This is a genomic window from Subdoligranulum variabile (assembly GCF_025152575.1).
Classification (GTDB): Bacteria; Bacillota; Clostridia; order Oscillospirales; family Ruminococcaceae; genus Gemmiger; species Gemmiger variabilis.
Genome location: NZ_CP102293.1, coordinates 171,618 through 228,213, shown reverse-complemented (window position 1 = coordinate 228,213; position 56,596 = coordinate 171,618). Strand labels below are relative to the sequence as shown.

Genomic DNA, 56,596 nt, shown 5'->3' with positions numbered 1-56,596 from the left:
TCCAAGCTGTATTTCGCGTCTTTTCTATATGAGGCACATCGTGTCATTTCATTATGGGCGATGTTATCTGATTCAGCAAAATCGAGGTAATTATGCACAAAAGGTCGAAAAGGTCATGCAAAGAGGCTGTACTACATGAAATGAGATCAATCTCCTGATTCTTATAGACATAGAATATTTGTAAATTTTCGTGCGTTGTATTGTTTTCTTCGTGCAAATTGCGTATAATAAAAGTGCCAGTAGGAAGGAGATGATTCTATGGCCGGTTCTACTACCAATATTAGTATTCGTATGGATTCTGAACTGAAAGCACAGGCTGACGCACTGTTTGCCGAACTCGGCATGAACCTGTCCACCGCATTCAACATCTTTGTCCGGCAGTCTCTTCGGGAGGGCGGGATCCCTTTTGAGATCAATTTGAATCAACCCAACAAGGAAACGATTGCTGCCATGCTGGAGGCGGAAAGGATTGCAAAGGATCCGTCTGTAAAGGGGTACACCGATGTGGATGAGATGTTTGCGGATTTGAAGAAATGAGCCAGACAAAATATGTGGTCAAGTTCACCACGCAATTCCGAAAGGACTACAAGCTGGCGATGAAACGCGGCCTGAAAATTGAATTGCTGGAGCGGATCATTATGCTCTTGGCTGCGGGAGAGACATTGCCGAAGAAAAGCAAGGATCACGCACTTACCGGCAACTGGGTCGGACATCGAGAATGTCACATCCTACCCGATTGGCTCTTGGTCTATCGGGTTGAGGATGATGTTTTGGTACTAACCCTGACCCGTACAGGGACCCATAGTGATTTGTTTGGAAAGTAACTGATACGAAAGAGCCGTCGTAGTTTTGAGTCTACGGCGGCCCTTTGAATATTCAACGATTTGCTTTACAACTCCAACTTCTCCAGCCATTCGTCAAACGACTTTTTAGAGATCCGGATTGCCGTACCAATGCGCACGGTCTTGAAGTGACCTTCCTTTACCAGCGTATAGGCCGATGTGCGCCCAATGTTGAGCATGGCAGCCACATCTTCTACGGTGTAAGTGCGCGCTTCCGGCAGCGGACGCTTTTCATGATTTTCCATTGTTTAACCTCCATGATTTGCTCGGTCAACAAAGCTTGAAGTGAGAAGAGCCGCACCGCATCCAAGCTGATTCTTGCTAAGAATTTGCTAATAGGACGCCTTAAAAAGCGCGTCATGATGCGGCCTTTTGTGCAAGTTTCATCACAAAAACCTTGTACCCAGAGATATGTTTTGAAAGAGAAATAATGGGAAGTTACATCTGGTCCGTACATCACTGGTCACGCCAAACTCCTAAGCGGTAGGCCGGAGGTTCAAAATCCTCTCAGGGACGCCAAAAGGCACTGGTATAAGCCGTCTTGTGGTTTGTACCGGTGCCTTTGTTTTGGCACAGTGAAAAATTGGAATTAGTGGTGAAAATTGGTGTGAGTCCTAAACCAAGAATGTGGTGCGTCTACTTTAGTTTAAATAATACACTGTCGGCGTAAACAGCGGCAGAAAGCTAAAAATAGGATTCCGCTGAAAAGGTCTGGGTGCGGTTCACAGACCCCCTGGGGACTATAGGTTGGTAGGCACTGCATGGGAATGAAAACATTCTTTTGCAAGCCGCTACTTCATATTGACTTAAAAGGCGATTTAAGTCGGGCTGGTAGCAGTTAAATGGCAGTTTGCATCGAAAAATGGTTTAGAGAAAGGCGAGCAGAAGCGTCTTAGAGGCAAGCGATGATACGTGGACCTGCAACGGGAGCCTCTTGCGTAGTTTCCACCCAAAAGCAAGAAAGAACGAGCAGGAATATTGTTCATAGAGAAGGAGGAATGTCGGGAACGTGGATTGGACCAGGTGGACACAAATCTTTTGGTGGCGGATGAATGGCGGACAGAAAAGACAATTTGCCTGGCAGTGAGTTCTTCTTTGAAAAGCTATGGCATACCAGGCCGCCCGCGGCTGTTTGAAGTTGTGCAGCAAGTCAGGGAGCCAACAGAAAGCGTCTATGCCGAGTACCAGGGCAATGCCTGGAGGGAAAGTCCTGTTTTCTTACCGAGCTTAAAGCGTTTCCCGAACTGGCCATCGACTTTATCGTTGCGCCGCCGCGAATGGCGTTCTATATGCAGTACAGTGCGCGAATCTATAATATTTACCGCAAGTATATTGCGCCAGAGGATATTATTGTGTATTCTATCGACGAAGTGCTTATGGATGTAACGGAGTATCTCCATACATATCATATGTCAGCGCAAGAACTGGCAAGGGAGATAATCGTGGATGTTCTGAATACCACTGGTATCACGGCGGCGGCCGGCATCGGTACGAATCTTTTTTGTGTAAAGTGGCGATGGATATCGTGGCCAAGCATATCCCGGCGGACAAAAACGGGGGCGGATCGCCGAACTGGACGAGATGCGTTTCCGCGAAGAACTTTGGTCACATCGGCCAGTGACGGATTTTTGGCGTGTGGGTAGAGGGTATGCGAAAAAGCTGGAAGCCTATGGTATGTTTACGTCGGGCGACGTGGACCGGTGCACGGTCAACAATGAAGATTTGTTGTACAAACTATTCGGGAAAAACGCTGTCCTAAGAGGGATGGATATGGAAGAGGGCACGACGGCTAAGGCGCGCAACACGCAGATGGGAGGGCACCGAGCATGACGGGAGCATATGAAGATATCATCTATCTGCAGCATCATGTTTCATCCAAGCGGCCGCAGATGCCAATGTGGGAACGTGCGGCCCAGTTTTCGCCTTTTGCGGCACTTACCGGCTATGATGACGCCATTCGGGAGACCGGGCGTTTAACGGAACGAAAATTGAATTGGACGAAGAAGAACAGAAAAGGCGGGACGGGATGATTCACCTTTTGCAGGAGCGTTTGAACGCGCAGCCAAAGATTTGTTTTATCTATTTTAAGCCCGACGAACAGAAAACAGGTGGGGCATATCGAACGGTGTCAGGTGTTGTCAGGAAGATCAGAATGGATGAACGGGAAATCGTCATGCAGGATGCTACCATCATTCCGGTGGATGATATTTTAGAGATGAAGGGGACGCTGTTTTTATCGCTGGAATAGCAGGTTTTCCGGGAAGAGAAAAGGGAAGAGAGCAGCGTTTTGCGCCAAGTAGAATATTGCAATGACGCCCTGAATAGTGCGCTGGCCGATGCCCCTTGTGATGAAAAATATGCCAACGGAGGAAAGAAAAGCCTCTGTTTATTTTACAGGAAACGAGAAGGTCATAACCAGACAGCCGACGTTGCAGAAAAGATATGCGTAAGGAATTCGCCAAAAGAAGAATGGATAATAACATAGATACGTTGATTTTTCGGAGATCTATAAATATTTTGAAAAAACCTGAAAAAAATTCAAAAAAAGGCTTGCATTTTCCCTTTTGGTTTGCTATAATAATCGAGCACTCGGAACTGCGGTGCACGAAACAAAATAAGGGAGCTTTCCCGAGTGGCCAATGGGGACAGACTGTAAATCTGCTGCTTAATGCTTCGGTGGTTCGAATCCACCAGCTCCCACCAAAAAAGACCTCGTAGAATCGATATTCTACGGGGCTTTTTTTGTTTAGGGACCCCGTTTAGGACCCCACTTTCGGTGGTTGTCAATTATCAAGATACCTCCCTAGAATTTGGTCCACCTCTCCGGCAATGCGGGTATCGTCATCGCACAGTTTATGCGCATACACGCCCCTTGTATCCATACTGGCAGACTGACCACATAATCTTCGTAGATCTCCCTCCGGCAGATTCTGCGCCAAAGAGATAAAGGTGTGGCGCATTTCATAGCAGCTGATGGCTGTGATGCCATTAGAGCGTGCATAGGACTTCCATTGATGATACCGGCTCTATTGATTCATAGCAGGAAACAAAGGGCTGTCCGGGGCTGTAGGCATCCCGCTGGCGTGAAGTAGCTCCAGTTGTTGCTCAACAATCCGGCGGGTAAACGAATTCAACCCAAAGGTTCGCCTGGCGTTCTGATTTTTCCCGCTGGTTGTTTCTCCATACCTGTTGATTGCCTGCTGAACATGAAGTTTGTCTCCTTGGATATCCCCAATGCGCAACCCCATCAATTCGCCTGGACGCAGCCCTGTGACTACCGCAAAACGATAGGAGTAAATCTGCTCGTCGAACACACGTTTACCGCGCACCAACCGGGTATCCACATGAAACAGCGTCCGCAGCTCATTGGGTTGTAAGATTTCTTTTTCAACCTTCTGTGCGCTGGTGCGCACCTCCAAGCCTTCCAGTACCAGATCGGTATAACCATTGATACGGCACCATTTTACAAATTGCTGTTCTATGTTGCGCAATCCGCGCAGGGTTTTCAGGCTGAGCGGCCCTTTCGAAGGACGATGCGTATCTTGTCGCAGGCAACCTTTCTGCGCGGAAAGATTGAGCACTCTTTGCAGGTGACCCTCATTCAAGCGAGAGATTCGTAAGTTTCCGCAGACAGGTAGTATGTAATTGCGGCCAAACTTCCGCGCCTGATCAACAGTGCTGGTTCCCACCTGCTTTTCTTCCACCAGATAGCGGAGAAAGCACTCCCACAGTTCTGCGACAGATGGATCGCTATTTTCGTGAAGAACTCCCTTTTTCCAACTATCAGCCTTACGTTCAGCATCCTTTTTGTAGACCTGGCGTGAAACTATAAAAGGTCCTTCTCTCCCCGTCGCGCTGCCCATTAACGCGCCACCGTTTTCTGTTTTTCTCCCAATGTGCTTCTGCTTTTTTAAGGCCCATTCTATTTTCCTTCCTTTATGCGCTATGCCCGCGTTGCGCGGAGGGATAATTTTCAGAAGCAAAGAAAAAGCGATAATATTCGCTTTCCGGAATATCCAGCAGCTTAGCAATCCGGGTAATTTCGTCTACCCGAAAATAGCTGCGTCCTGCCATTCGGTCAGTCATGGTTGCGTCAGCAATTCCGGCCACCTCTGCCAATTCACTTTGATTGATATTTTTGCGGATCATGCAACAGCGCAATTCTGCAAAAGTCATTTTTGCTTTCATAAAGTACCTCCCTTTCTTGGATTATCCAAAATGTTAATCTTGTATTTTGATTATAAGTCACTTATTCGATAATGTAAAAACACGCAATTATCAAAAATGTAAATCTTCTATTGCCAACTATGAATAAATCTATTACGATACAAGAAAAGCACACAGAAGGAGAGAATTCCTGTGACAACCGGTGAAAAAATCCGCTTTATCCGCACGTTTCGTGGTATGACCCAAAAAGCGTTGGGCGAAGCCCTGGAGCTGAAGGGCGATTGTCAGGCACGGATTGCTCAGTATGAAATGGGCTTTCGAACGCCAAAAAGAGATGTGCTTGAAAAAATGGCACAGGTGTTGGATGTGTGTATCTACGCGCTAGATACCGAACCAGAAGGCTTCTTTACGCAGCTTATAGAATTACTTTTTTGGGCTGATACAGAGGACCCTCATCTTATGTCACTCTCTACAGCACATCCCGATGGCGAGCCATATAACTCCATTCAGGCGTTCAAAATTGAATACAGTGATAACGATAACTGGCTGTTGCATGATCCCACTATGTTATGGTTTCAAAACACATTCATGGATGATTACCTGAAGGAATGGGAAGTACGCAAAAGAGAATTGCGAGAGAAAACGATCACCCTGGAAGAATATACCGAGTGGAAACTCCAGTGGCCATATTCCTGTAATGGTTGCGGGAAATATAAAACTCAGAAGCAATGGCGAGTTTTGCGGAAAGACACTTCGAATAAAGAGAATAGATAAACACAGCAGTTTTCAATCTGCTTTTACGTTAAAGCAGCGAGACAGACGCCTCCCTTAAAGAAGGTCTATCTCGCTGTTTTGATTTAATAATTCAATTGCAGCAAGAGCTCAATGAAAGCCTAACGAATAATAAAAACGATGTATTATCACGTCAAGCCATGCTGAAAAGTGCCCCCAACAGCGGAGCGACGGCCAGCATTACAAAAGAAAATACAAGGGACGAAACAGAAACCAGCGTTGCCCTTCTAGAGGAAGGGATCATTTCGTTCAGTATAACATCGCTGCACACGTCCATCAGATCATCCAGTGTCCCTGCCAGAAATCCACCAGCCAGCACCGCAGGGAGCCAAGATGTGGCGGCCAGAAGCGTTCCTGTGAGAACGCCGGTACCACACAGCACTACAACCAAACGGTACCGCAGCCGACCTGTAAGGCGGGCAATTTGCAGCCCCAGAGTGCCGCTCAGTCCCAGCAGAAACAGCACTGGGCCCAACAAGCCATCAGGAATTCCCATAACCGGCAGCCGCGCTTGCAACAGATAGAGCAGCATAGTTGCCACAGATCCTACCAAAGCGTTGCCTAACATCAGCTGCAGGACCTTTGGGCTATGGACAACAAACCCAACGCTTTCCTTTACAGCAGCACAGATGCGCTGCATTATATCGCTGTCAGAGACCTCGCCGTTTTGAGATTCCTGTAGCTGTATGGCTGGCCACAACCCCAACAATGCCAGGGTCTAATCCACGCCGTAGGCGGCACGCGGGCCGATCCACAGTGCGGCTCCAGTGCACAGCGTGGACAATGCCGTCCCGATTCTCCATATAGTTGTGTCATTGACGGCAAACCGTTCATAGGCGCTCTGTTGACCGCATTGTTTCAGGCTCTCATAGGCAAGTGCTTCTCGTGCTCCGGAAGCAAAATTATACCCCAACGCACTGAGTGCCATCGCTATACAGACACCCCCTATAGAGCCGGAAAGCATCATGGCAACGGAGGCCATTGCGGACATACATTGGCTGGCGATCATACAGCGTTTGCGTCCGAATACGTCGGCAATCACGCCGGATGGAACTTCAAATAAAAGACTTGTGAGGTGAAAGACCGCCTCTGCCAATCCGATCTGGGTCAAGGAAAACCCCCTCGCTGCCAGTAGCGCTGCCCAGCAGGAGCCTGCAAACTGGAGGCTTCCCAGTGCTGTTATGGAGTAGATGAGGCAAATCTGCCGTTTAATAGTAAACATAAAAAATCTCCTTTTCTCACAGGTGTCTGCAAGTAAAAGGAGATAGTGCACAACTTTTTACGTCCAACAGCGCATCAACGTGCCATTTTGACCTTCCAAAAGGGCGCACTATCCCCATGAAAGGCCAAAACATTGCCTTTTTTCAGTTGGATCTTAGAAAATCTCCAAGCCATTTGTGCGCCCTCCTTTCTTTTCGGACTGTGTCAGTATATCATTTTCCCGACTTTTGTGTCAACAACAGACTCCGGAACCCAGCCCCTTTTCTATAAGTGCACATTACATATTTTTTCCGCCGCTTAATGGAATAACCGAAGGGTTTCAGGGGAAGATTTCCCTGACAAGTGGCATTTTGCCGGCGTGTGCCAGCATGATGCCGTGCTTGCCAATTTTTTACCTCACTCTATTACCAGCTGAAAAAGAGAGCGCCCTCTGCAGAGAAAACACTGGCAAACCAGAAGTTCAAAATGGCCATTCACATCTTCCTTTTCAGCAAGTAGATATTTTGCTAATCTCTATACTTACTAACCTCCCATATTTAGTTGCGTTGGATTCTCCAGAATTGGAAAATCCAATCATGGGGTTTCCAATTCTTGGGAAATCTCTTTCTGTGGCACCTCAAAGATTTGGTAATCACAGTCGACGATTCGTCCTTTGGCATCTCGAACCTTTACACGGACCAGATACCCGTGCCGCATCAATTCATTCAGGCCGCTACGCATACTGTCGACACCGTCAGTGCTGAAACGGGCCAGACCGCGCAAGCTATAATCCCAGTTGTCCGGATTGGAAAGCATATAGGACAGCAGTCCTTTTGCTTTCAGAGACAAACTGGCCTCCCGCGGATGGACGTTGCTCATAACAGTAAAGTTGCTGCGCTTAGGCACACGAAAAACAGACATAAAACGCTCTCCTGTCGGGTTACTTATGGCGGGTATTGGGGTCCCGTTTTCGGGACCCTGTTCGCCTAAAACGTGTCAAAACTCAGCGGAACAAGCCGAATCATTCCGGCAAATTGCAGGAATGGTACGGCCAAAACAATGCGGCCATTTTGTGAAACATGATTTTCGGCCGTTCGGATCCACCAGCTCCCACCAAAAAAGACCTTGTAGAATCGATATTCTACGGTTTAACTATTAAATAAGAGGACGGTGCTGCTTCAGCAGCACCGTCCTCTTTGTAAGTCTGTATTTTCCGGGGCAGAAGGATTCAGCAGCAGAATACACCGCCGCGTCCGCCGCAACAACACCAGCTGCACAGATTGCAGACCAGCAGATACATCCAGAACGAAAGGCAAAAACGTCCGGGATTTCCGCTGGGCTGTGCATAGGGCTGCTGGTAGCTGGCATAGGATTGCCCGGGGCTTTGCAGCTGGTCCAGCAGATTCTGGTAGGCGTAGTTGTTGGGTTCCATGGATACAGCCGTGCGGGCTTCCTCCCGCGCACGGATATTGTTGCCCAGCCCCTGGTTGGCCAGTGCACAGTAGTAATGCCATTGTGCATTGCGCTCGTTGGTTGCAATGCCGTTCAGGGTGTTCATCGCTTCAGTGTAAAAACCGTTGCGGATATAATTGGCTGCGGCGCGAAGTTCGGGGCTTTCCTGGCCGGTGGTATAGGTCTGCCGGCTGCCGGATGTGCCATAAAATCCGAACCCGAAAGGCCCGAAGCCGAATCCGCCGAAAGGATCGTCCTGATAAGAATTGCCATAGCCGCCCTGACTGTAGCCGTAAGGATTGCCGGAACTCTGACGCTGCTGCTGGTAACCCTGATAGCCCGCCTGACCACCGTTTTGTTTGCGGCGCATGATTTCGCTGTATGCGGCCTGCACTTCCTTGAACTTTTCCTCGGCGGAGGGATCGTTGGGGTGTAAGTCCGGGTGATACTGCTTGCATTTCTGGCGGTAGGCTTTCTTGATGGTCTCGTCGTCGGCACCGGGGGCGATGCCCAATACGCTGTATGGATCAGTCATGCGGATGCTGCCCCTCTCTGTGCTTTCTGACCAGCGCGTATTTGCTCCACACGCCGGAATATAAAGTGTTGTACAATAGTTTCCCCTCCGGAGTATCCTGCAAAATGGGAAGCAGAGAGAACTGCTGCGCACACAGTCCCATCTGCTGCGTCAGCAGTTCATGGCACTGCTCTTCGTATTCGGCGGGGGATAGCTGATCCGCCAGATGCGAAAGTGCGTTGAAACGCCCCTTCCGGCGATCTTTTTCCAGATCGTCATAGGCGTCCATCAGGTAGATAAAACCGCCCAATCCGCGGCCCATGGCCTCCAAGGTGGGAGCCCAGACGTCGTCACGGCAGGCAAAAACGGCACCCAGCAAGGTGCCGAATGCATTGCACAAGGCGTCAAGGTCGTGGGAACCGGCTTCCTCCAGAAGATTCAGCGCCGCCAGCTGTTCGGTGATCACGCCATATTGACGGGGCCACTGTCCCTGAATGGCGGGCAGATAGCCTTCCAGCTTCTGGGCCTGCCGCAGACTGGCATGCCGATGATCGTCCTGCCAGTCATCCAGAAAATTATAATAGGCGAGCGCGACGGTCATATCGGCGGCATAGTCCTGAAAAGCATTGTCGGCTCTCGGACGTGGTTTGATAGGATGCGGCGCGCAGCGCCCGGTCCCAAAACGGGTGGCGGGTTCATACAATGCGCTCAGCAGGATCGCCACAAAGGCCATATCGTAGCTCAGGGTGAGCCGTCCGGGCAAGCCATACTTGCGGCCCAGTGCCTGACAGAGCCCACAGTAGTAAGCCTGGTAGCGGTCAAGGTCCTCTTTTGCCAATCCCTTTCGATAGATGGTAACATATCCAAACATCGGCCGTCAACTCTTTTTGATGAACTGGGTAGAGCATTTGGGACAGGTGATCGAGATTTTTCCGCGCCCGCGAGGCACACGCAGCTGCTGACCGCAGTGCGGACACCGGTAATAATGGTATTGTTTGCGTTGCTGAAAGCGAGTCTTTCGGGTGGAGAACCAACCGGTCACCTTGCTTTCCAGGGAAAGATACTGGAGGTTCTCCTGATAGCGCTTTTGGATGTTGCGGCTCAGAATACGGAAGTAGCAGTAAATAAGAAGCAGAAGTCCCAGCCAGTACAGAACGGAGCTGAAGAGGGCTCCGAGCACAATCAGTATCAGCGAACAGCTGGACAGAAACCCGCTGAAACGGTCAAAACCGTAGCGGCCGGACATAAAGCGCTGCAACCAGGCTTTCATGGAAAAAACCACCTTTTCGGGCACAGCCCGTATATTCGCCTTTCATTATGGCATGAAATTGTTGGCAAATCGTGAACAGGAGCCAAAAAGAATTTGAACAAATCTGAAGGGCAGAAAGAATCCGGAACTTTCGCAAAGCTGCAAAAAAGCGCCCGAACATTATGCTTGTACCAGTTTCACAACACATTCTACATGGCGGGTGCGGGGAAAGAGGTCCACAGGCTGCACTTCCATCGCCCGATAGCCGTGCTCTGTCAGCCAGCGAGTGTCCCGGGCGGCGGTGGCAGCATTGCAGCTTACCATGACTAGCGTGCGGGGCGCCATCTGCACAATCGCCTGCAAGGTGGCCGGGTCACAGCCTTTGCGGGGCGGATCCACGACGATGACATCGGGATGGGCGCCCTCAGCGGCAAGCTGGGCCGCCGCCGCGCCGGCATCCTGACAGCGGAAATCTGCCCTTTGTGGCGACAGACCAAGGCGGGCCGCGGTGGCTTTGGCGCCTTCCACCGCCTGGGGGACAATCTCCACACCCAGCAAGCGGCGGCAGTCCGGCAGCATGGAAAGCCCGATGGTACCCATGCCGCAGTACAGGTCCAGCAGGAAATCCTCCGGCTGCAGAGCTGCATAGGTACGGGCTTGAGCATACAGAACTTCGGCTGCAGGGGTGTTCACCTGATAAAATTCGTGCACCCCCATACGCAGGGAAACTCCGGCCAAGGTATCCTCGATAACGCCTGGCCCCAAAACCGTGTGAGTGTGGGGGCCAAGGATCACGTTGGTGCGGGCAGTGTTTTCATTGACGAGGACTGTTGTCAGGTCAAATTCACGTTGCAGTTCTTCGCATATACGCTGCTCGTCGGGAAGGGCGCGGCCGTTGAGAATAAAACACAAAAGGCGCTGGCCGCTGTGCCACCCCTGGCGCAAGAACAAATGGCGTACCAGGCCGGTATGACTTTCCTCGTCATAAGAGGTCGCGCCTGCTTTCTCCAGCAGTTCACAGGCGCGTGCCGCCAGGCGGTTCATCCACTCCGGCTGCAGTTTACAGTCGGGGCAGGCAATGATCCGGTGGCTTCGCCCGGCAAAAAAGCCGGTGGTCAGGTGTCCGTTCTCATCGGTGCCTACCGGCAGCTGTACCTTGTTGCGGTACCGATTGATGTCGGGGGCACCCAACACCGGGTGTACCGGTAAATCCAATTTGCCCAGCCGGGCAAAGGCGTCCTGCACAAAACAGGTTTTGGCCCGGCATTCGGCTTGGTAAGAAATATGCCGCAGACCGCACCCTCCGCAAGGGCCCGCTACGGGGCAATCAGGGATAATACGGTCGGGACCGGACGCTCTCAGCGATTCCAGCCGTCCGAATGCGTAGGTCTTCATCGGCTTCACGATGCGAACCTTGACGGTGTCACCGGGGGCGGTGCCCGGTACAAATATGGCCTGTCCGTCGCTGTGGGCCACGCCGTTTCCATCGCTGGAAAGCGACTCAATCTCCAGTGTCAGGATCTGATTTTTGGTAAATGCCATGTATACTCCTTATTTGTCCGGCAGTTTGCTCTGCTCCTTTTCCAGTGTGGCAAGGTATTTGCTCGGCGGTACGCCTTTGACCTTTTTGAAGACGCGGGAAAAATAAAACTGGTCAAAGAATCCCACCGAAACGGCGATTTCGGCAATGGAAAGGTTTGAATTTTTCAAAAGGCTGCAGGCTTCGCTGATGCGGTAGTTGGTCAGATAGTCGATGGGGCTTTGCCCTACGTTGGCCATGAAGACGCGGTAGAGGTGGCTCCGGCTGACGCCGACTGCCTTGGCAATATCGTCCACCGAGATATCGTGGGAATAGTTGAACTGAATATATTTGATGGCGGAAAGTACGTACTGACTGCTGGAGGATCCTACATTGGGCATGGCGTCCCGGGCTTCCTTCATCAGGTGCGCCATGAAGATATAGAGGTAACCGGTCATCAGCGCTTCACACTGGGGTTCCGGCCCGCGGGAGAGATAAATGTTATACAGGGCTTCCCGCACGGCCTGGGGGTCCTTGCAGTGATGGACGGGGTGCAGATCGCTGAAAGGTGTCTGCTGCACCAGCTTGTTGGCACAGGCTCCGTTGAAGCCCACCCAGTAATACTCCCATGGATCGGTTTCGTCTGCCGCGTAGGTGATCAGCTGGTTGGGTTTGGCCAGGAACAGATCCCCCTCCTGCAGTGTGTGGGAGACACCGCCCACCTGATAGACGCCTTTTCCCGCTACCACCAGATGAATCAGATAGTGGTCACGCACGCCGGGGCCCCAGGTGTGGCCGGGAACACAGTATTCATGCCCGCAGTTGAAGATGGACAATTCGACATTGTCGGTATAACTCTGCTTGTAGGACTGCTTGCTCAGATTGGTCATGATTCACACCTCGTTCGTCGCCGCTGCCAAAGCGGCGGCTCGATCATCGATATTATTATAGCAAACCATTCATCAAAAGTCCATAAAACAGCAGTAAAAAAATGTTTACTTCCCTGCAGAATTTGTTATACTGAGTACAAGAGTGATGCAAACAGCCGGGTCTTTGGCTGTTTGCCTAAAATGGTGCGGCTCTTTTTGTGCATGACGACTACCTGTCTGCCGGAAGGGTCCACGCAACAGGAAAGGCGAGTGGAACTATGGCAAATACCATTGAATTGAAGCAGCAGATTGCCCAGGGCCTGTATGATGGTGCCTTCACCAAATTGTATGGCGCGGACGAGAAGATTGTTGCAGCCCAGCGGGCGCGTTACACCCAGCTGATCGACCGCTTTGCCGCAGAGTTCGGTGCTGATCGCACGGTGCGTCTGTACTCTGCCCCCGGCCGTACCGAGATCGGCGGCAACCACACCGACCACAACAACGGTGTGGTGCTGGCCGGTTCTGTGAACCTGGACATTGTGGCGGTGGTTTCGCCCAATAATGATAACGTTGTTCGGGTGAAATCCCACGGCTTCGAGAAAATCGATGATGTGGACCTGAGTATCCGTACTCCGCAGCCGCGGGAGGCGGAGCACTCTGCATCGCTGATCCGCGGCGTGGCGGTGGGCATCCTCAACGACGGCGGCAAGGTCGGAGGTTTCGATGCGTATACCACCAGCGATGTGTTGCGCGGATCCGGTCTGTCCAGCTCCGCCGCTTTCGAGGTGTGCATCGGTGCAATCTTCCGCGGCGAGTACAATGACAACGATATGGAAAAATTCAGCCAGGTCCGCATTGCGCAGATCGGCCAGTATGCGGAGAATGTATTCTTCGGCAAACCCTGCGGTCTGATGGACCAGACTGCCTGCGCGGTGGGCGGCGTTATCACCATTGACTTCAAGGATCCGGAGCATCCGGTGGTAGGGCAGACCGAGATCGATCTGGCCAAACATGGTTTCGTGATGTGCATCAGCGACACCAAGGGCAGCCATGCGGACCTGACCGATGACTACGCCGCCATCCGTCGGGAGATGGAAAGCGTCGCGGCACAGTTCGGCAAGAAAGTTCTGCGCGAAGTGCCTGAGGAAGAATTCTACGCGGCCATCCCCAAGCTGCGCAAGGCGGTGGGTGACCGTGCGGTGGTACGTTCCATCCATTTTTACAATGACTGCCGTCGCGCCTCCGAACTGTGCGAAGCGGTGCAGAAGGATGAGTTTGACAAGTTCCTGCGCCTGATCATCGAGGGCGGTCACTCCAGCTTTGAGTTCAACCAGAATGCGTACAGCATCAAGAATCCCAAGGAGCAGGGTGTACCTCTGGCGCTGGCGCTGAGCCAGAAGGTCCTCAACGGCCGTGGGGCCTGGCGTCTGCAGGGCGGCGGTTTTGCCGGAACCATTCAGGCGTTTGTGCCCGATGATCTGGTGGATGCCTATCGTGCCACGATTGACGCCTGTTTTGGCGAGGGCAGCTGCCATGTGCTGAATATCCGCAACTATGGTGCGGTGCCGGTCACGCCGGAACTGTAACAGCTAATCCCGTATACTCCCGCCGGAGTCCTGTCCCGGACTCCGGCGGGAGTTTTTTTGCCGCTTGTCCCATCCTGGTGAGACATTTGCGTAAGAGGGAACGTCTTTCCAGATGAAAGGCCTTCCAGAAAAGAAACAAGGAGGTGAGGCGGATGCAGAGCGTGGAGGAACAGCAGATTTTGCAGATACTCTGCCGGGATCCGCAAAAAGGACTGACAGAGATTCTGGACCGGTATGGCGGGACACTGCAGGCTGTGATACGCCGTATCCTGCATGATCCCAGGGATGTAGAGGAGTGTATAGCCGATGTGCTGGTACAGTGCTGGCGGAAGGCGCAATCTCTGCAAACACAGCGGACCAGTCTCAAAGGTTGGTTGATTGTGACGGCACGCAACAAGGCTATCGATCGATACCGACAGCTTAAAAGAGAACCGACCGATCCGCTGCCGGAAGACTTCGAACGGATCGTCAAAGAATGGGAAAATCCGGACCGTTCCGAGGCGGAAGAGCTGATGGCAGAACTGGTGGAAGAAATGGAGCCGCCGGATCGGGAAATTTTTATCCGCCGTTATTATGGACTGGAGTCCGGCCGGGAAATCGGACTGGCCCTGCACATGGAGGAACATGCCGTGAATGTGCGGCTTTCCCGGGGACGGGCACGCCTGAAACAGAAGTTCCTGCAACGATTCGGAAAGGAGAAAAGGCCATGAAAACCGTGTATGATACCCTTGCATCGATGGAACTGCCTTCCTGTGCACTGAACGAATCGCAAAGGCGGCGTATATTGGATAGTGCAATGGCACAGATTGATACAGAAAACGGCGACACCGGGCGGCCGGTAAGGCACCGGTCCATGATATGGCGTGTGGCCGCCGTTGCGGCGGTGCTGTGCTGTCTGGGAACCATCGGTGTTGCAGCGGCGTCCCGTTTTTTGAAACCATCGGAGGTCGCAGGCCAGATGCAGCAGGATGAACTGGCGGCGCTGTTTGCAGGGACGGAATCTACAGAGATTCAGCAGACTCAGCAGGCCGGCGGTTATGCCGTCACGCTGCTCGGCCTGACCACGGGAGAGAACGCGACCGGATTCTGGTCGTCAGCCTGGACGGATGGGACGCCGGAGCATGACCGGCATTATGCAGTGCTGGCGGTTACCCACACGGACGGAACGCCGATGGCGGAACTTTCGGAAGAAGAAAGCGATCTGACGCTGACAAACAGTCTGGTTTCACCTGTGTTTGCATCCCCTGAATGTCCGCTTATGGATTATAATGTCTTTACGATGCAGGGCGCCAGACATGATCTGGTACAGGATGGCGTACGGTACATCCTGGTGGAAACCGATACGCTGGAACCCTTTGCGGATCAGGATCCGCAACTGGCTGTGATTCTGGACAGCACAGGAGGTATCAGCGCTTTGCTGAACGGATTTGTGCAGGATCCGGAAAGCGGTGCCATCACCCTTTCCAACAAGGGAGAGGGAACAAGGATTCTCTTTGATCTGCCTATCGATGAGAGCAAAGCGGATCCGGCCCGCGCGGAAGAATTGCGTCGCCAATGGTTCACCGCAGATTCACAGACAGCGGGGAATGCAACAGAGGATGTGCTGCAGTATCTGGCAGCCCTGACCCCGGAACAGGTCCGGGAACAGGGAGTCCTGCTGAGTCGTGAAACGGTGTCCCCGACAGACGGGCCCTATGGCAGGGGCTGGTACGATGGAAACGGTGGATTTGTGGCCCAACAGTACGATGACGGTGATTCCGTGAAAGAATACGTGGCGTCCTGTACCGGCGACGGGCAGGTCGTGCTGCTGACGCATCAGGCGGACGACACCATGACTGTGGAAATGTGGCAGATGCCCGTTTCCTGACAAAGCGACAGGAGGCAGCCGTTGTACGGCTGCCTCCTGTTTTTCAGGTGAGATGGTCTTGGTTGCGCTCCCAAAGCAACGCCAGGCCTTTGAAGAGAAGGTCGGAATCGTAAATGATTTTGCGTCGGCAGCAAGGCATGATGTAAGGAGCCAGTCCGCCGGTGGCAATCACTGTCAACGGCGCCCCCAACTGAGCCTCCACCCGTTCGGCCAGACCGTCCAGCATGGCTGCGGTGCCGAACATGGCACCATTGTTCAGTGCCTCCACGGTGTTGCGGCCGATGAGATTGCTCGGCGGTTCGGGGGCAATGGGGGGCAGCTGGGCCGTGCCGGCACTGATGGCCCGCAGACTGGTCTGAACGCCCGGCACGATGAACCCGCCCAGGAATTCCCGCTGGGCGGAAAGCACATTGTAGGTTGTGGCGGTGCCCAGATCCACCGTCATGCAGGGCAGCGGATACAGGGCGGCGGCCGCGGCCGCATCGGCGATGCGGTCACGCCCCACACGCCAGGGCTCGTCCACCCGGAAGGTCAGACCGGTATCCAGTGCGCAGCTGACAATCAGCGCCTCTTTGCCGGTCAGACGGCGGCAGGCGTCGGCCAGCGGAGCGGTCAGACTGGGCACCACACTGCATACAATAACACCTTCACACGCGGAACAATCCACCCGAAGCCGCCCCAACAGAAATTTCAGTTCGGCGGCATATTCGTCGCCCGTGCAGCGGGGACGGGTGACCATACGGGTGGTGAACAGCACCTCCCGATGGCTTTCCCCCACAAGGCCTCCGATGCAGATGTTGGAATTTCCGATGTCCACCGCCAGTACCATACCCAAAAGGCTCCATTCCTGTAAAACTGGTATCATTATAGCAGTTTACAGGAATTTTGCAAATCCAAATGGGATGGGCCGCAATTTACAAATGGGTCCGGAATTGCTATAATAAACCTATCCAAACAGGGAAAGGACCGTGAACCCTATGCAGCTCAAAGGAAAGACGATTGTTCTCGGCATCACCGGGGGAATCGCTGCGTATAAAATGCCCAATGTGGCCCACGCGCTGGTCAAGATGGGAGCCAATGTGCATGTGCTGATGACCAAGCACGCCACCGAATTTATTGCGCCGCTGGTGTTTGAAACGCTGACAAACCGCCGCTGTATTGTGGATACATTTGACCGCAATTTCCAGTACGATGTGGCCCATGTATCCCTGGCCAACGCGGCAGATCTTATGCTCATTGCGCCGGCCACGGCCAACGTCATCGCCAAGATGGCCCACGGTCTGGCCGATGACATGCTCACCACCGTGACGCTGGCCGCAACCTGTCCCAAGTTGGTGGCGCCGGCCATGAATACCCATATGCTGGAAAACCCCATCACCCAGGATAATCTGAAAACGCTGGAGCATTATGGTTTTACGGTGATTCCGTCGGGATCCGGCCTGCTGGCCTGCGGAGACGTGGGATCGGGACGGCTGCCTGAAGAGGGGGTCCTGGTGGACTATGTGCTGCGGGAACTGGCCTGTGAGAAGGATCTGCGCGGCAAGAAAATCGTGGTATCGGCCGGTGCCACCCAGGAACCGATGGATCCGGTGCGGTACCTGACCAACCATTCCACCGGCAAGATGGGCTATGCCGTGGCACGGGCCTGCATGCTGCGCGGCGCCGACGTGACGCTGCTGTCTTCCACAGGCTGTACGCTGCCGCCGGTGCCTTTTGTCAAGATGGTGCCCTATACAACCGCAGAGGATCTGTTTGATGCGGTGCGGCAGCATGCGATGGATGCCGATGCGCTGGTGATGGCGGCCGCCGTGGCAGATTATCGCCCTGCGACGGTGGCGGAAGATAAGGTCAAAAAGCAGGACGGGGAGATGACCCTGGCGTTGGAGCGCACCCAGGACATTCTGGCCTGGGTGGGTGACCATAAACCCGAAAAGCTGTTTGTCTGCGGTTTCTCCATGGAAACGCGGGATCTGATCGAAAACTCCACGGCAAAGCTGCACAAAAAGCATATGGATATGATCGTGGCGAATAATCTGAAAGTGCCCGGTGCCGGATTCGGCGTGGACACCAATGTGGTGACGCTCATTACGGAGCAGGGAAGCGAGTCGCTGCCGCTGCAAAGCAAAGATGCCGTGGCGCATCGGATTGCCGATGCGATTGCAGCCGTGCGCTGAGTTTTCGTTCTAAAAATATCCTCTTTCTGCATATTCCTGTTAGGAACAATGGCAGAAAGGGGACTTTTTTATGTGCGGAATAGCGGGGCAGATCGGGCGCAACCCGCGCGCCATTCAGGGCAACTATGCCGCCTATTGCGCCATGCAGCGCACGATGGCACGCCGGGGACCGGACCAGCGGGGCATGTACATCAGCGGACGGGCGGCATTGATCCATGCACGGCTGGCAGTGGTGGACTTGGAAAATGGCTGTCAGCCCATGCAGCTGGACTGGCAGGGAGAAAGCTATACCCTTGTGTATAACGGCGAGCTTTACAATACGCCGGAACTGCGGGCGGCCCTGGAAAACCGGGGACACCGTTTTATCGGTCATTCCGACACCGAGGTGCTGCTGCATGCTTATGCCGAATGGGGAGCGTCCTGTGTGGATCGCTTTAACGGCATTTTTGCCTTTGCGGTGTGGGAGGCCCATGGGGGCAAGCTGTTTCTGGCGAGGGACCGGTGTGGGGTCAAGCCTCTGTTTTATGCCAAGACCCGGGACAGCCTGATCTTCGGCAGCGAGATCAAGACGGTACTGGCGCACCCGGCGGTCCCGCCGCGCGTGGATGCCAATGGGCTGGCGGAAGTGCTGCTGCTGGGGCCGGGTCGTATACCGGGCAGCGGGGTGTTCCAGAATGTGCATGAACTGTTGCCGGGACAGTACGGAATCTATGAGGCAGACAGCGGCCACCTTTTGCTGCATCGTTACTGGCAGTTGGTGGACCATGAGCATCCGGATGATTTTACCGCAACGGCACACAAAGTGCGGGATCTCCTCATGGATGCCATCCAGCGGCAGCTGGTATCGGATGTGCCGGTGGCAACCTTCCTTTCGGGCGGGTTGGATTCAAGCCTGATTTCTGCTGTGGCGGATGCACAGTTTACGGCACAGGGCAAGACGCTGCACACCTTCTCGGTGGGCTATAAAGATAACAAACGCTATTTCCACGAGACCAAGTTTCAGCCCGGGCCGGATGCGCCTTTTATCCGGATGATGAACGACTTCCTCCATGCTGAACATCACTGGATCACGCTGGATACGCCGGAACTGGTCCCGGCATTGTATGCGGCGGTGGAGGCGCGGGATCTGCCGGGGATGGCGGATGTGGATGCCTCTCTGCTGGCGTTCTGCCGGTACATCAAGCCTCACGCCACAGTGGCCCTTTCCGGTGAATGTGCTGACGAAATTTTTGGCGGGTATCCGTGGTACAGGGATCCCACCATACGGGAAAAATATGGCTTCCCCTGGGCGCAGTCCACCGCCTACCGCGCCAGTTTCCTCAAACCTGGCGTGCTGGACGGGATCGATCCCGAAGGATTTGTGGATGCCCAATACCAGAAAACGCTGGCCGAGACATCGGTGCGCCCCGGGCTCTCGCCGCTGGAACAGCGGATGCGGCAGATGATGAGCCTGAACTTCCACTGGTTCATGCAGACGCTTCTGGACCGCAAGGACCGCATGAGTATGTACAGCGGCCTGGAGGTGCGCGTGCCGTTCTGTGATTACCGCATTGCGGAATACCTCTACTCGGTACCGTGGGAATTCAAGGATTATCAGGGAAAGGAAAAAGGATTGCTGCGGGAAGCGATGACCGGTGTTTTGCCGCCGGAGGTGCTCTGGCGCAAAAAGAGTCCCTATCCCAAGACCTGGAATCCCGGGTATCTGGCGGCGGTGTCCGCCGAGCTTACAAAAGTATTGGAAGATCCGGCGGCGCCGCTGCTACGGATCATACGGGCCGAAGCGCTGGAAAAACTGCTGGCCTCCGGTGCCGACAATCCGGTGCCGTGGTACGGACAGCTCATGACGACTCCGCAGACCATCGCATGGTTTCTGCAGCTCAACTACTGGTTACAGACCTACCAGGTGGAACTGGTATAAACAAAGCCCGGAGCAACTTGCTCCGGGCTTTGCTGCACTGCAAAATCAGCCATTCTTGCGCACCACACGGCAGGGATTGCCGAACGCGATACTGTCGGAGGGAATGTCATGGGTGACGACACTGCCGGCACCGATGACTACGTTGTCGCCGATATGTACCCCCGGCAGCAGAATGGCGCCGCCACCGATCCAGACGCTGTTGCCGATGATGACCGGCGCGGTCCGGGTCTTGCAAAAGGAAAAAGAGCCGTCCTCCCTCAACGGGCCGAACCGGTCGACCGCGTTGGTGGGATGGAATGCCGTATAAATCTGCACATTGGGGGCAATCAAGGCATTGTCGCCGATCACGATGCGGTTATCATCCAGAAAGGTGCAGTTCATATTGACTTCGCAGTTGTTCCCAAAATAAATATTGTTTCCGTAGTCCACATAAAAAGGGGCTGTGACCCACAGATTGGCGCCCCGTCCACCCAGCAACTCGGTCAGGATGCGGTCCTTTTCTGCGGCATCGGCGGAGTCCAGCTGGTTGTAGTCCCGGATGAGGTCCTTGGCCCGGTGCCATTGTGCCAGCAATTCCGGATCTCCGCAGTCATACAGCTGTCCGGCAAGCATCTTTTCACGTTCTGTCATGATACGACCTCCCGCTGCGGCAAAATGTACCGCTATTTTCAGTGATTTTACTATATCATATCTGCCGGGGACACACAATCGGTTCCGCTCTGTAAACGGACTGACTTACAATTTTCACAATTTGGCGTTATAATCAACCCTGCATGTACGGCTGCGGTGTCGGTGTACATGGATTCCTACAAAAGGGGGAGAACACACTTTGATCGAAGTGACTCATCTGACAAAGCGTTACGGAAAACATACCGCCGTGGATGACATCAGCTTTACTGTGGAGGATGGCTGCATCTACGGTTTGCTGGGCCCGAATGGTGCGGGTAAATCCACCACGATGAATATTCTTACAGGGTATCTGTCTGCCACGGACGGTACGGTGAAGATCGACGGGCACGATATTGTGGAGGAACCGGCTGCCGCCAAGGCCTGTATCGGGTATCTCCCGGAACAGCCGCCGCTGTACCAGGATATGACGGTGACGGAGTATCTTTTGTTTGTGGCGGAACTCAAGGGGGTGCGCAAGAAAGCTGAGCGCCGGACCGCGGTGGAAAAGGTATGTGCCCGCGCCGGCCTGCAGGGAATGGAGCCCCGTCTGATCCGCAATCTTTCCAAAGGGTATCGCCAGCGTGTGGGAATCGCCGCGGCGCTGCTGGGCTCCCCCAAGGTCATCATCCTGGATGAGCCAACAGTGGGGCTGGATCCTGCCCAGATGATCGAGATCCGTTCGTTGATCCATGATCTCGGCAAGACCCACACCGTGATCCTGTCCAGCCACATTCTCAGCGAAGTGCAGACAGTCTGCGACCGGGTACTGATCATCGCCAAGGGCAAACTGATTGCCCAGGGGACCCCGGAGGAACTGGCCGGCAAACTGGCGGCCAAGGGGACCATTTCGGCTACGGCCCAGGGCGGCCGGGAGGCGGTGCTGGCAGCGGCGGCCAAGGTGCCCGGACTCAGCGATCTGCGGGTCACGGCGGAAAAAGGCGGCGAGGTCAGCTTTACCGCTGTCAGCGAGGCGGGAACCGATCTGCGGGGGGCGCTGTCGCTGGCACTGGCCAAGGCAAACTGTCCGGTGCTGACCCTGAGCGCCGAAAGCATGAGCCTGGAAGATGTGTTCCTGCAGCTGACGGAGCATCCCGAAGAAAAGGAGGAGGCATAATATGGCGGCAATTTTCAAGCGAGAGACCCGTGCCTATTTTACCGGCATGATCGGCTATGTAACGGCTGCAGTCAGTCTGTTTTTCCTGGGCCTCTATTTTACCAACCGCAATCTGATGTATGCGTCCTCGGATTTTGCGTCGGTGCTGTATACCACTACGATGATCCTGCTTTTCCTGCTACCGGCCATCAGTATGCGCAGCTTTGCCGAGGAACGGCGCAACAAGACGGATCAGCTGCTGCTGACAAGCCCTGTCAGTATCCCGGCCATCGTACTGGGCAAATTCCTGGCGGAGTTTGCGGTGTTTGCTGCGCCCATGGTGGTGGCAGTCTTCATGCCGCTGATCCTTTTGGCCTTCGGCAATGTGTCGCTGGCTTCCGCCTACAGCGCCTTGCTGGCATATCTGCTGCTGGGGGCGGCCTGCCTGTCTATCGGCACCTGGATCTCGGCCTTGACCGAAAATCAGATCATCGCCTACCTGGCCACCTTCGGCGTGCTGATTGTAGCCTATCTGATGAACGGCATCCAGACTATGTTCACCAGCGGCAACCTGCTGGCACTCATCGTTTTCCTGGTGGTGCTGCTGATTGCCTCGGTGCTGGTAGGTGTCGTCTGCAAGAGCCTCACCACCAGCTGTGCGGTGTTCTGTGTCGGCGGTGTGGCTCTGGCGGTACTGTTTGTGGCACGCCCCACCTGGCTGCTGGCTGCCTTTGACAGTGTCCTTTCGGCAATGGCCTTATTTGAACCTTTCAACGGTGTGGTGGGAGGTATGTTCAGCGTCTCGGCCATTATCTACTATCTCTCGGTCATCGCGCTGTTCCTGTTCCTCACGGGGCAGGCCCTTGAGCGCCGCCGCTGGAATTGAGGAGGTGCCGCAGATGAATCTGAAAATTAACTGGAAAAACCTGCATGGCAGCAAAAAAACATTCCGCAACGGTGTGTATGCCTCGGTGCTGGCGGCGGTGCTGCTGGTGGCTCTGATCCTGCTCAACCTGGTGGTGCGGGCACTGCCCAGCAAATATACCGAGTATGATATTTCCACCAGCGCACTGTTCACCCTCAGTGAGACAAGTACCAACCTGCTCCATGAACTCCAAACCGATGTGAAAGCCTACTATCTGGCCGTATCGGGGCAGGAGGACAGCAACATTACCCGGCTGCTGGATCGATATGCCGACGAAAGCAGCCATTTCAGCTGGGAACAGCGGGATCCGGTGCTGTACCCGACTTTTGCGAAAAAGTATGACGGGGCTTCCACCGGCTGCGTGGTTCTGACCACAGCGGACAACTATGATGTGGTCAGCTATAATGACATGTATCCCATGGACCTGGATGCTTACTACAATTCAGGCACCTATCAGTACAGTTTCGATGCAGAGAACTGCCTGACAGCCGGCATTGCCAGGGTCATCCGCACCACAAGTTACCGGATGTATGAACTGACCGGTCACGGAGAAACGTCTTTGGAGAGTGATTTTACCGAAACGCTGGACAATGCCGGTGTGGCGGTGGAAGAACTCAATCTGACTACGGCGGGTTCCATCCCGGCAGATGCTGACGAACTGATCATCAATGCCCCGCTGGCGGATGTGACGGAAGACGAGGCCGTCATGCTGTCAGCCTACGTGGAGGGCGGCGGTAAACTGCTGGTGGTCACCGATTTTACCATCAGTACGTCCCACCTGGACACTGTGCTGGCGGCCTGCGGAATGACCCGTCAGGAAGGACTTCTGGTGGAGACCGATGCGGACAACTATCCCTACGGATACCCTCAGACTTACCTGATGCCCAGCATCAGCAGCTGTGAGATGCTGGCCGGCATGACCAGCGGTATGCGGGTGTATATGCCCATCGCACAGGGAATTGTGCAGAGCGACGACAGTGAGTATGTGCTGACCACGCTGCTTTCCACCAGCGATCAGGCCTATTCTCTGCTGGACTATACCAATGCCGAAACGGTAGAAAAATCCGAGGAAGACCCGGAGGGCAGCTTTGCGGTGGCGGTCGCTGCCGAGAACACCTCCACGGGGGCGCGGGTGGTCTGGATCAACTGTCCCAATGCGTTGCTGTCCGCCACCAACCAGAGTGTTTCCGGCGGCAATGCACAGATGCTGGGGAGTCTTGCGAACTGGTTCAACGTCGAACAGACGACGGCAGTGATCAGCAGCAAGAGCTTGAGCGCGGAGAGCCTCACGGTGCCCAACGGGGCTATGATCGGCCTGGGACTGTTGTTCATCTTTGTGCTGCCGATCGTCTGTCTGATTGCAGGCGTTGTGATCTGTTTGATCCGTCGCCGCCGATAAAAAGGAGAGCCATCTGTGAATCGCAAAAAAATCATGCCGCTGCTGTTGTTGGCGGCGGGGGTACTGGTGCTGGCTGTGTTGCTGGCGGTGCTGGAATTTTCGCAGTCCGGGGACCAGCAGGAGGGGATTGCACTGTGCAATTTCTCCGCCGATGTTATAGACCAGGTATCTTACAGCGGTGAAAATGTGGAGGCAACGTTGCTCAAGGGCAGCAGCGGAGACTGGATGCTGGATTCCGACCCCACGCTGCCGCTGGATCAGGAAGTCACGGGTTCCCTCATTGAAAAGTTTGCCGGGCTGACGGCAACACGGCAGCTTCAGCCGGAGGAACTGGCGGAGATACCGGAGCGCAGCGATACGCCGCTGATGGTGTTTGGCATCAGCAGCGGGGAATCAACCCGCACGCTGACGGTAGACCGGGCCAATGATGTGGCGGACATCTACTATGTGTATGACGAGAACGGGACAGCCTATACGGTGCCGCAGAGTGACCTGGCGGGACTTTGCAAAGATCCGCGGGATCTGTATAAGTCGCAGACGCTTACCGATAAGACCATCGATGACGTGACCTCCATGCAGGTGGCCGACCTCCGATTCATCCAGACAGAGGGAACCTGGACGCTGGCCGATGATCCGGACTATGCTCTGGACCAGGATGCCGTCAAAAAGATGGCCAACACGGTGTGCGGTGTTAAAACGGACTGGACGATCACCTCACCTCAGGAGGATAGTGTCTATGGTCTGGATGCACCGGACGTGACGGCAACGGTGACCTTTACGGATGGCACCAGCCTGACAGTTCGCCTGGGCAGCCTGAAAGAAGGAGATGACACGGTATGTTATCTGGCATCCAGCGATGCGCCGACGGTGGTCTATGAGGTCAGCGCCGACTACAAGGCCGCGTTCGCCGTGACCAAGGAGAGTCTCTACGATGCGCAGGCAACCGCCGAATCGGCGGAAGAGGAAGATACCATTGTGGCAGAACACCCGGTGGGCGGCAAAGACGACTACGCCGACGTGGCAGAAGAATAGAACCAACGCCTTCGCGCCTGAAATGGCGCGAAGGCGTTGTCTGTTTGGGGATGCTTGCCCTGCCGTACCGCCCATGCTATAATACAAACCAAAGGGGGCGTTGTGATGCGCAAAGAAGGGTTGCGGTGCGGCGCCGCACTGCTTGCGCTTTTGGGACTGCTGTGTGCCTGTGCGGCGGAACCAGCGCAGTCTTCCGCGGCATCTACGTCCCAACAGACGGTCGCTGAAGTGCCGACGGTACCTTCCACGGTGGAAGAGCTGCTTCAGCAGATGACGCTGCGACAGAAAGTGGGGCAATTGTTCATGGTGTGTCCCGACGCCCTGGATCTCAGCCTGACGCAGGAAGAAATCGATGATGACAAAGCGGATGGCGTACAGTCCATGACCGAAGAAATGTGCCATGCGCTGGAAGCATATCCGGTGGGGGGAATCTGTCAGTTCGGCAAAAATATCGAGGCTCCACAGCAGATCCTTGCGTTCAATGAGGCTTTGCAGGCGGCCAGTGCCATCCCGTTGCTGATTTCCGTGGATGAGGAAGGCGGCAGTGTGGCACGCCTTGCCAACAATCCGGCCTTTGCGCTGCCGCAGTATGAAAGTGCTTTCGCCGTAGGTGCTTCCGGAAATGCCGCTGCGGCGCTGCAGATGGGGCAAACCATCGGAGGGTATCTCAAAAGGTACGGCTTCAACATGGATTTTGCGCCGGTGGCGGATGTCTGGACCAATCCGGAGAATGCCGTCATCGGAAAGCGTGCTTTTTCCCGGGATGCCGGAACGGCTGCACAGATGGCCCGGGCCATGGCACAGGGGCTGCAGTCGGAAGGCATCCTGCCTACCTTCAAACATTTCCCGGGACATGGTGATACGGCCGAGGACAGCCACAGCGGGCTGGCGCATACGGAGAAGGCCAAAGTGGAGATGTTGTCATGCGAATTTCTTCCCTTTGTGCAGGGGAAAGACGAGAGCCAAACAGGCCCTCGTGCGGTGATGGTGGGGCATATTGCTGCCCCGGCGCTGGGAACGGGGGAGGCTCCGGCATCGCTTTCTCATTCGGTGGTGACGGAACTTCTCCGGGAAGAATTGCTGGCAGGGGAAGATGTGCTGGTGATCACTGACTCGCTGGCGATGGGAGCGGTTACAGAGCAGTACAGCCCCGGAGAAGCGGCAATCGAGGCTTTTCTTGCGGGCAATGATCTGTTGCTTATGCCGGCGGGGCTGGAAGAAGCCTTTGACGCCGTTCTCGGTGCTGTACAGGAGGGGCGCATCCCGGAAGAGTGCCTGGACGAGAGCGTGGCCAGAATTCTGCGCTTCAAAGAACAATACGCGGGGCTGATGGTGGCCGCCGACGACAGGTAGGAGAAGATATGGAACAAGCAGTATGGGCCGTGGATGGCTCTTTCTTCGGTCAGCGTATTTCGGGCATTCAGCGCTATTCTATCGAGCTGCTTTCGGCGCTGGACGCCGTGGCGCCGGCCGGTATGGTCGAGGTCGTTACGCCGCCCGGAGTGCGGGCGCCCGTCTATGAAAACATCAAAACGGTTACTTTCGGCACCCGCCAAGGAATGGCATGGCAGCAGAGGGATTATCCGGCGTATCTCAAACAGCGCGGGGCAAAAGGGCTGGCTACCTGCAATGTGATTCCGGTGTTCGGATTCCGGGGAATCGCTGTGGTGCACGATGTCTGCTACCGGGCACGACCGGATTTTTACACAGATCTGCGCGGGCGGCTGAGTGCTGCCTGGCATCGCTTTCAGTATCGCCGCATCGCCCGGGTAGCCCAGCATATCATTACGGTTTCGGAATTTTCCAAAAGTGAAATCACCCGCTACTATGGGGTGAACCCGGAGCGGATTTCCGTTGTTTACAATGCCTGGCAGCAGATGCAGCGCATTGCCCCGGAGGATGGTATCTTTGCCAAACATCCGAAGCTGCGCCGCGGCGAATACTATTTCAGCATGGCCAATCTGCTCAAGAACAAGAATTTTCCCTGGGTGCTGCGGGCGGCCCGCAATAAACCGGATGCTGTTTTTGCCATCGCAGGGGGCGGCAGCCTGGAAACGGAAGCAAAGCGGCTGGGGTTGGCTGATCTGCCGAATGTGGTCTACCTGGGCTATGTGTCGGATGGGGAAGCCAAGGCGCTGATGCACCACTGCAAGGCGTTTCTTTTTCCGACGTTGTACGAGGGATTCGGCATTCCGCCTTTGGAAGCGGTGGCCTGCGGTGCGCCGCGCATTTACGTCAGCGACACGCCCTGCATGCGGGAAATATACGGAGATTGTGCCGGTTACATCGACCTGAAAACCAACCGCGGTTATGTGGATGACGTCACGCCGCCCAAGCAGGATGCAGCCGTGCTGCTGGCCCGCTACAGCTGGCGCAAGAGTGCCCAAGACCTGCTGGAAATTCTCCGAAAAGAATCCTGAAAACACCCCCGCAAGCCTATCGACTTGCGGGGGTGTTCGCTATCGGATATTGAATTTGCGGTCGAGGCTGCGATACTGCAATGCCTCCGAAAGATGTGCGGTATCCAACATCTCGCTGCCGTCCAGATCAGCGGCTGTGCGGGCTACCCGCAAGATCCGGTCATAGGCACGGGCACTGTATCCCAGCCGTTCAAATGCGCCGCGCAGAATCTTTTCGGCGGCGGAGGTCATACGGCAGTACCGGCGCAGTGCACTGCCGGGCAGCTGAGCATTGCAGCGCACACCGGGCAAATGCCGGTAGCGTTCCTGTTGTAAGGCGCGGGCGGCAATCACCCGGCCACGCACAGCGGCGCTGGACTCACCGCCCTGCTCGGCGGCCAGTTCCTCATATTCTACCGGGAGTGCTTCCACATGGAGGTCGATGCGGTCAAGCAGCGGTCCGGAAATGCGGCGGCGATACTGCTCGATGGCACTGGGGGTACAGGTGCACTCCCGGGTCGGGTGGCCCAGATAACCGCATTTGCAGGGATTCATGGCAGCTACCAGCATGAATTTGCAGGGATAGGAGGCGGTGCCGTGAACACGGCTGACAGTAACCTGGCCGTCCTCCAAAGGTTGACGCAGGACCTCCAGTGTGTCGCGGGAAAATTCCGGCAGTTCATCCAGGAACAGCACCCCGTTGTGGGCAAGGCTTACTTCGCCGGGGCGGGGAACGGTGCCGCCTCCCACAATGGCGGTGGCGCTGACACTGTGATGCGGACTGCGGAATGGCCGCTCTTTGATCAGACCGTCTCTGCCTCGCAGCAGACCTGCCACCGAGTAGATGGCGCTGGTTTCCAGGGCTTCCTCGTAGGTGAGCGGCGGGAGGATGCCGGGCAGACGTTTGGCCAGCATGCTTTTGCCGGTGCCGGGCGGCCCCACCAACAGCAGATTGTGGCCGCCGGCGGCAGCAATCTCTAATGCGCGGCGCGCTTCACTCTGGCCACGCACATCGGCCATGTCCGGCCCCAGCCAGACGCCGTTTTCATCGTATCCGTCGGGTTTGGCAGCGGCAAGAAGCTCGGTGCCGCACAGATGCAATACGACTTCCTGTGCATTGCGGGCAGGGTAGACGGTGAGCCCCTCCGCGACGGCGGCCTCAGCGGCATTCTCGGCGGGCAGGTACAGCTCTTTGATCCCCTGCTGAACAGCTGCCAGAGCCATGGGAAGTACGCCGGTGACGGGACGCAGCGTTCCATCCAGGCCTAACTCTCCCAGAAAGGCGCGCTCGGGGCCGGGGGCAGGCAGCTTGCCTTGCGCGGCCAGAATGCCAATAAAAACCGGAAGATCGTACACGGGGCCTGTTTTCCGTACATCTGCAGGAGCCAGATTGATGGTGATGCGGCTGGGCGGCCATGGATAGTGCAGATTCTTGACGGCACTGCGCACACGCTCGCTGCTTTCCTTGACAGCGGAATCCGGCAGATCCACAAGATTGAACTGCGGCAGGCCACCGGACAGATCCGCCTCTACCTGAACCAGGTATCCGGCCAACCCTGTGACGCCAAGACTTGTCACCTTTGCATACATACACGGCCCTCCCACTTCGACATTCTACGACCAGTATAACCCTATTTGGGCGGTTTCACAAGCAGGCGGGCGGGGAGACAGGCTATTTTGACTAAAAATTCATTGACAGCACTGGCAGGAGTTGGTATATTTAGTATATGCTTACTGCATTTATATGGAAAGTGTAGGTGTATACTTATGTATCAGGATATGTATGAGCGTTGGTTGGCTGCCGATCTCGACGACCCCGACCTGAAACCCGAACTGGAAAGCGTGAAGGGGGACGACGCAGCGATTCAGGATCGGTTCGCTATAGCCCTCAAGTTCGGTACGGCCGGTCTGCGAGGTGTGATCGGCGCCGGCACCAACCGTATGAATATTTATGTTGTTCGTCAGGCAACCCAGGGTCTGGCCAACTGGGTCAAGACCCAGGGCGGTACCCAGACGGTCGCTATCAGCTATGACAGCCGCATCAAGAGTGATCTGTTTGCCCGTACCGCAGCCCAGGTGCTGGCTGCCAATGGCATCAAGGTCCGTATTTATAAGGCGCTGATGCCGGTGCCTGCCCTTTCCTTCGCCACCCGGTATTACAAGTGCAACGCCGGTATCATGGTGACTGCCAGCCATAACCCTGCCAAGTACAATGGTTATAAGGCCTATGGTCCGGATGGCTGCCAGATGACCGATGAGGCGGCAGACATTGTCTATGCCGAAATCCAGAAGACTGACATCCTGACCGGTGCCAAGCTGATCTCCTTTGAAGACGGCATGGCACAGGGGCTGATCGAATATGTGGGCGACGACTGCATCAATGCGCTGTATGAGGCTATTGAAGCTCGCTCCATCCGCCCCGGCATCTGCAAGACGGCCGGTCTGAAACTGGTCTACAGCCCGCTGAACGGCTCCGGTCTGGTGCCTGTCACCCATGTGCTGAAGGACATCGGCATTACCGATATCACCATTGTGCCGGAGCAGAAGGATCCGGACGGCAACTTCCCGACCTGCCCGTATCCCAACCCCGAAATTTTCGAGGCGCTGCGTCTGGGATTGGAACTTGCGGAAAAGTCCGGCGCCGACTTGATGCTGGCTACCGACCCCGATGCTGACCGTGTTGGCATCGCGGTAAAGTGCAAGGATGGCAGCTATGAGCTTCTCTCGGGCAATGAGGTAGGCGTACTGCTGCTGGATTACATCTGCGCCGGCCGTATTGAGCAGGGGACTATGCCCAAGAATGCAGTTATGTGCAAGTCCATCGTTTCCACCCCGCTGGCCGACAAAGTGGCAGAGCATTACGGTGTGGAATGCCGTAACGTGCTCACCGGCTTCAAGTGGATCGGTGACCAGATCGCCAAGCTGGAAGCGGCGGGCGAAGTGGATCGCTTTATCTTTGGCTTTGAGGAAAGCTACGGCTACCTGGCCGGACCCTACGTACGCGACAAGGATGCCATCATCGGATCTATGCTGATCTGCGAGATGGCTGCCTACTATCGGGCCAAGGGCAGCTCCATCAAGGAAGAGCTGGAGCGTATCTACAGCGAGTATGGCCGTTACCTGAACAAGGTGGACAGCTTCGAGTTCCCGGGTCTGTCTGGCATGGACAAGATGGCTGAAATCATGGCCAATCTGCGCGCCAACCCGCCGAAGGACTTTGACGGTGACAAGGTGGTCAAGGTCGTGGACTATAAGAATTCTGAGGAGACGGGGCTGCCCGCCGCCAACGTCCTGATCTATACCCTGGAAAGCGGCGCCACCGTGGTGGTTCGTCCTTCCGGCACGGAGCCCAAGATCAAGACCTACTTCACCACCAAGGGCAAGGATCTGGCCGAGGCCCAGGCCCAGAAAGACAAACTGGCGGCTGCCTGCAAACCGCTGCTGGCCTGATTGTTTTTGCCCAATGCAACAACGCAAATAAAGAAGCCCTCGCGGGTGTCAGGTGAAAACCTGAGCCTGCGAGGGCTTTTTGTATGACGATAAAAGATTACAGCGTCAGCTGCTCGACACTGTCGTCGGCACGCAGAATGGCACCGGCAGCGGGCAGGGTGCGCACACGGTAGCGATGGGCCTCGGCCAGCTCCAGCCCTTCGGAAAGGGTGACCCGGGCAATGCGGGCGTTTTTCTTGAGGGACACAACGTTGACACCGGCGGTGTCACGGGTGGACTTCTCGGGAATCAGTGCGCTGCCCGCCAGCAGCAAACGGTTGTTGCTGGTGAAGATAGCTAGCTCAGTCTCTTCCGGAAGATACCGCATGCAGGCCAGTTCAGCCTTGTCGCTGTAGGCTTTCAGAAGCTTGCGGCGGTTCTGCTTGGTCTCGTAGCTGCTCAGCGGTACCTTGGCGCATTTGCCGTTCTGGAAGAAGAAGAGCATCCAACCTTTGTAGTCCGGTGTGACCACCATGTACAAGGGAACCTCGCCCTCTTCCATTCCCAGAGAGGAGGCCACATAGTCGCCCAGCACACTGGCTTTGCTGTCGGCAAAGTCATAGGCGTGGGATTTGTACACCTGATGATGGTTGGTGAAAAAGAGCAGTTCCACACTGTTGGTGCTCTCGCAGGTAAACAGCACTTCGTCGCCGTCCTTCAGCTTCTGCTCGCCGCTCATGCGCAGACTCTGGGGCGTGATCTTCTTGAAGTAGCCGTCCCGTGTAAAGAACAGATGCACCGGATAGTCGGGAATCTGCTGCTCCGGCTCTTCTGCCTCACTGGCGGGAACCTCATAAAGGATTTCGCAGCGGCGTGGTTTTCCGTACTTTTTGGCCACGTCGGACAGCTCGTTCATGATGATCTTGTTGATGCGGGCCGGACGTTTCAGCACATCCTGCAGGTCCTCGATGGCGGACTCCAGCTCTTCGATTTCGGCCGTGCGCTTGAGGATGTATTCCCGGTTCAGATGGCGCAGCTTGATCTCGGCCACATATTCGGCCTGGACCTCATCAATGCCGAACCCAATCATCAGGTTGGGAACGACCTCCGCTTCTTCGGCGGTGTTGCGCACAATCTCAATGGCCTTGTCGATATCCAGCAAGATCGCTTTCAGACCCTGCAGCAGATGCAGGCGCTTCTGTTTGCCCTGCAGATCGTAATAGGTGCGACGGCGCACACATTCGGCACGGAAGGCGATCCATTCCAGCAGAATGTCCCGCACGCCTAGCACCTTGGGCTGGCCGGCAATCAGAACGTTGAAGTTGCAGGCAAAACTGTCCTCCAGCGGAGTGGCCTTGAACAGACGGGCCATCAGCTTGTCGGGGTCCTGCCCGCGTTTGAGATCGATGGTCAGTTTCAGACCGTTCAAGTCGGTCTCGTCGCGCATGTCGCTGATTTCGCGGATCTTGCCAAGCTTGACCAGCTCGGTGATCTTGTCCATGATCGCTTCCACCGTGGTGGTGGGCGGAATGTGGGTCACATCGATGCAGTTGTTGGTCTTGTCGTAGCTCCACTGAGCGCGGACCCGCACGCTGCCTCGCCCGTTTTCCAGCACGTTTTTCATCTCGGCGGCATCATACAGAATCGTGCCGCCGCCCACAAAATCAGGGGCGGGGATGATTTCCTTCAGATCCGCTTTTGCATCCTTCATCAGGGCAATGGTGGCATTGCACAGTTCTTCCAGATTGAAGGAGCAGATGTTGGAGGCCATGCCGACGGCAATGCCCAGCGTGTTGTTTGCCAGAATGGTAGGGAAAGTGACCGGCAGCAGAGTAGGCTCGGTAGTAGTGCCGTCGTAGTTGGGAACGAAATCCACGGTATCCTTGTCAATGTCTCGGAACAACTCTTCGCAGACCGGTTCCAGTTTCGCCTCGGTGTAACGGGCGGCAGCATAGGCCATGTCGCGGCTGTAGGCCTTGCCGAAGTTACCCTTGGAATCTACAAAGGGTACCAGCAGGCTTTCGTTGGATCGGCCCATGCGCACCATCGTGTCGTAGATAGCGGCATCGCCGTGCGGGTTCAGGTGCATGGTGCTGCCCACGATGTTGGCACTCTTGGTGCGGGCGCCTTTCAGCAGCCCCATCTCATACATGGTATAAAGCAGTTTGCGATGTGCAGGTTTGAAACCGTCAATCTCGGGCAGGGCGCGGGAGACAATAACGCTCATCGCATAGGGCATATAGTTGGTTTCCAGGGTTTCGGTGATGGGGGTTTCGATAATTTCACCGGCCGAGAGAATCTCGACGTTGTCACCAAGCTGCGGGCGCGCCGGTGCAGTTTTCTTTTCGCGTTTTTTTGCCATAGTTTTCCTCGTCTCAGCTTACATCCAGGTCGTCCAGATATTCGGCGCCGTGTTCGGCAATGTGCTCCTTGCGGCCCTGGAGGTTGTCACCCAGCAGCAGATCGAACACCTGAGCGGTGCGTTCCGCGTCGGTAGGCAGTACCTTGATCAGGCGGCGGCTTTCAGGACTCATGGTGGTCAGCCACATCATTTCGGGATCGTTCTCGCCCAGACCTTTGGAGCGCTGGATTGTGTATTTCTCGCCTTCGATGCGACGAAGAATATCGGCCTTTTCCGGCTCGGTGTAGGCAAAATAGGTCTTGTTTTTGGTATTGATTTCATATAGCGGGGACTCCGCAATATAGACGTATCCCTTGTTGATGAGGGTGGGCGTCAGTCGATACAACATGGTCAGGACCAGGGTGCGGATCTGGTAACCGTCCACGTCAGCATCGGTACAGATGACAACTTTGTTGAATCGCAAGTTGTCCAGATTGAAGCTGGCCAGATCTTTGTTGTGACTGCCGCCCAGTTCCACGCCGCAGCCCATGACCCGGATCAGGTCGGTGATGATGTCGGATTTGAAGATACGGGCGTAATCCGCTTTCAGGCAGTTGAGGATTTTTCCGCGGATGGGCATGATGGCCTGGAACTCGGAATCCCGGCTCTGTTTGACGGCGCCCATGGCCGAGTCACCCTCCACGATGTAGAGCTCCCGACGGGAGGCGTCCTTGGTACGGCAGTCCACAAACTTCTGCACCCGGTTGGCCAGATCCATCTGCTGGGTCATCGTCTTTTTGATGGTGATGCGGGCCTTTTCCGCGTGTTCCCGGCTCTGCTTGTTGATCAGTACCTGCTTGCAGGCTTTTTCCGCCTCATCGGGATGCTCGATGAAATAGACTTCCAGCTGATGTTTGAGGAATTCGGTCATGGCCTGGGCCACAAACTTGTTGGTGATGGCCTTTTTGGTCTGGTTCTCATAGCTGGTACGGGTGGAAAAGCTGGAAGAAACCAGCACCAGGCAGTCCTGCACATCGGAGAAGGTGATGGCGCTTTCGTTCTTTTTGTAGAGCCCTTTGCTCTTGAGCCAGGCGTTGATCTGGCTGACGAAAGCACTGCGCACCGCGCGGTCAGGGCTGCCACCGTGTTCCAGCCAGCTGGAGTTGTGGTAGTATTCCAGAGTCTGCACCGTGTTGGAGAAGGCAAACGCCACATTCATCCTGACCTGATAATCGGGCTGGTCGGCGCGATCGCGGCCTACGGCGGCACCGGAACAGAAATGTACCGGGGTCAGCGCCTCGTCGCCCACGATTTCATTGGCGTAGTCGGCGATACCGTGCTCATACAGGTATTCGTATTTCTGGGTGTCCTTGCCGGATTTGTCGGTGAAAACCAGCGTAACGCCGTCGTTGACCACTGCCTGACGACGCAGCATATCCTGGAACGTCTCGGGGGGGACGGCAATATCGGTAAATACCTCTGTGTCCGGCTTCCAGCGGATGACGGAACCGGTACGGCGACCCTTGTATTCTTCTTTCTGCAGACCGCCTACATTTTCGCCTTTTTGGAAATCCAGGTGATAATGGAAACCGTCACGGTAGATGTCTGCCGTCATCCATTCGCTGGCATACTGGGTGGCGCAAAGGCCTAGACCGTTGAGGCCCAGGCTGAAATCATAGTTGCCGCCGCCTTCGGCGTATTTGCCGCCGGCATACAGCTCACAAAAGACCAGATCCCAGTTCCAGCGCTGCTCGGCCTTGTTGTAATCCACCGGAATGCCGCGGCCGAAATCTTCGACTTCGACCACGTGATCAGGAAACAGCGTCACATTGATGCGGTTGCCGTAGCCGTCGCGAGCTTCGTCGATGGAGTTGGAAATGATTTCAAAGATGGAATGGGCACAGCCTTCCACACCGTCAGAACCAAAGATGACGGCCGGGCGCTTGCGCACACGGTCGGCACCTTTCAACTGTCGGATGCTGTCATTGCCGTATTCCTGTTGTTTTTTTGCCATGCGTTGGATCCCCCTGCGGTAACATAACACGTAACTGTATTTTGCGCATATAAAATTATTAAACCATAAATTGGAAAGCTTTGTCAAATAAACAAAACCATTATAACACAACCTACAGTTGTTGCGCAAGGGCTCCTCAACCGATCTGTCAGCCGGTTTTTTCCAGTCGGTTACGATCTCCCAGTACCGCAGTCCAATAGGACCCGCCATTGTAGTCAAAGATGACCCAGTCGTATCCGTTGTATTTTTGGGTGCTGCGTTGGGTAACGGTATAACGGCCCAACGGCAGATAGCCCACCACATCATTGAAGTTGGGCGTGTAGAAATACTCGGTACGGGCGTTGAAAACGACCAGCGTGTAGCCGCTGACATTCTGCATCAGGGGGCCGGTGGGACCGTAGTTGTTGAAGCCGCCGGCCTGGATGGCAGGCAGAAAATCCTTGTAACTGCGGTTAAGATCGCAGGCGCCGGAAATTCCGTTCACGGTACCGCTGCCGGAATACTGCCACATAGTATATGGTCCGGTATATCCCAGGGTGGAGCGGTAATCCGCGACCCAAAGCGGGTAAGCGCTGAGTTCGGCCGCGTTGAGGTAGTTGTTGATGTAATTGGTGTAGCTGTACCAGCCGGCGTACCATTTGCGTTGATAGAGGATATCCATCGCATATCGTACCAAGTTGGTCAGTTGGGTGCGGCCCAGACTGGTCAGACTGGAATCCTCCACATCCACAAAGACTGGATATTCCAACTGCAGCCCCTGCATGGCGTTCATAAAGAGCGAGAGCTCATCGGCCACGGCGCTTTGGGTGCGGGCATAGGTATAGTAGTAGGCTCCCACGCGCAGCCCGGCGGCATGGGCACCATTGACATTCTGCAGAAAATAGGGATCTACATACAGACCGCCGCTGTTGCTGGAACCTAGACGTACGATGACAAAATCCTTGCCGGCGGCGGCCACTTTGGACCAGTTGATGCTGCCCTGATACCGGGAAACGTCAATGCCGTTCTGAAACACAGCCATAAAAAAGCCCCCTCCCTTTGCTGCATAGTATGCAGTGGGGCGGGGGAATGGTGCTAGGAAGAGATTTTATAAACGCGGCAGCTGTCATTGTCATACCAGAGTGGGTAACAGGCGGCATACCAGTTTTCGTCGGCGGAAAATTCCGAGGTGACGGAAGGATCAAATACGACATAGTCGATACCCCAGGCAGATAAAGTGGCCTCATCGGGGGCTTCGTACAAGGTATGCATTGCATGGTATTCGCTGGCGTAATCCATGCCGTGATAATAGACATAACTGCCGGAACCGCACAGAATCCGTCGGCCGGCCAAAGCGAAGACCGGAGCGGTGTGCCGGTCGCTGGTCAGAAACAGGGCATCGCTTTCGGCGTTTTGGGATACGAACGCTGCCAGTGCAATTTCGTCGGCGCTCCAATGCTGATAATCGCTGACAACCTCCCGCCCGATGGTAAGCACGCTGCCGAACATGCCCAGAAAGCAAACAACACATGCCGCAGCAAGGCGAGCCCACACTCGGCGAAGGCTGGCAAGAAAATCCACGATCAACTGCGCCACCAAAAGGCAACCCAGCATATGCCAGACGTAGAGAAGCTTGTTGTTGTCGTAGGTGTTGGGCTGAAAGACTACAATCTCCGCCAGCGCCCAGATGAGCAGGCCGCCGCCGTAAAACCAGCGCTGCTTGCGGGAGGCGTGGAACCAGGCGGGAATGAGCAGCAGATAGACGATGCCGATATTTTTGATGTAGAACCAAAAGTAGTTGTCTTTTAAGGTCCCATCTCCGGTATTGTTGACCCAGTTGAAGTGCAAACGCAGCATGTTTTGGCCGTCTACGCTTTGTGCAAGTACGGTGGGCAACATCTGGGCAAGCCAGGCGACACCGCATAGCAGGGCGAGCCCGCCCCAGGGAAGCAATACGACGCGGGTATGTGGGGCATGGAGCAGCGTGTATGCTCCGCCGACAAGGCATACCAGTACCAGCGCCAGGGCGCTGTGGGTGTGCGTGAGCGGGAGAGGCAGAACCAGAAATGCCAGCGGCAGCCAAAGGCGGCGTTCTTCTTCATAGCAAAAGCGCCACAGCAGATGGAGCGCCGGCAACAGCAAAGACCAGCCAAAGAGGGTGGCACGCTGGGGAATCATCAGGTCCACAATGGGATTGACCCAGACGATGTTTTTGACGGTGTAATTGGTGGGAGTGGTATAGAATCCCGTGAAAATACTTTGGAAATCTTCCGGGCTTCCGAGAAAATAGGCAAACCCAAAACCGCTGCCCAGAAAAAACAGATAAAAGGCAAGACTTGCCTTGGCAACACTGCCCAGAACCCGGCGGGCCAGCTGCCAGAACATGCCGAACACGGCAAATACGGCAGGAAGCATGGGCAACAGATAGGCGGTACGCTGGTCGGCACCCAATACCCGGAACACGCTGGAAACGGTCTCACACAAAAAGGGATAGCCAAACCGATGGTCGCCGCCCAACAGAGGATAGGCGGGAGGGAATTGTCCGCTTTGCGCAATGTATTCGATAAACCCCAGGTGCATGGGCAGGTCGCCGTAACAGCTTTGACCGGTGTGGAGTGTGCCGTCGACTGCGTGTAAAATATGTGTGTGGAGCAGGTACACCGTAACGAGCAGGAGGGGGGCGAGGCAAATCCACATGGCACCGTGGTCAGTGCTGTGATGAATTCTGTGAAGAGGGGCGCTGCCGTACAAAGCATACAAAAGGATGACCAGGACCGGGATGGCTGCGCAGACTGCAGCAAGCTCTCCGAACCCGAACAGAAGTGCGAAAAGGGCCGGAAAAACGGCCAGCATGGAAAGTCCGTAGCTGCAGCCCAGCGGCAGCAGAAGCGCTCCGTCTGCATCGGGGAGAATGCGCCAGGCCACCAGAAAACCAGCGGCCAGGAACAACAGAAGATAGGCAATACTTACAGCCATCAGACGCCCTCCAGATCAAACGGCGGGGTGTATTCTTCCCGGGCGCTGCTCTTTTCCTGCATATAACCGTCGGTCAAACCCAGACGAATGGCTTCGTCGACGACCTGGCGGTACTCATAGGTGGTGATACGGCGTCCGAGCCCCTGCGCTTCTGCTTTATAAAAAGGAGTAAACTGGCTCATAAGGCTGGGAACAAACGGAATTCCCGTTTCCTTTTGCAGGCGGGCCAGAATCTTCAGGACGTTGCGACTGTCCCGCACGCAGCCCGGCAATGCCAGGTGTCGCACGATGACACCGCGTTGCAGAAAGCCCTCATGGTCATACACCGGTGCGCCGGTCTGCTCCAGCATCTGGCGCAGGGCGCTCTCCGCCACGGCAGGGTATTCCCGGGCGGAGGAAAGGCGTTGCGCCAGATCGGGATCTGCGTATTTGAAGTCGGTCAGCCAGATATCCACATACCCGGCCAGGGCTTTTACGGCGGCAACGGTTTCATAGCCGCCGGTATTATAGGCGACAGGCAGCGTCAGACCGTCCGCACGGGCCAGATCCAGGGCATGTCGTACCTGGGGCAGATACTGCGTAGCAGTTACAAGATTGATGTTGCGGGCCCCTTCGCTTTGCAGCCGCAGAAAGATCTCTGCCAGGTGCTCCACGGTGATGGCTTTGCCGACACCTTCCTGGCTGATGGGATAATTCTGGCAATAACAGCAGCGAAGCGTGCAGCCGCTGAAAAACACAGTGCCGCTGCCGCGGACATCTTCTGGGGCACCGCTCAGGCAGGGCTCTTCCCAGTGATGCAGGGCGGCACGAGCCACCAGCAGGCGGTCATCGGCGCCGCAATAACCGGCTTGACCGGCTGCGCGGTCGGCACCGCAGGCGCGGGGGCAGAGATGACAGCGATGCGGTAAGGACATGGTTTCTCTCACTTTCACAAATTTTTCTGTTTCATTTTACCACAAACGCACCAAATGTGGTATACTATAAGGACCAATCTCAAAAATAAAGGAGAGTGCGATCATGTCTACACCACATAACCGCGCCGAAAAAGGCGATTTCGCCAAAACTGTTCTGATGCCCGGCGATCCGCTGCGGGCTAAATTCATTGCGGAGACCTTCCTGGAAAATCCCCGCCTTGTCACGGATGTCCGCGGGATGCTCGGCTACACCGGTACCTACCAGGGGCGTCCCATCAGTGTGATGGGCAGCGGCATGGGTATGCCGTCCATCGGCATTTATTCCTATGAGCTGTACAGCCAGTACGGCGTGGAAAACATTATCCGTATCGGTTCGGCTGGTTCCTACACCGAAAAAGCCAAACTGTTCGATGTGGTTCTGGCCGCCGGAGCTTATTCGGAAAGCAATTATGCCGTGACCCAGAGCGGGGATGCCGACGATATCCAGAAACCCAATGCAGAATTGAATGCTGCCCTGAAAGCCAGTGCGGCGGCGCAGGGCATTCCTCTGATCGAGGGCAATATCCATTCTGCGGACGTTTTTTATCGGGAACCCAGTGACGAGAAGCCCGCTTACTGGGAGCGTCTGCGGGACGAAAAAGGCTGCCTCGCTGTGGAGATGGAGAGCTTTGCGCTGTTCCATAATGCCAAGGTGCTTGGCAAACGGGCGGCCTGCCTGCTGACCATCTCGGATAGCTTTGTCTCCCCCGAGATCACGACCCCGGAACAGCGTCAGACCAGCTTCACCGCCATGATGAAAGTGGCGCTGGGGGCAGACGCTTATCTGGAGAAGTAAGCGATGGAAAAAGAACAGATCCGATCGCTGATCCGTCAGGCATTCGCGGCGCGAAAATTTGCCTACACGCCGTATTCCCATTTTCAGGTGGGGGCGGCGCTTCTGACACAGGACGGAAAGGTGTATACCGGCTGCAATATTGAAAATGCCGGGTACACGCCTACCAACTGTGCGGAACGTACGGCACTGTTCAAAGCGGTGAGCGAGGGTGAACGGAAGTTTTCCGCCATCGCCATTGTGGGCAGCATGCAGGGGACAGTCAACACACTGGTTACCGGCCCCTGCGGGGTCTGTCGCCAGGCACTGTTCGAGTTTGGCGGTCCTTCTCTGACGGTAATTATGGCCCGTACGGAGGAGGACTATATTGTGACGACCCTGGGAGAGCTGTTGCCCTATGGGTTCGGTCCGGCCAACCTGGAGACCGAGCCTTCCCAATCCTCGATGTAAGGAGTTCCCATTGTTCATGAAAAAAGTTGTTGCGCTGTTTGTTTCTGTCATCATGCTGCTGTCACTGGCAGCTTGTGCATCGGAGGAAAATCCGCAGCAGACGGCCCAGTTTACAGTGCCGCTGGATGATGCGTCGTATGTATACCAGGCGGCTGCGGATGCTGCGCCGCTTCCCGGTGGTTCGGCTATTGCGCTGGCTGCGGACAGCAACGGCCTGGAATCCGGAGCTGAATCGCTGCTCTGGAAAGGAATCCAGACTTTTGCTTCCAATTTTGGCTATACGGCGCAGTCCTTTACCTACGGAGATGGTGAGGCAGATTCGGCGGAGGAAGCTTTGCGCAATGCGGCGCAGAGCGGGGCCACGCTGGTGGTCTGCCGCGGCGAAAAAATGGCCGAGGCGCTGTTCCAGGTGCAGGCCAATTTCCCCGGTGTGCATTATCTGTTGTTTGACGGTGAACCGCATAATGAGGATTATACGGTGTACACCACTGAGTCCAACGTACATTGCGTTCAGTTCCAGGAAGAGCAGGCTGGATACCTGGCCGGGTATGCCGCAGTGACGGAAGGGTTCACCGCGCTGGGGTTCGCCGGAAATGAGGAACTGCCGGATGTGGTGCGCTACTGCACCGGTTTCCTGCAGGGAGCCGAGGATGCGGCGGAGCAGCAGGGCGAGGAAGTGTCCATGCGCGTGTGGTACACCGGCAACATCGACGATCCGGCGCTGGTGACATCCCGTCTGGTGGATTGGTACAATAATGGTACAGGACTGATCCTGGCCAACGGGGGCGATCTTGTACAGCGCGCGATGGATGCGGCCAACCAGACCGGCGGCAAGATTTTCGCGACGGACTGGGACCAGAATGCACTGGGAGAACGCGTCCTCGGCAGTGCCGTGAAGTGCTACAATACGGCTGTGCAGAGACAGCTGTATGATTTCTTCTCCTCCAACAGTACCTGGAGCCAGGAGGCGGCCGGTCAGACTGAGAAGCTCGGCTATACCGACGGCAGCGTGGCGCTGGCGGGATCGACCTGGCGGTTCAACACCTTTACCCAACGGGAGTATGAACGCCTGTATGAGGAACTGCGCAACAGCGACCGGAAGGTGGAAACCTATTCCGATATGGATACATTGCCGGACACACCTTCTGTCACGCTGGAGATCGAGAACTGACTTTTGACATTTTGTTAAATATTTGTAATGCATTTCCGCCGGTTTTTCCATTGCAAAACCGGCGGAAATCCGTTATACTGAAGGCAAAGCGGCGGGGAAACGCTCCGCCCGAAGTTTATCAGGAATAAGGAGATCAAAACCATGAAAAAGTTCCTTGCATTGGTTCTGGCCGGCTGCATGGCGCTCTCTCTGGCTGCCTGCGGCGGAGCTGCTTCCTCCTCTGCGGCGACTTCTGAGGCTGCCAGCACCGAGGCTACGGCAGAAAGCAGCAGCGGCAGCAAAACCGACGTTGCTTTTGTAACCGACGTCGGCAACATTGACGACCAGTCTTTCAACCAGTACACCTGGCAGGGCGTGCAGGATTTCTGCGCTGCCAATGGTCTGAACGCCAACTATTACCGTCCCACGGAGGACTCTGATGCCGCCCGTCTGGAGCAGATGGATAACGCTGTGAACGACGGCGCCAAGGCGATTGTTGTTGCCGGCTACCTGTTCGGCACCTCCATTGCGGAGGCCCAGGCCAAGTATCCCGATGTGCAGTTCCTCGCGCTGGACGTTGCCACCACCGACCTGAGCGCTGACGGCAGCGCTCAGCCTGCTGCCAACACCGCTTTGATCACCTACAAGGAAGAGCAGGCCGGTTACCTGGCTGGCTACGCCGCTGTGTACGACGGCTACAAGGAACTGGGCTTCCTGGGCGGCATGGCTGTTCCCGCGGTTATCCGCTATGGCTACGGCTTCGTGCAGGGCGCTGACGCCGCTGCCAAGGAGCTGGGCGAAACCGACGTCAACATCAAGTACTGGTACTCCGGCGGCTTTGCTGCTACCGATGAGGTCAAGAACAAGATGGATGGCTGGTACTCCGAGGGCACCGAAGTGGTCTTTGCTTGCGGCGGCCCTGTCTGCCAGAGCTGCGATGCTGCAGCGCAGGCCAACGGCGGCAAAATGATTGGCGTTGACGTTGACCAGTCCGGTCAGTTTGACACCGTCATCACCTCCGCCATGAAGGCACTTGCCAACTCCGTCAATGTGGCTCTGACCGATGCCATGGACAATGGCTGGAAGTTCAGCGACGCTTACGCCGGCAAGCAGACCGTTCTGGGCGCTGCCGAGAACTGCGTCGGCCTGCCGATGGAAACCAGCAAGTTCACCAAATTCACGCAGGAGCAGTACGACACTATGTATCAGGAGATCGTCGACGGCACGCTGGTCGTGGATGATAGCTTTGATACCGCTGTTACGCCCGCTGTCACCAATGTGAACGTGGACTACCAGGGCTAATCTTTTCTGACTTTTCAAATCCCCCGTGCCTTTAAGCGCGGGGGATTTTTGTCATACTATGAGGTGAGAGAAGAACGACGGCGCGAATTTTTGCACTTTTTGTTCAAATTCTCTTGTGCAATTGTGATTTTTTCTATATAATACAAAGTAAGAAACTGTGTTTTTGGAAAGGGGCGTGCAACGGTTTGACAGATCAATATGTGATCGAAATGCTGCACATCACCAAGGAGTTTCCTGGTATCAAAGCGAATGATGATGTTACTTTGCAACTTCGCAAAGGGGAGATCCATGCGCTTCTGGGTGAAAATGGTGCCGGTAAGTCCACGTTGATGAGCGTGTTGTTTGGCTTGTACCAGCCGGAAAGGGGGATCATCAAAAAGAACGGCCAGGAAGTCAAGATCAACAATCCCAACGATGCCAATGCACTGGGCATCGGCATGGTTCACCAGCATTTCAAACTGGTGGAATGCTTCACGGTGCTTGATAATATTATTCTGGGTGTGGAAGACACCCGGCATGGATTTTTGCGTAAAGATGCGGCGCGCAAAAAAGTCATGGAGCTGAGCGAAAAGTATGGCCTGCGTGTGGATCCCGATGCGTTGGTCAGTGATATTTCGGTTGGCATGCAGCAGCGTGTTGAGATCCTGAAAATGCTGTATCGTGACAATGATATTCTGATCTTCGACGAGCCCACGGCTGTTCTGACGCCGCAGGAAATTGATGAGCTCATGGAGATCATGCGCGGCTTCAAAGAGGAAGGCAAGAGCATCCTGTTTATCACCCACAAGCTCAATGAGATCATGGCGGTGGCTGACCGGTGCACGGTTTTGCAGAAAGGCAAGGGCATTGGTACGGTGGAGATCGCCAAAACCACCAAGGAAGAGCTTTCCCGTATGATGGTGGGCCGCGACGTGGAATTCGCTGTGGAGAAAAAGCCCTGCGAGCCTGGTCGGACCATTCTGGAAGTGGACAACCTGGTGGTGGCCAGCAAAGTGCATAAGAACAACGCTGTCAAGGGTGTGTCTTTCCAGGTGCGTGCCGGAGAGATCGTCTGTGTCGCCGGTATCGAGGGCAACGGCCAGAGCGAGCTTGTCTACGGTCTGACCGGTCTGGAGAAAGTAGTCTCCGGTACGATCAAGCTCAACGGCCAGGACATCACCTCTGCAAGCATCCGAACCCGTTCCAAGGACGGCATGAGCCATATTCCGGAGGACCGCCATAAACATGGATTGGTACTGGATTATACGCTGGCAGACAATCTGGTGTTGCAGCGTTATTGGCAGCCGCAGTTCCAGAATCACGGATTTATCAAAAAAGGTGCCGTTCTTTCCTATGCGGAACGTCTGATCGAACAGTATGATGTCCGCAGCGGCCAGGGAGCGCAGACCATTGCCCGCAGCATGTCGGGCGGTAACCAGCAAAAGGCAATCATCGCCCGTGAGGTGGATAAAGACCCGGATCTGCTGGTGGCCGTCCAGCCTACCCGTGGCCTGGACGTCGGTGCCATCGAGTATATCCATAAACAGATTGTGGCAGAACGTGACAAAGGGAAGGCGGTCCTGCTCATTAGTCTGGAACTGGATGAAGTTATGAACCTCTCTGATCGGATTCTGGTCATGTACGAAGGCCAGATCGTCGGTGAGTTTGACCCGCATAAGACAACGGTGGAAGAACTCGGCCTGTATATGGCGGGGGCGAAAAAGCAGGGGGAGGCGAAGGCATGAAAAAGAATCAAAAAAGTACGCTTTTGCAGAACCCTGCGGTAGTTGGCGTTCTGGCCAGCCTGCTGTCTATTGTCATTGGCCTGATCCTTGGCTTCCTGCTGCTGATCGCCCTGAACCCGGGCGCGTCGCTGGAAGGCATGAAAGCGATGATGACTACCGGCTTCGGCAGCATGGACAAGTTCGGTAAGGTACTGTATCAGGCGGCTCCGCTCATGATGTGCGGTTTGTCGGTAGGTTTTGCATTCAAGACGGGCCTGTTCAATATTGGGGCTTCCGGTCAGTATACCATGGGCGCCTTCTTTGCGCTTCTGTTTGCCATTCAGTTCCAGATGCCGTGGTTTATCTGCTTGCTGGCGGCAGCAGTCGGCGGTGCCATCTGGGGTGTCTTCCCGGGCTTGTTCAAGGCGTACTTCAACGTCAATGAAGTCATTACCGCTATCATGTTCAACTGGATCGGGATGTACCTCGTCAACCTGATTCTCGCAAACTCTCCGAACATGCTGGCCTCCGGCTGGGGGGCCTCCAACTCCGACCGTACCGCAGCACTTTCGGCTGCCAACCCCGGAGCAATTCTGCCCAAAGGTCCCCTTGCAGCATTGTTCGGCGACTCCAGTTGGATCAACATCGGCATCGGAATCAGCATCGTGTTTGCCATTGTTGTGTGGGTCGTGCTGCAGAAAACAACATTCGGTTACGAACTCAAGGCCTGTGGCCTCAGCCGCGATGCGGCACAGTATGCCGGCATCAACGCAAAGCGCAACATCGTGCTTTCTATGGTAATTTCCGGTGCACTTTCCGGCATCGGCGGCGGCATTTACTATCTGGCCGGTACCGGTCAGTATGTACTGGAGAAGGCCATTCTGGGCATGGGCTTCAATGGCATCCCGGTGGCGCTGCTGGCAAGTTCCAATCCTGTGGGAACCATCTTCTCGGCGTTGTTCATCAGTTATATTCAGGTGGGCGGCGCGGCAATGCAGCCGGCATATTCCTCCGAAACCATCGACATCGTCATTGCAGTCATCATTTACCTGGCAGCTTTTGCGCTGCTCATGCGCGGTGTGATTGCAAAAGCGGTATCCGGCCGTAAAGAGAAAGGAGGCGCTGCCAAATGATGATCGCTGCCAATATTATCAGCCTCACCGTTTTGTTTGCGGTTCCGCTGCTTCTTGTTGCCCTGGGGGGCATGTTCAGTGAGCATTCCGGCGTCATCAACATTGCGCTGGAAGGCATGATGATCATCGGTGCGCTGTTTGCCTGCTTTACGCTCCAGGCTTTGGATCAGAGCGGATTCGGCCCGGCCAATCCGCAGCTTTCCATGCTGATTGCCATCCTGGTTGCAGGGGCTACCGGTATGATTTTCTCCTTCTTCCTGGGGTTTGTCGCCATCAACCTGAAAGCAGATCAGACGATCGGCGGTACTGCATTGAACCAGTTTGCACCCGCCTTTGCAGTGGTTATGACCTGGGCTATCCAGGGCCAGGGCCTTACGACGATCCAGATCCCCAGCTGGGTGCGCATCACGCGAGAGACCTTCGGTTTGGCGCCCGTGGATGGCCCCAGCTTCTGGAATAATCTGATTTTCAAGTATTTCTACCTTACGACTCCCGTTGCCGTGGTCCTGTTTATCGTGGCGTATGTGTTGATGTACAAGACCCGGTTTGGCCTGCGGCTGCGCGCTTGTGGCGAACATCCCCAGGCGGCAGACTCGGTAGGCATCAATGTCTACAAGATGCGGTACGCCGGTGTGCTGATTTCCGGTTTCCTCGGCGGTATCGGCGGCCTGGCTTACACGGTGGCGGCCGGTTCGGGTTTCAATTCGGATGTGGGCGGCTACGGCTTCCTGGCGCTGGCGGTTATGATTTTCGGTAACTGGAAACCGTTCCCGATTCTGGCTTCTTCTTTCTTCTTCGCCTTGTTCAAGGTCATTGCAGCATACAGCTCTTCGCTGTCTTTCCTGCCCAAATTTGAAGGCGTCAAGGAAGTTTCCAACTTTTATCAGATGCTCCCGTATATCGTTACGATGATCGTTCTGATCTTTACGTCCAAGAATTCGCAGGCGCCCAAGGCGGAGGGCATCCCTTACGATAAGGGAAGCCGCTGAGCGTTTTGCGGTTTACCACACAATCGGAAATGCCGTCCCCGGGCGGCATTTCTCTGTTTCTGCCGAAAAAGGCGGAGCTTTGCCTGAAAGGAGGCTGTACTCTATGCGAATGTACGATATCATTGCCAAAAAGCGTGACGGTGGCACTTTGACCCGTGAAGAACTTGCTTTTGCAGTCAACGGTTATGTGGCGGGTGAGGTGCCGGACTACCAGATGTCGGCGCTGCTTATGGCAATTTACCTGCGCGGCATGACCGATGAGGAAACAGCTGTCCTCACCGATGTTATGGCGCATTCCGGCGATATGGTGGATCTTTCTGCCATCGAGGGCATCAAGGCAGACAAACATTCTACCGGTGGAGTGGGGGATAAGACCACATTGGTGATCGCCCCCATTGTGGCTGCTTGCGGTGTGAAGATCGCCAAGATGAGTGGACGGGGCCTTGGACATACCGGTGGTACCATCGATAAGATGGAGGCTGTGCCCGGCACGCGAACCAGCCTTACACAGGAGGAGTTCTTCAAACAGGTCAATGAAATTGGTATTTCGGTGATTGGTCAGAGCGGACAGATTGCCGTAGCCGATAAGAAAATGTATGCGCTGCGTGACGTGACTGCTACGGTAGGATGTATTCCGCTGATCGCTTCGTCGATCATGAGCAAGAAGCTGGCTGCCGGATCGGATGCGATTCTGCTGGATGTGACAATGGGTGACGGTGCATTCATGAAAGATCTGGACAGTGCCATTGAACTGGCTCGTCAGATGGTAGCTATTGGTACGACGCATGGCCGGAAGGTGGCAGCCCTCATCACCGATATGGATAAGCCACTGGGCCGGAATATCGGCAATTCTTTGGAAGTGGCCGAAAGCATGGCGGTTTTGCAGGGGAAGGGCCCGGCCGATCTTACCGAAGTATGCCTGCAGCTGGCCACCAATATGTTGATTCTGGCAGGCAAGGGGGATGCGGCCACCTGCCGCAAGATGGCGCAGCAGGTCATTGCAGACGGCTCCGCATTTAAAAAGTGCTGTCAGATGTTTGCGGCGCAGGGGGGAGAGGTCTCGGTACTTGAGGATCCCGAGCGCTTCCGCAAAGCCAAGTACAGCTATGAGCTGACCGCCCAGAGCGACGGATACATCTATAAGAACGATGTAGAAAAGATCGGCAATGCCAGCGTGCTGCTGGGAGCAGGCCGCATCAAAAAAGAGGATACCATTGATTTTGCGGCCGGTATCACGATGCACAGGAAGCTGGGCGATTTCGTGAAAACGGGAGAGAGCATCTGCACGTTCTATGCGGATGATGAAGCGCTGTTTGCAGCTGCGGAGGAAATGTACCGCGGCGGCCTTGTGATCAAGAGCGAACCTCCGAAACTACCGCCGCTGATCTATGCCCGCGTAACGGCTGATGGCGTGGAGCGGTTCTGAACCCCCTGTTTTCGCATGAAAAACAAAAAGTCCTTCTGCTCAGGCGGAAGGACTTTTTTGCTTATTTGCAATGTCGTAGAAAGAACACTTTCAATTTCCCGTACCCGTTGGCTTTGTCAACGGAGAATTCCTGTGTTTTTACATAGCGCTTTCGCAGACCGTCAAACTGTAAAGCATTTCCACTTTCCTGCACATCGGTCAGAATGCGGGGGAGCGCGGAGCGCTGGCTTTCGAATTCCGGCTCTTTGTCCCAAAGAATGTTACCCTCTGCATCCAAACCATGTGCCCAGGCACTGAATACCAGGCAAGCGGCTTCTCCATAGCAGTACCGCTCAAAACGGATACGGCCGTCAATATAAAAGAGAAGACAATCCCGAAAATGGGTTTCCAGTTCTTTTTCGTAGCGGCAGCCGCAGTGGGGGCCGGCGAAATCAGCGGCGTTGGCAGTCAATGGGGATCCCTCCTGATGGATGTTACTGGTATTATACCGCCTTCGTGGCGGTTTGGCAACGGGAAGCTCTTTAACTTTTTACGTCGTGTCGCGTCAAGAGCCAGCTGGCAATCAAAAAAATCAGAAGGAGCCAAAACAGGCAGGCTGCAAAGAATGGCAGATAATTGCCAGCGAGAAGATCTTCGCTTCGATTGGAGTTCATACCATACTGCATCAGCGCGTACGGCCAATACAGGCCTTTGCTTTTGGCGGCGGCCAGCATGCCGATGATGCCGCCGAACAGCGAAAGAAAAACCGGCACGGCAAAACTGCGGATCACCATGGATAACAGCAGCTGCAGTGCAATGACACTGAGACCGCCTGCAGCCCCGCGCAGCAGAAATATCAGGGTTGCCAGCGGCGGCCAGCCGGGCAGAGAGGCAAAGGCCTTGCCGCAAAAACAATAGAGAAAGAAGATAAAGAGCTGGGTCAGCACGACCAGCTTGATCACCACGATGAATTTGGCAAAAAACAGGGCGAATGGGTGTACCGGTGCGGCCATGATCAGGTTCCAGTTGTGCCCCAGATGTTCCAGACGCCAAAGGTAGGAGGCATAGATGGCTACTATGGCGGGAAAGAAGAAAAGAGAATAAAAGAGCGTGTGCTGAGTCCAAAGGGCATACCAGCTTACCCCGAGAATATCCAGATTGCCCAAGTAGTTCACCGTGCCGTAAGCGGCAGAAAGGATTGGCAACAGGAAAAACAGAAACCAGATTGCAGAGGCATGGAGTTTCCGGTTTTCGGCCCGGATGCAGTGCAGAAACATGGAATTATACCTCCTTTGTACGGATTGAGTGCCAGGTGACTTCGAAAAAAAGGCTGCCTAACAGGATGGACCACACAAGCAGCGGTAAATTGAAATCACGGATGGCATATGCAACGATTTTGGTCTCGGGATCCCAGGAGGCCATTATATAGCTCCCCAACGGAATGCAGTAGCTCCAGGGAATAAAATAACAAAAGACAGACGGCATGAACGCGGCAAACAGGCCGATCAAGGCTCCGGCAATCCCTGTACACAGAGCGGGCAGTGGGTTGGCAAGCAAAACTGTCAGCATAAGTTCGGAAAAAAACAGCATCAATCCCACAGCACTGGTGCAGAGAAAAAGATAGAAGAACTGTTCTGTCGGCGGGAAATCCTGATAGCCGTTGCGCAGACCAAGGCAAAACACACCTGCCAGTTCCAGGGCGACGATCAGAAGCACTTCTGCGGTGCCGAAGAGGGATTTGGCAAGGAAAAGGCTTTGCCGACTTTGCAAGGTATAAAGCAGCTTCGGAAAATTTCCTTTGACTTCCACATCCCAAAGACGGCTGGCCAGCATGGCCATGCCCACCGGCAACAACACGGTGTTCATAATGGGCAAGGTGTACAGCAGGGCATGGTAGCCGTCCTCTGCGGACTTTGTACCGCCGGGAGCGGAATACCAGGACCAGAGGAGCACCGCAAGAGGCAGGAGCAGGCAGGCCGCCAGATCATGACGCCGTTTTGCTTTCTGGCATTCAGCACGAAGGCTTCGCAACATTTCAGCTCACCTCCTTGCCCGAATCGGTCAGACTCAGGAAGATATCTTCCAGAGATTTGGTATGCCGGGTCAGCTCTACAATGCCGGCGCCGCTGGCGGCCAGGGCCTCGACAAGATCTGCCAGCAGTTCATCCCGAAGCGGAGGAAGTGTCAGGATGTCTTCCTTTTGCTTTGGCATGATCCCCCGGGCCCGCAGTACCGGCAATGCTTTCTGGATATGCAGCAGCCGCATGGTCAATGCACCGCGGCTGTGCTTCTGCAAATCTCGAAGGGAACCTTCAAAGAGCATTTTGCCGTGATTGATGATGCCGACCTGACCGACCAGCTGCTCCATTTCCCCCAGAAGGTGACTGGAAACAAGGATGGTGGCGCCGGTAGCCTGTGGCATCTCTGCGAGCAAGGTACGCATTTCCTGAATGCCGGCGGGATCCAGCCCGTTAGTGGGTTCGTCCAGAATCAGAAGGGGCGGATTGCCCAGCAGGGCCATAGCAATACCCAGTCTCTGCTTCATGCCGAGAGAATAATGTCCCACTTTCCGGTTGCGGTCCTTGGTCAAGTGAACAACGTCAAGCACACGACCGACCTCTTTGTAAGAAACTCCTTTCAGGTCTGCCACGATTTTCAGGTTTTCTTCCGCCGTCAGGTGGAGATATCCGGATGGCGATTCAATCAGGCTGCCGGTCTGGCGAAGCAGCTGCAGACGATTGGATTCAGTGAGTTCTTTGCCGAGCAAAAAGACTTGCCCGGCGCTGGGGTGAATCAATCCCAGCAGCATTTTCATGGTGGTGCTTTTTCCGGCACCATTGGGGCCGATAAAGCCGTACACGGAACCTTGGGGAATATGCAGATTCAGATGATCTACGGCTCTTTGCCCATCATAGGATTTACAGAGCTCTCGGGTTTCGATGACGATTGACATGGTGTTTGCTCCTTTGCACAGATGTTTGTTTCCCACCTGTATCCTACAACGGCCAGCTTAATTGGAGTGAAATCCCCGCTTAAGTTTACCTTAAGTTTTCAAAAGAACGTGGCCTCCGGTGTTGTGGTGCGGTATAATACAAAGGAGGTGAAATCATGCAGACGATTTATGATGCCAAACTGTTGTTGGTAGATGATACGCCAGAGCTGTTGAATCTGTTATGCGAGCACCTGCGTGCCGCGGGGTATCATGCCATCGCAATGGCCGGAAACTGTGCTGCCGCCCGGGAAGCTTTTGCACAGCGACGGCCTGAGCTGATGATCCTGGACATCAACCTTCCGGATGGAGACGGCTTTGCGCTGTTTCGTCAGCTGCGTGCGCAGGCGGATGTGCCAGCCTTGTTTCTCTCCGCCCGGGATGCTGACGCCGACCGGCTGTTTGGATTGGGGCTGGGAGCGGATGATTATCTGACCAAGCCGTTTTTGATGCAGGAACTGCTGCTCCGAGTGCAGCATATTTTGCAGCGCGCCTACCGATCGGAACTGCAGTGCGGCAGATCCAATGTTCTGCAGCTGGGAGAGCGAACGGTAGAACTGGCGGATGCACAGGTACGCCTGCCTGATAAAAGCACCTTGCCGTTGACGGCCACCGAACGGGCAATTCTGCAAAAGCTGGGGGAAAACCGTGGCCATATTATCACATATGATGCACTGTGTGAGGCTGTCTGGGGCCAGGACTATTACGGATATGAGAACAGCCTCAATGTGCATATACGCCATCTGCGTGAAAAACTGGAGGAAACACCTGGCAAGCCCCGTTGGCTCCTCACCGTGCGCGGCATCGGATACAAGCTGGCGGGGGAGGCACGGCCATGAAAACCTTTGTGCGGTTGATCCGGCGCTATGTATTGCTGGCAGTAGGATTGTCCCTGCTCCTGATTGTGCTGGCCCTGGCGCTTGTGGTTTGGATTGGTGTTCAGTTCGGTCTGGTGTGGCAGCGGGAGGTTACTTACTCCTACGAAGAAATTGCAGACCATCTGCAGCAGAATGATGCGGGACAGTTCTTGTTCGATGAACAGGACGAGGCTTACTGGTTGGATGGCTATGAGTGGGCTATGGTGCTGGATGATGGGGGGACGGTAATCTGGCAGTATCAGCTTCCACGGGAACTGGACCGCAGATATACGGCATCCGAAATTGCGGTTTTCTCCCGCTGGTATCTGGAGGATTACCCGGTTTTCTGTCAGGTACGGGAGTATGGCCTGCTTGTGTTGGGAATGCCCAAAGACAGTCTCTGGAAATACAGTTTCTGGACGTATCCCGATCTGATCGAGTGGATCTTTTACCGTGGCACAAGCCTGCTGGCTGGCGTTCTTGTGCTGATTCTGGTGCTTTGCCTGGTGTTCAGCTGGCGGGGCGCCAAATCCTTGGGGACGGTGGCTGACGGCCTGGATACATTGGCCGAGGGACGTACAGTGCAGCTGCCGACACGGGGATTTGCGGGGGAACTGGCGGAAAAACTCAACCGTACCAGTGCTCAAATTCAGTACCGCAATGAAATCATTCAGCGGCGGGACACGGCACGCACCAACTGGATTGCTGGTGTCAGTCATGATATCCGCACCCCACTGTCCCTGATTCTGGGGTGGTCGGAGCAGTTGCAGCAAGACGCGACGCTGCCGGACGGTGCACGGCATAAAGCGGAAGGGATTCGTCTGCAAAGCGAAAAAATCCGGTCGCTGGTAGAAGATCTCAACTTGACCAGTAAGCTGCAATACGGGGCGCAGCCCCTGCGTCGAGAGGCTGTACAGGCCGGTCCGATTCTGCGCAAGTTAGTGGCGGATTTTTGCAACAGCCCATTGGCAGATGGCTGCGAAATCGAATTGAATATGACCCGTGAGGCGGAACAAGCCGTGATACAAGCGGATCAGGCGCTGTTGGCCCGTGCTGTGGAGAATATCCTGGGCAACAGCGTGCGGCATAACCGAGGGGCAGTTCGTTGTTGGGTGACAGCAACGATGGAAGAAGCGTGTCTTTGCCTGACTGTCACAGACGATGGTGTCGGGTATCCGGCACGGGTCTTGGAGGCGCTGCAAAGCGGCCGGGTGGAAGAAAACACGCCGCACATCCTGGGGCTGCACGTGGTGGAGCAGATTTTGCAGGCACACGGTGGAAAGGTGCTTTTTAGTCAGAACGAGCCAAAAGGAAGCAGAGTGGAAATGCACCTTCCTGTTGCATAAAAAGCTCCCGCCTGATATTCAGGCGGGAGCTTTTTGCATATTTGTGCCGCGGAACCGGGGACTCATCGGACGACCGGATTTCCGGATTCATCCTGAAGGTTCACAAAAGGGGCGGATTGCTGGCTTTTTTCAGGGGGGCTTATCCCGCGTTGGAAGGCGATAGAAGACGCCGCAACAGTGGCATAAGTGTTTCCATGTTATGCTGGAATTGCGGGTAAAAATCGTCTCCCAGGTCATAGTCCAGATACAAAGCGCGCTCGATCCGGCGCGTAGCCGCGGTAAAATGTGGATGTTCCAATCCGCCGGCTTCCAGCAGTGCATCGGAAATCTGCGTGCAAACCACGGCCCAGCGGGCATCAATACCGGTGCGTTCCGGGATGGCGGCATCTTCCAGATAATCCTGCAAGGTGCGTCCTTCCGCGCAGACACCGCACAGCGGCAGCTGGGGAAAGTATTCTGTGCGCGCAGTGATCGGATCAATGCTTTGCCCCAGGGGATACAGCGCACAGGCCAATGGCCGGGCATCATGAATCACACAGGCATTGCCCTCAAAAAAACGACAATTCCCGCTTTTGGGATCCGGGGTGAGAAGAAGCGCGGGCAGGCAACTTTGAGGAGCGATATAACTTTTACAGAAGGCGTTTGCTACGATGCGGGGAGAAAGGCGCAGGCGCCGGGCAATGCGATACAGATCGTACCCGGATAGTACGAGATCCCGGCGTTTACGGCAACAATCGCCGCATCCGGCACAGACGAAGCTGAATGTGTCCTGAGGAGAAAGGCAGGGGCCGACCTCCCATGCTTCGCTGCGGCGGCCCGGCTCTACCATCACAGATGTACCTCGCAGGGATTGCTGCGCCCGGCGGCGAAATCTGCTACAGCTTCAAACGCACTCTGCACCATACTGGCCACATTCACATCGGTATAGAAAGCGGTGTGGGGGCTGAGGATCACATTGGGATAACTGCGCAGCAGATTCAGTTCGCGGTTTGGCAGCGCCTCGCCACAACGGTTATAGTAGCAGATGCCATTCTCGTCCTCCACGACATCCAGGCCGGCACCGCCGATCTTGCCGCTCTCCAAGCCCTGCAGCAGCGATTCCGAGTCGATCAGGGTTCCGCGGGCGGTATTGACCAGCAAAACGCCGTCTTTCATTCTGGTGATGGCCTCGGCGTTGATGAGATGGTGGTTTTCCGGCGTGGCGTTCAGGTGCAAAGTGATCACGTCGCTGCGGGCATACAACTCATTCAGAGAAACATACTCGGCATAGGGGCGCACCGCATCGGACGGATAAAGGTCGTAGGCCAAGATCTTGCAGCCGAATCCGGACAGGTGACGGATTACCGTACTGCCGATCTTGCCGGTGCCGATCACGCCCACTGTGCAGCTGGAAAGATCGTGGCCCATCTTTCCGGGCAAAGAATAGTCCTGGGCAGCCGCCCGTACCATGATTTGGTTCATCTTGCGGGTGGCCATCAGCATCAGCATAATGGTGTAGTTGGCCACCCCCTCCGGAGGGTAATGGCTGTGGCTGACACGTAATCCCAGGCGTTTGGCGGCATCCAGCGGGATATGGTCGTATCCGATGCTGCGGCAGGGCAGATATTTGACGCCCATTTTTGCAAAAGCCTCCAGATATTCGGGGCGCACTTCGCAGGGATTGGTACTGACGGCATCACAGCCTTCAGCCAGCTGCAGATTTTCCGGTGTGGGAACTTCCTCGGTCCACTTGTAGTCGATACCGTATTTTTCGCGGTTGGGTTCACAGTACTGCAGCTCATCAAAGGGACGCAGTGCATAAAAAAGAATCTTCATGCAAAATCATCTCCTGTTTTATCGCAAGGAATATTGAAAAATTCCTGCCAGCCATTCGGTGCAAAGCTCAATCCAGGCGGCAGCGTGAGGATTGGAACAATTGACTTCTGCCGTGCAGGTGCTGGAGCCATGGATGCCATGGGCAAACAGATGCAGCTCATAAGGAACGTGATGTGCTGTTAGTGCCTGGGCCAGCAGCAGCGAATTCTGAACGGGAACGGTGCCGTCATCTACGGTGTGCCAGAGAAAAAACGGCGGAAGCCCTTCTTTTACCTGGTTTTCGAGGCTGAAAACAGCTCGAAGATCCTTGTCGTTGCCGGCGAGGTTGTCGAAGCTTCCGCGATGGGCGAATTCGCCGGCTGTGACCACGGGATAGGCGAGAATGACCGCGTCAGGGCGGGCCTCTGTCCCGGTGGTGCCCAAGGCCTGTTGAACAGGAGGGGCATCCCAGAGAATGGCTGTGGCGCCTGCCAGATGACCGCCGGCAGAAAATCCGCAAACGGCGATTCTGGCAGGATCGATCCGCAACGCAGCAGCATTGCGCCGCAGATGCAGGATGGCGCCCGCGGCATCAATCATCGGCTGCCAACGCAACGGCGCAGCGGCTACTGTGTAGCATAGGACAAAAACCTGATACCCTGCCTGCAGGAACTGCATCGCTACGGGGTCTGCCTCACGTGTGCTGCAGTGTTCATATCCTCCGCCCGGCAGGATCAGCACAGCGGGGCGGATATTGAAATTGGGCATCTCGGCGGTTTCTTCGCGCAGATAACCGGTCAGGACTGCACCGCCGGGCAAGGATTTTTGATAAATCTGCATCAAAGTGCTTCCTTTCTGAGTTATTTCTGCTCCAAAGGGTGTTGCTCTATGTATTCTGCCATGATATCTGCGGCCAGCCGTACAAGTTCGGGACAGGGGCGCTTTTTGTAGTATTCCGGGGTTCTCGCGCTGGCAACGGGGGTGCCCTCTGCCTGTTTCAGGCCCAGGAGCTCCCGGCAGATGATGCTTCCACCGCCGTTGCGCTCCTTGTACTGTTCAGCCAGCGCCTGAATTTCCGTGTACGTCTGAGTCTTTTTGGCAGGGTCGGTGTTGCCGTAGAGTGCCCCCAAGACCAGCGTAATACCGGAAAAGGCACCGCACACTTCCCGCATGCGGCCGAACCCGCCGCCGAATCCGGAAGCCAGTTTCAGTGCTTGCTCTTCGGTCAGGCCCATTTCGGAAGCGAAAGCCAGCGCAACGCACTGGCTGCAGTTGTAGCCTTTAAAAAAAGCCTCGTAGGCTTTGTCTCCATATACCGACATGGTTG

At 55.1% G+C, this 56,596-nt stretch carries 53 protein-coding genes, 1 tRNA gene and 1 pseudogene; 28 read left to right on the top strand and 27 right to left on the bottom strand.

The features are described from left to right. Window positions 1–258: 258 nt before the first annotated feature. Together NQ490_RS01095 and NQ490_RS01090 are read left to right on the top strand one after the other, a co-directional pair. Window positions 259–537: a type II toxin-antitoxin system RelB/DinJ family antitoxin gene (locus NQ490_RS01095; RefSeq protein ID WP_040917696.1), complete on the top strand. Its 279-nt coding sequence runs from the start codon at window positions 259–261 to the stop codon at window positions 535–537. Then, complete coding sequence (locus NQ490_RS01090) at window positions 534–824, top strand: type II toxin-antitoxin system YafQ family toxin (protein ID WP_007046955.1); 291 nt, start codon at window positions 534–536, stop codon at window positions 822–824. Before NQ490_RS01095 ends, NQ490_RS01090 begins: the two co-directional genes overlap by 4 nt. A gap of 65 nt (window positions 825–889) precedes the next feature. Here the strand turns inward: NQ490_RS01090 and NQ490_RS01085 are convergent, their stop codons facing one another. Continuing rightward, a complete protein-coding gene (locus NQ490_RS01085) occupies window positions 890–1,087 on the bottom strand; it encodes a helix-turn-helix domain-containing protein (protein ID WP_007046954.1) in 198 nt (65 codons plus the stop codon). Window positions 1,088–1,817: 730 nt separating this feature from the next. Here NQ490_RS01085 and NQ490_RS01080 point away from each other — a divergent pair. The 3 genes and pseudogenes from NQ490_RS01080 to NQ490_RS01070 all read left to right on the top strand — a co-directional run. Next, a pseudogene (locus tag NQ490_RS01080) lies at window positions 1,818–2,600 on the top strand (Y-family DNA polymerase); the annotation flags it as partial. 68 nt (window positions 2,601–2,668) lie between these two features. Next, window positions 2,669–2,872, top strand: a complete 204-nt coding sequence (locus NQ490_RS15390) for a hypothetical protein (RefSeq protein WP_007046950.1) — start codon at window positions 2,669–2,671, stop codon at window positions 2,870–2,872. Between the two features lie 588 nt (window positions 2,873–3,460). Beyond that, a tRNA-Tyr gene (locus tag NQ490_RS01070) sits at window positions 3,461–3,545 on the top strand. A gap of 323 nt (window positions 3,546–3,868) precedes the next feature. Here the strand turns inward: NQ490_RS01070 and NQ490_RS01065 are convergent. Continuing rightward, complete coding sequence (locus NQ490_RS01065; protein WP_040917694.1) at window positions 3,869–4,705, bottom strand: site-specific integrase; 837 nt, start codon at window positions 4,703–4,705, stop codon at window positions 3,869–3,871. Window positions 4,706–4,778: 73 nt separating this feature from the next. Then, the gene (locus NQ490_RS01060; protein WP_040917692.1) at window positions 4,779–5,030 is read right to left on the bottom strand and encodes a helix-turn-helix domain-containing protein; all 252 of its coding nucleotides are present in this window, start codon (window positions 5,028–5,030) and stop codon (window positions 4,779–4,781) included. A gap of 171 nt (window positions 5,031–5,201) precedes the next feature. Between NQ490_RS01060 and NQ490_RS01055 the strand changes: the two genes are divergently transcribed. Next, the gene (locus NQ490_RS01055) at window positions 5,202–5,783 is read left to right on the top strand and encodes a helix-turn-helix domain-containing protein (protein ID WP_040917689.1); all 582 of its coding nucleotides are present in this window, start codon (window positions 5,202–5,204) and stop codon (window positions 5,781–5,783) included. A 151-nt stretch (window positions 5,784–5,934) separates the two neighbouring features. Here the strand turns inward: NQ490_RS01055 and NQ490_RS01050 are convergent, their stop codons facing one another. From NQ490_RS01050 to NQ490_RS01015, 8 genes are all read right to left on the bottom strand, one after another. Beyond that, entirely contained in the window at window positions 5,935–6,333 is a 399-nt protein-coding gene (locus NQ490_RS01050; RefSeq protein WP_147644672.1) for a hypothetical protein, read from the bottom strand. Window positions 6,334–6,519: 186 nt separating this feature from the next. Next, the gene (locus NQ490_RS01045) at window positions 6,520–6,912 is read right to left on the bottom strand and encodes an MFS transporter (RefSeq protein ID WP_320415298.1); all 393 of its coding nucleotides are present in this window, start codon (window positions 6,910–6,912) and stop codon (window positions 6,520–6,522) included. Window positions 6,913–7,595: 683 nt separating this feature from the next. Beyond that, window positions 7,596–7,922, bottom strand: coding sequence for a helix-turn-helix domain-containing protein (locus tag NQ490_RS01040; protein WP_050764694.1), 327 nt, complete (start codon window positions 7,920–7,922; stop codon window positions 7,596–7,598). Window positions 7,923–8,229: 307 nt separating this feature from the next. Next, window positions 8,230–8,988, bottom strand: coding sequence for a J domain-containing protein (locus tag NQ490_RS01035; protein WP_007046940.1), 759 nt, complete (start codon window positions 8,986–8,988; stop codon window positions 8,230–8,232). Continuing rightward, window positions 8,981–9,838 (bottom strand): DUF5685 family protein, encoded by an 858-nt coding sequence (locus NQ490_RS01030; RefSeq protein WP_007046939.1) that lies wholly within the window; start codon window positions 9,836–9,838, stop codon window positions 8,981–8,983. The genes NQ490_RS01035 and NQ490_RS01030 overlap by 8 nt, the downstream gene beginning before the upstream one ends. A 6-nt stretch (window positions 9,839–9,844) precedes the next feature. Then, window positions 9,845–10,237, bottom strand: coding sequence for a hypothetical protein (locus NQ490_RS01025; protein WP_040918080.1), 393 nt, complete (start codon window positions 10,235–10,237; stop codon window positions 9,845–9,847). A 159-nt stretch (window positions 10,238–10,396) separates the two neighbouring features. Then, window positions 10,397–11,758: a 23S rRNA (uracil(1939)-C(5))-methyltransferase RlmD gene (gene rlmD, locus NQ490_RS01020; protein ID WP_007046937.1), complete on the bottom strand. Its 1,362-nt coding sequence runs from the start codon at window positions 11,756–11,758 to the stop codon at window positions 10,397–10,399. A gap of 9 nt (window positions 11,759–11,767) precedes the next feature. Beyond that, window positions 11,768–12,625 (bottom strand): AraC family transcriptional regulator, encoded by an 858-nt coding sequence (locus NQ490_RS01015; protein WP_007046936.1) that lies wholly within the window; start codon window positions 12,623–12,625, stop codon window positions 11,768–11,770. A gap of 257 nt (window positions 12,626–12,882) precedes the next feature. Between NQ490_RS01015 and NQ490_RS01010 the strand changes: the two genes are divergently transcribed. From NQ490_RS01010 to NQ490_RS01000, 3 genes are all read left to right on the top strand, one after another. Next, entirely contained in the window at window positions 12,883–14,190 is a 1,308-nt protein-coding gene (locus NQ490_RS01010; RefSeq protein WP_007046934.1) for a galactokinase, read from the top strand. Window positions 14,191–14,342: 152 nt separating this feature from the next. Then, window positions 14,343–14,900 (top strand): sigma-70 family RNA polymerase sigma factor, encoded by a 558-nt coding sequence (locus NQ490_RS01005; protein ID WP_007046933.1) that lies wholly within the window; start codon window positions 14,343–14,345, stop codon window positions 14,898–14,900. Beyond that, a complete protein-coding gene (locus NQ490_RS01000; protein ID WP_007046932.1) occupies window positions 14,897–16,057 on the top strand; it encodes a hypothetical protein in 1,161 nt (386 codons plus the stop codon). The genes NQ490_RS01005 and NQ490_RS01000 overlap by 4 nt, the downstream gene beginning before the upstream one ends. A gap of 43 nt (window positions 16,058–16,100) precedes the next feature. On the opposite strand, the gene NQ490_RS00995 is transcribed toward NQ490_RS01000, so the two are convergent. Further along, complete coding sequence (locus NQ490_RS00995; protein ID WP_040917687.1) at window positions 16,101–16,886, bottom strand: type III pantothenate kinase; 786 nt, start codon at window positions 16,884–16,886, stop codon at window positions 16,101–16,103. A gap of 148 nt (window positions 16,887–17,034) precedes the next feature. Here NQ490_RS00995 and coaBC point away from each other — a divergent pair, with 148 nt between their 5' ends. Together coaBC and asnB are read left to right on the top strand one after the other, a co-directional pair. After that, window positions 17,035–18,231, top strand: a complete 1,197-nt coding sequence (gene coaBC, locus NQ490_RS00990) for a bifunctional phosphopantothenoylcysteine decarboxylase/phosphopantothenate--cysteine ligase CoaBC (protein WP_007046930.1) — start codon at window positions 17,035–17,037, stop codon at window positions 18,229–18,231. A gap of 70 nt (window positions 18,232–18,301) precedes the next feature. Further along, complete coding sequence (asnB, locus tag NQ490_RS00985) at window positions 18,302–20,149, top strand: asparagine synthase (glutamine-hydrolyzing) (protein WP_007046929.1); 1,848 nt, start codon at window positions 18,302–18,304, stop codon at window positions 20,147–20,149. 45 nt (window positions 20,150–20,194) lie between these two features. Here asnB and NQ490_RS00980 read toward each other — a convergent pair whose 3' ends face one another. Beyond that, the gene (locus NQ490_RS00980; RefSeq protein ID WP_007046928.1) at window positions 20,195–20,779 is read right to left on the bottom strand and encodes a sugar O-acetyltransferase; all 585 of its coding nucleotides are present in this window, start codon (window positions 20,777–20,779) and stop codon (window positions 20,195–20,197) included. A 199-nt stretch (window positions 20,780–20,978) separates the two neighbouring features. Between NQ490_RS00980 and NQ490_RS00975 the strand changes: the two genes are divergently transcribed. The 6 genes from NQ490_RS00975 (at window position 20,979) to NQ490_RS00950 (ending at window position 27,687) form a co-directional block, all read left to right on the top strand. Further along, the gene (locus NQ490_RS00975; RefSeq protein ID WP_007046927.1) at window positions 20,979–21,932 is read left to right on the top strand and encodes an ABC transporter ATP-binding protein; all 954 of its coding nucleotides are present in this window, start codon (window positions 20,979–20,981) and stop codon (window positions 21,930–21,932) included. A gap of 1 nt (window position 21,933) precedes the next feature. Beyond that, the gene (locus tag NQ490_RS00970) at window positions 21,934–22,797 is read left to right on the top strand and encodes an ABC transporter permease (protein WP_007046926.1); all 864 of its coding nucleotides are present in this window, start codon (window positions 21,934–21,936) and stop codon (window positions 22,795–22,797) included. 13 nt (window positions 22,798–22,810) lie between these two features. After that, window positions 22,811–24,235 (top strand): Gldg family protein, encoded by a 1,425-nt coding sequence (locus NQ490_RS00965; protein ID WP_050764693.1) that lies wholly within the window; start codon window positions 22,811–22,813, stop codon window positions 24,233–24,235. A gap of 15 nt (window positions 24,236–24,250) precedes the next feature. Continuing rightward, window positions 24,251–25,267, top strand: a complete 1,017-nt coding sequence (locus NQ490_RS00960; RefSeq protein WP_040917686.1) for a DUF4340 domain-containing protein — start codon at window positions 24,251–24,253, stop codon at window positions 25,265–25,267. A gap of 105 nt (window positions 25,268–25,372) precedes the next feature. Continuing rightward, window positions 25,373–26,620, top strand: coding sequence for a glycoside hydrolase family 3 protein (locus tag NQ490_RS00955; protein WP_007046923.1), 1,248 nt, complete (start codon window positions 25,373–25,375; stop codon window positions 26,618–26,620). Between the two features lie 8 nt (window positions 26,621–26,628). Continuing rightward, a complete protein-coding gene (locus NQ490_RS00950; protein WP_007046922.1) occupies window positions 26,629–27,687 on the top strand; it encodes a glycosyltransferase family 4 protein in 1,059 nt (352 codons plus the stop codon). Between the two features lie 39 nt (window positions 27,688–27,726). Here NQ490_RS00950 and NQ490_RS00945 read toward each other — a convergent pair whose 3' ends face one another. Continuing rightward, window positions 27,727–29,256 carry a YifB family Mg chelatase-like AAA ATPase gene (locus tag NQ490_RS00945; protein ID WP_007046921.1) on the bottom strand — a complete coding sequence of 510 codons (1,530 nt, stop codon included), beginning with the start codon at window positions 29,254–29,256 and terminating at the stop codon, window positions 27,727–27,729. A 177-nt stretch (window positions 29,257–29,433) separates the two neighbouring features. On the opposite strand from NQ490_RS00945, the gene NQ490_RS00940 reads away from it, so the two are divergent. After that, a complete protein-coding gene (locus NQ490_RS00940) occupies window positions 29,434–31,116 on the top strand; it encodes a phospho-sugar mutase (protein WP_007046920.1) in 1,683 nt (560 codons plus the stop codon). A 97-nt stretch (window positions 31,117–31,213) separates the two neighbouring features. On the opposite strand, the gene NQ490_RS00935 is transcribed toward NQ490_RS00940, so the two are convergent. From NQ490_RS00935 to NQ490_RS00915, 5 genes are all read right to left on the bottom strand, one after another. Next, a complete protein-coding gene (locus NQ490_RS00935) occupies window positions 31,214–33,457 on the bottom strand; it encodes a DNA gyrase/topoisomerase IV subunit A (protein WP_007046919.1) in 2,244 nt (747 codons plus the stop codon). 13 nt (window positions 33,458–33,470) lie between these two features. Further along, window positions 33,471–35,450, bottom strand: coding sequence for a DNA gyrase/topoisomerase IV subunit B (locus tag NQ490_RS00930; RefSeq protein WP_007046918.1), 1,980 nt, complete (start codon window positions 35,448–35,450; stop codon window positions 33,471–33,473). A gap of 148 nt (window positions 35,451–35,598) precedes the next feature. Next, complete coding sequence (locus NQ490_RS00925; RefSeq protein ID WP_007046917.1) at window positions 35,599–36,471, bottom strand: glycoside hydrolase family 25 protein; 873 nt, start codon at window positions 36,469–36,471, stop codon at window positions 35,599–35,601. Window positions 36,472–36,524: 53 nt separating this feature from the next. Then, on the bottom strand, window positions 36,525–38,405 hold the full coding sequence (locus NQ490_RS00920; RefSeq protein ID WP_007046916.1) for a hypothetical protein: 1,881 nt from the start codon (window positions 38,403–38,405) through the stop codon (window positions 36,525–36,527). Further along, the gene (locus NQ490_RS00915; RefSeq protein WP_040917685.1) at window positions 38,405–39,319 is read right to left on the bottom strand and encodes a radical SAM protein; all 915 of its coding nucleotides are present in this window, start codon (window positions 39,317–39,319) and stop codon (window positions 38,405–38,407) included. Before NQ490_RS00915 ends, NQ490_RS00920 begins: the two co-directional genes overlap by 1 nt. 103 nt (window positions 39,320–39,422) lie before the next feature. On the opposite strand from NQ490_RS00915, the gene deoD reads away from it, so the two are divergent. The 8 genes from deoD to NQ490_RS00875 all read left to right on the top strand — a co-directional run bounded on the left by deoD (window position 39,423) and on the right by NQ490_RS00875 (window position 48,304). Beyond that, on the top strand, window positions 39,423–40,154 hold the full coding sequence (gene deoD, locus NQ490_RS00910; RefSeq protein ID WP_007046913.1) for a purine-nucleoside phosphorylase: 732 nt from the start codon (window positions 39,423–39,425) through the stop codon (window positions 40,152–40,154). A gap of 3 nt (window positions 40,155–40,157) precedes the next feature. Then, a complete protein-coding gene (locus NQ490_RS00905) occupies window positions 40,158–40,601 on the top strand; it encodes a cytidine deaminase (protein ID WP_007046912.1) in 444 nt (147 codons plus the stop codon). A 16-nt stretch (window positions 40,602–40,617) separates the two neighbouring features. After that, complete coding sequence (locus NQ490_RS00900; protein ID WP_007046911.1) at window positions 40,618–41,772, top strand: BMP family lipoprotein; 1,155 nt, start codon at window positions 40,618–40,620, stop codon at window positions 41,770–41,772. Between the two features lie 141 nt (window positions 41,773–41,913). Then, window positions 41,914–43,053 carry a BMP family lipoprotein gene (locus tag NQ490_RS00895; protein WP_007046909.1) on the top strand — a complete coding sequence of 380 codons (1,140 nt, stop codon included), beginning with the start codon at window positions 41,914–41,916 and terminating at the stop codon, window positions 43,051–43,053. Window positions 43,054–43,262: 209 nt separating this feature from the next. Then, window positions 43,263–44,777: an ABC transporter ATP-binding protein gene (locus NQ490_RS00890; RefSeq protein ID WP_007046907.1), complete on the top strand. Its 1,515-nt coding sequence runs from the start codon at window positions 43,263–43,265 to the stop codon at window positions 44,775–44,777. Continuing rightward, on the top strand, window positions 44,774–45,889 hold the full coding sequence (locus NQ490_RS00885) for an ABC transporter permease (RefSeq protein ID WP_007046906.1): 1,116 nt from the start codon (window positions 44,774–44,776) through the stop codon (window positions 45,887–45,889). Before NQ490_RS00890 ends, NQ490_RS00885 begins: the two co-directional genes overlap by 4 nt. Beyond that, window positions 45,886–46,878: an ABC transporter permease gene (locus tag NQ490_RS00880; RefSeq protein WP_007046905.1), complete on the top strand. Its 993-nt coding sequence runs from the start codon at window positions 45,886–45,888 to the stop codon at window positions 46,876–46,878. Before NQ490_RS00885 ends, NQ490_RS00880 begins: the two co-directional genes overlap by 4 nt. Window positions 46,879–46,981: 103 nt before the next feature. Further along, on the top strand, window positions 46,982–48,304 hold the full coding sequence (locus NQ490_RS00875; RefSeq protein ID WP_040917683.1) for a pyrimidine-nucleoside phosphorylase: 1,323 nt from the start codon (window positions 46,982–46,984) through the stop codon (window positions 48,302–48,304). 61 nt (window positions 48,305–48,365) lie between these two features. On the opposite strand, the gene NQ490_RS00870 is transcribed toward NQ490_RS00875, so the two are convergent. The 4 genes from NQ490_RS00870 to NQ490_RS00855 all read right to left on the bottom strand — a co-directional run bounded on the left by NQ490_RS00870 (window position 48,366) and on the right by NQ490_RS00855 (window position 51,236). Continuing rightward, the gene (locus tag NQ490_RS00870) at window positions 48,366–48,755 is read right to left on the bottom strand and encodes a hypothetical protein (RefSeq protein ID WP_007046903.1); all 390 of its coding nucleotides are present in this window, start codon (window positions 48,753–48,755) and stop codon (window positions 48,366–48,368) included. Window positions 48,756–48,825: 70 nt separating this feature from the next. After that, window positions 48,826–49,560, bottom strand: coding sequence for an ABC transporter permease (locus tag NQ490_RS00865; RefSeq protein WP_007046902.1), 735 nt, complete (start codon window positions 49,558–49,560; stop codon window positions 48,826–48,828). Window positions 49,561–49,564: 4 nt separating this feature from the next. Then, complete coding sequence (locus tag NQ490_RS00860; protein WP_007046901.1) at window positions 49,565–50,317, bottom strand: ABC transporter permease; 753 nt, start codon at window positions 50,315–50,317, stop codon at window positions 49,565–49,567. 1 nt (window position 50,318) lies between these two features. Next, the gene (locus NQ490_RS00855; RefSeq protein WP_040917681.1) at window positions 50,319–51,236 is read right to left on the bottom strand and encodes an ABC transporter ATP-binding protein; all 918 of its coding nucleotides are present in this window, start codon (window positions 51,234–51,236) and stop codon (window positions 50,319–50,321) included. Window positions 51,237–51,391: 155 nt separating this feature from the next. Between NQ490_RS00855 and NQ490_RS00850 the strand changes: the two genes are divergently transcribed. Beyond that, complete coding sequence (locus tag NQ490_RS00850; RefSeq protein ID WP_007046898.1) at window positions 51,392–52,111, top strand: response regulator transcription factor; 720 nt, start codon at window positions 51,392–51,394, stop codon at window positions 52,109–52,111. Then, window positions 52,108–53,475, top strand: a complete 1,368-nt coding sequence (locus NQ490_RS00845; protein ID WP_007046897.1) for a sensor histidine kinase — start codon at window positions 52,108–52,110, stop codon at window positions 53,473–53,475. The genes NQ490_RS00850 and NQ490_RS00845 overlap by 4 nt, the downstream gene beginning before the upstream one ends. A 139-nt stretch (window positions 53,476–53,614) precedes the next feature. Here NQ490_RS00845 and NQ490_RS00840 read toward each other — a convergent pair whose 3' ends face one another. The 4 genes from NQ490_RS00840 to NQ490_RS00825 are packed head-to-tail and all read right to left on the bottom strand — an operon-like array spanning window position 53,615 to window position 56,591. Continuing rightward, window positions 53,615–54,304, bottom strand: a complete 690-nt coding sequence (locus NQ490_RS00840; RefSeq protein ID WP_007046896.1) for a YkgJ family cysteine cluster protein — start codon at window positions 54,302–54,304, stop codon at window positions 53,615–53,617. Continuing rightward, complete coding sequence (locus NQ490_RS00835) at window positions 54,304–55,290, bottom strand: D-isomer specific 2-hydroxyacid dehydrogenase family protein (RefSeq protein WP_007046895.1); 987 nt, start codon at window positions 55,288–55,290, stop codon at window positions 54,304–54,306. Before NQ490_RS00835 ends, NQ490_RS00840 begins: the two co-directional genes overlap by 1 nt. Before the next feature lie 18 nt (window positions 55,291–55,308). Then, complete coding sequence (locus tag NQ490_RS00830) at window positions 55,309–56,109, bottom strand: alpha/beta hydrolase (RefSeq protein ID WP_007046894.1); 801 nt, start codon at window positions 56,107–56,109, stop codon at window positions 55,309–55,311. Window positions 56,110–56,129: 20 nt separating this feature from the next. Further along, window positions 56,130–56,591 carry a C-GCAxxG-C-C family protein gene (locus NQ490_RS00825; protein WP_007046893.1) on the bottom strand — a complete coding sequence of 154 codons (462 nt, stop codon included), beginning with the start codon at window positions 56,589–56,591 and terminating at the stop codon, window positions 56,130–56,132. Window positions 56,592–56,596: the final 5 nt, after the last annotated feature.

Excerpts from the sequence above, each read along its gene's own strand:
- NQ490_RS00825 (WP_007046893.1), bottom strand. The coding sequence starts at position 56,591 with ATGTCGGTATATGGAGACAAAGCCTACGAGGCTTTTTTTAAAGGCTAC.
- NQ490_RS00835 (WP_007046895.1), bottom strand. The coding sequence starts at position 55,290 with ATGAAGATTCTTTTTTATGCACTGCGTCCCTTTGATGAGCTGCAGTAC.
- NQ490_RS00880 (WP_007046905.1), top strand. The coding sequence starts at position 45,886 with ATGATGATCGCTGCCAATATTATCAGCCTCACCGTTTTGTTTGCGGTT.
- NQ490_RS00900 (WP_007046911.1), top strand. The coding sequence starts at position 40,618 with ATGAAAAAAGTTGTTGCGCTGTTTGTTTCTGTCATCATGCTGCTGTCA.
- NQ490_RS01025 (WP_040918080.1), bottom strand. The coding sequence starts at position 10,237 with ATGAAAGCCTGGTTGCAGCGCTTTATGTCCGGCCGCTACGGTTTTGAC.
- NQ490_RS00855 (WP_040917681.1), bottom strand. The coding sequence starts at position 51,236 with ATGTCAATCGTCATCGAAACCCGAGAGCTCTGTAAATCCTATGATGGG.
- NQ490_RS01015 (WP_007046936.1), bottom strand. The coding sequence starts at position 12,625 with ATGACCAATCTGAGCAAGCAGTCCTACAAGCAGAGTTATACCGACAAT.
- NQ490_RS01085 (WP_007046954.1), bottom strand. The coding sequence starts at position 1,087 with ATGGAAAATCATGAAAAGCGTCCGCTGCCGGAAGCGCGCACTTACACC.
- NQ490_RS00885 (WP_007046906.1), top strand. The coding sequence starts at position 44,774 with ATGAAAAAGAATCAAAAAAGTACGCTTTTGCAGAACCCTGCGGTAGTT.
- NQ490_RS01095 (WP_040917696.1), top strand. The coding sequence starts at position 259 with ATGGCCGGTTCTACTACCAATATTAGTATTCGTATGGATTCTGAACTG.
- NQ490_RS00925 (WP_007046917.1), bottom strand. The coding sequence starts at position 36,471 with ATGGCTGTGTTTCAGAACGGCATTGACGTTTCCCGGTATCAGGGCAGC.
- NQ490_RS00830 (WP_007046894.1), bottom strand. The coding sequence starts at position 56,109 with ATGCAGATTTATCAAAAATCCTTGCCCGGCGGTGCAGTCCTGACCGGT.
- NQ490_RS00970 (WP_007046926.1), top strand. The coding sequence starts at position 21,934 with ATGGCGGCAATTTTCAAGCGAGAGACCCGTGCCTATTTTACCGGCATG.
- NQ490_RS00905 (WP_007046912.1), top strand. The coding sequence starts at position 40,158 with ATGGAAAAAGAACAGATCCGATCGCTGATCCGTCAGGCATTCGCGGCG.
- NQ490_RS00955 (WP_007046923.1), top strand. The coding sequence starts at position 25,373 with ATGCGCAAAGAAGGGTTGCGGTGCGGCGCCGCACTGCTTGCGCTTTTG.
- NQ490_RS00980 (WP_007046928.1), bottom strand. The coding sequence starts at position 20,779 with ATGACAGAACGTGAAAAGATGCTTGCCGGACAGCTGTATGACTGCGGA.
- NQ490_RS15390 (WP_007046950.1), top strand. The coding sequence starts at position 2,669 with ATGACGGGAGCATATGAAGATATCATCTATCTGCAGCATCATGTTTCA.
- NQ490_RS00930 (WP_007046918.1), bottom strand. The coding sequence starts at position 35,450 with ATGGCAAAAAAACAACAGGAATACGGCAATGACAGCATCCGACAGTTG.
- NQ490_RS00840 (WP_007046896.1), bottom strand. The coding sequence starts at position 54,304 with ATGGTAGAGCCGGGCCGCCGCAGCGAAGCATGGGAGGTCGGCCCCTGC.
- NQ490_RS00875 (WP_040917683.1), top strand. The coding sequence starts at position 46,982 with ATGCGAATGTACGATATCATTGCCAAAAAGCGTGACGGTGGCACTTTG.
- NQ490_RS01030 (WP_007046939.1), bottom strand. The coding sequence starts at position 9,838 with ATGTTTGGATATGTTACCATCTATCGAAAGGGATTGGCAAAAGAGGAC.
- NQ490_RS00995 (WP_040917687.1), bottom strand. The coding sequence starts at position 16,886 with ATGGTACTGGCGGTGGACATCGGAAATTCCAACATCTGCATCGGAGGC.
- NQ490_RS01010 (WP_007046934.1), top strand. The coding sequence starts at position 12,883 with ATGGCAAATACCATTGAATTGAAGCAGCAGATTGCCCAGGGCCTGTAT.
- NQ490_RS00940 (WP_007046920.1), top strand. The coding sequence starts at position 29,434 with ATGTATCAGGATATGTATGAGCGTTGGTTGGCTGCCGATCTCGACGAC.
- NQ490_RS00950 (WP_007046922.1), top strand. The coding sequence starts at position 26,629 with ATGGAACAAGCAGTATGGGCCGTGGATGGCTCTTTCTTCGGTCAGCGT.
- NQ490_RS01060 (WP_040917692.1), bottom strand. The coding sequence starts at position 5,030 with ATGAAAGCAAAAATGACTTTTGCAGAATTGCGCTGTTGCATGATCCGC.
- NQ490_RS00865 (WP_007046902.1), bottom strand. The coding sequence starts at position 49,560 with ATGTTTCTGCACTGCATCCGGGCCGAAAACCGGAAACTCCATGCCTCT.
- NQ490_RS00945 (WP_007046921.1), bottom strand. The coding sequence starts at position 29,256 with ATGTATGCAAAGGTGACAAGTCTTGGCGTCACAGGGTTGGCCGGATAC.
- NQ490_RS00860 (WP_007046901.1), bottom strand. The coding sequence starts at position 50,317 with ATGTTGCGAAGCCTTCGTGCTGAATGCCAGAAAGCAAAACGGCGTCAT.
- coaBC (WP_007046930.1), top strand. The coding sequence starts at position 17,035 with ATGCAGCTCAAAGGAAAGACGATTGTTCTCGGCATCACCGGGGGAATC.
- NQ490_RS01065 (WP_040917694.1), bottom strand. The coding sequence starts at position 4,705 with ATGGGCAGCGCGACGGGGAGAGAAGGACCTTTTATAGTTTCACGCCAG.
- NQ490_RS00850 (WP_007046898.1), top strand. The coding sequence starts at position 51,392 with ATGCAGACGATTTATGATGCCAAACTGTTGTTGGTAGATGATACGCCA.
- NQ490_RS00915 (WP_040917685.1), bottom strand. The coding sequence starts at position 39,319 with ATGTCCTTACCGCATCGCTGTCATCTCTGCCCCCGCGCCTGCGGTGCC.
- NQ490_RS00895 (WP_007046909.1), top strand. The coding sequence starts at position 41,914 with ATGAAAAAGTTCCTTGCATTGGTTCTGGCCGGCTGCATGGCGCTCTCT.
- NQ490_RS01000 (WP_007046932.1), top strand. The coding sequence starts at position 14,897 with ATGAAAACCGTGTATGATACCCTTGCATCGATGGAACTGCCTTCCTGT.
- rlmD (WP_007046937.1), bottom strand. The coding sequence starts at position 11,758 with ATGGCATTTACCAAAAATCAGATCCTGACACTGGAGATTGAGTCGCTT.
- NQ490_RS01050 (WP_147644672.1), bottom strand. The coding sequence starts at position 6,333 with ATGCTGCTCTATCTGTTGCAAGCGCGGCTGCCGGTTATGGGAATTCCT.
- deoD (WP_007046913.1), top strand. The coding sequence starts at position 39,423 with ATGTCTACACCACATAACCGCGCCGAAAAAGGCGATTTCGCCAAAACT.
- NQ490_RS00845 (WP_007046897.1), top strand. The coding sequence starts at position 52,108 with ATGAAAACCTTTGTGCGGTTGATCCGGCGCTATGTATTGCTGGCAGTA.
- asnB (WP_007046929.1), top strand. The coding sequence starts at position 18,302 with ATGTGCGGAATAGCGGGGCAGATCGGGCGCAACCCGCGCGCCATTCAG.
- NQ490_RS01040 (WP_050764694.1), bottom strand. The coding sequence starts at position 7,922 with ATGTCTGTTTTTCGTGTGCCTAAGCGCAGCAACTTTACTGTTATGAGC.
- NQ490_RS01090 (WP_007046955.1), top strand. The coding sequence starts at position 534 with ATGAGCCAGACAAAATATGTGGTCAAGTTCACCACGCAATTCCGAAAG.
- NQ490_RS00935 (WP_007046919.1), bottom strand. The coding sequence starts at position 33,457 with ATGGCAAAAAAACGCGAAAAGAAAACTGCACCGGCGCGCCCGCAGCTT.
- NQ490_RS00920 (WP_007046916.1), bottom strand. The coding sequence starts at position 38,405 with ATGGCTGTAAGTATTGCCTATCTTCTGTTGTTCCTGGCCGCTGGTTTT.
- NQ490_RS01035 (WP_007046940.1), bottom strand. The coding sequence starts at position 8,988 with ATGACTGATCCATACAGCGTATTGGGCATCGCCCCCGGTGCCGACGAC.
- NQ490_RS01005 (WP_007046933.1), top strand. The coding sequence starts at position 14,343 with ATGCAGAGCGTGGAGGAACAGCAGATTTTGCAGATACTCTGCCGGGAT.
- NQ490_RS00965 (WP_050764693.1), top strand. The coding sequence starts at position 22,811 with ATGAATCTGAAAATTAACTGGAAAAACCTGCATGGCAGCAAAAAAACA.
- NQ490_RS00890 (WP_007046907.1), top strand. The coding sequence starts at position 43,263 with ATGCTGCACATCACCAAGGAGTTTCCTGGTATCAAAGCGAATGATGAT.